Below are 45,788 nucleotides of genomic sequence, written 5' to 3' on the forward strand. Positions count from 1 at the left end.
ACCAGTAATTGCTGACGGCGGCATTCGCGATCATGGCGACATTGCTAAATCCATTCGCTTCGGTGCTACATTCGTTATGATTGGCTCCCTCTTTGCAGGTCACACAGAATCTCCAGGTAAAGAAGTGGAAATTGATGGCAAACCATTTAAAGAATACTTCGGTAGTGCTTCTGAATCTCAAAAAGGCGAAAAGAAAAACGTAGAAGGTAAAAAAATGTACATCCCTTCTAAAGGCAGCTTATTTGATACCTTAACTGAAATGGAACAAGATTTGCAATCCTCTATTTCTTATGCTGGTGGCAATAACTTAACCGCTATCCGTAAAGTAGATTATGTAATCGTTAAAAACTCCATTTTTAATGGAGATCGCTAAGTAGAAATAGAGAAACCCTTAAATAGGGCAACACTACAATAGAATTTAAAAGAGTGTAACTAGTATATTCGCTCTCGACAAGTCAAACTCTGACGTTTGTTACATATACTAGTTACACTCTTTTTCTATTTATATCTTTTTTATCAATGGCTCATCTATTTTTAGTGACACCTCAGGCGAATGTTTACTCCACGCTAGCCCCAAACAAACAATAATAGATACTACAATCACCCATACCATATTTCATATCACTTCGATTCGTAAAATCACATCCTTAACGATTACGGCGATCCTTAACTAAGCTAATAAAGAAATCAACCGTAGCTGGATCTTGATGACTGAAAAACAAACTTTCTTTCGTATCTAGCGATTGAATTCGAGCCATATCATCAGTCGATAATTCAAAATCCCACACATTAATATTTTCTGCCATACGTTCTGGTTTCACACTCTTAGTTAAGCAAACAATACCACGTTGTACCTGCCAACGCACCATAACCTGTGCTGTTGATTTGCCATATTTTTTAGCAATATCGATAAGAACAGGATTATTAAAAATATCACCACGGCCTTCCGCAAAGGTAGCCCAAGATTCAATTTGCACATCATTTTTAATCATATTTTCTTGAGCTTCAATCTGTTGATTAAGAGGATGTGTTTCTACCTGATTAACTTGAGGCTTAATTTCAGTAAAAGCGGCAATATCACTCAAACGATCAGGATAAAAATTACTTACCCCAATAGCACGCACTTTTCCCTCTTTATAAGCATCTTCTAAAGCACGGTACGCCCCATAATAATCACTAAATGGTTGATGCAATAAGAATAAATCAACATAATCTGTCTTTAATTTTTTAAGCGACTCAGCAATAGAAGCTTTGGTTTTTTCATAGCCATAATGATCAATCCAAACTTTAGTTGTCAAAAAAATCTCTTCACGAGGAATCCCAGATTCAGCAATGGCTTCGCCTACTTCCGCTTCATTAAAATATGCCTGCGCAGTATCAATATGACGATAGCCGGCTTTTAAAGCAGCCAGTACAGCCTGCTTTGTTTCTTCAGCAGGTATCTGATATACACCAAAACCTAAAATCGGCATTTCTACACCATTGTTCAATATTACAGACTCTTTATTATTATTAATTGCCATATCATTCACTCCTATATTTACTCTACTAACTGATAACTTATATCACATTTGTCACCTTATGTGATGAGTATACGTTGTTACAATAAAAAAGTACAATAGAAGCTATCCATAGCAGTATAACATTCACGCATAGTGAAATAATAACCGCTTCAAACGCACCTACCAGTTCTGGCAAATAAATAAAACTATATGACTCAACATAGAAGAACCCTCAGTATATGTGTAACGACCATCCGAGCTTGCCTCTCTCCTCATTCATATATCTGCTTATCAAACAATATTAAATAGAAAAAGCCCACCTTAGCTGTGTGAGTCACCATCCGAGCTTGACTCGACCGGTGACTCACACAGCTAAGGTGGGCTTTATTTATTTGTTTAATAACAGATATATCCCTTACTTCCCTTGGAAATTTGGTCTCCGTCGTTCAGAGAATGCACGTACGCCTTCCTTAAAATCTTCAGAAAAACCTAAGTATGTTTGCAATTCTACTTCTAATTTAGCATATTCATCCCAACCACTAAAGAAAGCGGCCCACATTTGCTCTTTCATAGCCTTATAAGAAAGTTCAGGTCCCTTAGCCAAACGCGTACAAAGTCGATCCGTTGTTTTTACTAATAACTCTGGTTCACACACTTTATACACAAACCCATACTCTTTTGCCTTTTCAGCAGTTACTGCTTCACCAGTCATAGCCAAATGCATAGCCCGATTCATACCAATAGCACGCGTCAATAAGAACATGCCACCTGCATCAGGTGCAAGACCTACATTAACAAAAGCCTGAATAAAACGACTATTTGTAGAAGCTATGCACATATCAGCTGCCAATACCATATTAAATGCAGCCCCTGCTACCGCACCATCAGTACTCATTACTACAGGTTTAGACATTTTCTTCATAGCAAACGAAATCTGCATCACTAGTTCTGCAATGGCAACCAAAGATTGTTGATCATCTTCTTCCACTGCACGTTTCATTTCAGATAAGTCGCCACCAACGGAAAAAACTTTGCCCACAGCATTAATTAAAAGCACCCGTGCTTCTGGATTCGCTTCAGTTTGCTCAATAGCATCTAAAATCTCATTACACATAGGAATATTAAAGCCATTTTGCACTTCTGGACGATTAAAAGTAATTGTTGCAATTTTGTTTTCTACTGAATACAAGATATTAGTATATTCCATCAATAACTCCATTTCTAATACGCGGAAACAAATACAGTCCGTAATCTTTTTAAAAATTCTGACATCTTATCTCTCTTTGTTACTAGTATACCGAATTTTTTCGATAATGAAAAGAGTTACCTACAGGATTTCTTATTTTAAAACCTCTTCTTTTACTTGTTCGATTAATTCATTACTTGGTTTCCCATGCCCATAAAGTAGAGCCATACCTACAAATACAATCCCCCCTACCATATTACCGATAGTAACTGGTATTAAATTATTGATAAGAAATGTTTGCCAGGTTAACTGTTGAAGGGCCTCTTCGCCTATATGCCACGCTGCCATAACTTGTTGTACATAGGCTGGATCATTAAGTGCCATAAGACCTGCTGGAATATAATACATATTGGCTACACAGTGTTCAAAACCAGATACAATAAACATTAAAATTGGTAGATAAATGCACAATACCTTGCCTGAAGTTGACGTTGTGCCAAAACTCATCCAAACAGCTAAACAGACTAACCAATTACACAAAATACCTAACACGATAGCTTCTGTAAAACTTAATCCTACTTTTCCCAACGCTATTTTTATCGTCATAGCGCCCGCCATATCGGCGCCACCATGCCATAAACCAGATAAACTGAGTAGCCAAGCCACAAAAATAGAGCCTATAAAATTACCAATATAAACAAAAATAGCATTTCGAATCATAGCACCTGCTGATACTTGTCCACACAGCCACGCACTAGCGATCAATACATTGCCTGTAAACAACTCAGCTCCAGTTAATATGACAAAAACAAGACCACTGGCAAAAATAAGACCAGAAACCAAGCGTCCAAGACCATACCACCCGGGATCAGCGAGTAAGTTAAAAGCTCCCATAGTGGAGGCTTGTGCGGCCAATGCAATAAAGGCCCCAGCTAAAAATCCTAATATTAAAAGTTGTAAACTAGCAATACTACTCTTCTTCTTCCCAATAGCTAACGATGCTGCTGACGTTTCTATTGGTTTTAATAACATGGGGGCTTTCATAGGACTCCTTTCTATGTGATTCACATATAAATACAAAAAATTCATAAAAAGCATAACAAAAATAACTTTTTATCATTTATAAGAATTAAACAATATTATATAGAATTTGTCAAGATTATATTCAGCCATATAAAACTTATAAAAATTGTAAATTCCTCGACTATCGGCTAGCTCTCTAAGCCATATGGTAATTGACTTTATAGGCTATATTACATTTCCTTTACAAATAATTTACTGCCTTTTTTCTGTATCTTTTATAATGGCTTTGTTAGGATAAGAGCAGCAGAAGTTCATTATTTTTTGATACATTAGGAGGTATTTTCATGAACGGAACGCAGCATTTACGTAAAATGGTATTTTTTGCTTTAGCAGGTGCTTTAGCCTTTGGTATTAACACGCCCACAGCCCAAGCTAACACGCCTGCCCCAGCGGTAACCTTGAGTGCCCAAGCAAACTTACCAGCAACGGCTGTCACAAGTAAGGACATTAAGGTATTACCGATTAATCAGGCTAAATTCTGGCAAGGTCAACGCTTTGACTTTGAAATCGAATTGCCAAGTAGCACTCAACAAGTAGCCGTGACTATCAATGGTGAAGATGCCAGTAAAGTATTCAAACAGGAACCTACCATTACGCAACACAGCACTCATATTTCATACCGAATTAATGATGTGGCGTTTAAAGAGGTAGGTGAAAAGCATGTTAATGTGGTGGCCGCAACGAGCCAAGGTACCTTGAAACAATCCGCTAATTATAACGTTGTTAATGAAAAAGCCCAAAAGAAAGCTAAAAATGTAATTCTATTTGTGGGCGACGGTATGAGCATGCAAGCCAAAGAAGTAGCCCGTATCCTTTCTAAAGGCCTCTCTGATGGTAAATTTAATGACGTATTAGCCATGGAAAAAATGCCTCATATGGCGCTTGTAACTACCTCTGGTTATGATTCCCTCGTTACGGACTCTGCCAACAGTGCGTCCGCCTATAATACAGGCAACAAATCCGTAGTAAATGCCATGGGCGTCTATGAAAATAGTACCCCAGACCCACTGGATGATCCAAAAGTAGAAAATATATCTGAACTAATTTCACGTAGCAAAGATATGTCCTACGGCATGGTAACTACAGCTGCTGTAACCGATGCTACCCCAGCTGCTGTAACGGCACACACTCGTCGTCGTGGTGAACAAAACTTCATTGCAACGGACTTCTTAAACCGTGCAAAACCACCAGCTGTTATTCTCGGTGGCGGTTCTCAATTCTTCTTACCATTAAGCACACCTGGTTCTAAACGCAAAGATAATGTAAATGTTATCCAAGAATTTAAAAATAAGGGCTATCAATTTGCTGGTAATAAAACTGACCTTGCCAAAACAACAGCTGATAAACCACTGCTTGGTCTTTTCACATTAAACACTATGAATGTATATATGGATCGTGCGTTCTTGCCTGAAAATCCATCGGTTCTTAAGAGTTTCAATGACCAACCAGGTCTAGTCGATATGACTAAGAAAGCCATTGAAGTTCTCGAAAAAAATCCTAATGGTTTCTTCCTTATGTCCGAAGCTGGTTCTATTGACAAACAACTCCATACTATGGATTGGCAACGTTCGGCCTATGATACTATCGAGTTTGACCAAGCTATTAAATATGCACAAGACTATTCTAAAGCCCATGGTGACAATACCTTAATTATCGTCGTAGCAGACCACGCACATGGTATCAGCATCACTGGTACTTATAGCGAACAAGACGGTAAAGTGGGTCGCGAAGCCGTTCGTGTATATGGTGATGCTGGTTGGCCTACCTTTATCGATGCCAATCGCGATGGTTTCCCAGATAACCCAGATGCCGATGTAACCTTAGCCGTTCAATATGCAAACTCACCAGATCATTATGAAAATTATCGTTTCCAAACAGAACCTCATGATCCAGCAACGGCTGGTAAAGATGGTAAAGTCATTGCCAATCCAAAACGAGCACCACAAGGCGCTCGCTTAGTCGAAGGGTCCTTGCCAACAACGACTGGTGAAACAAGTGAAGTTCACTCAGCTGATGATGTTGTCCTTATGGCTCAAGGTCCTGGTTCAGAATACTTCAATGGCGTAATGGATAATACAGAAGTATTCTTTGGTATTCTCCGTGCCCTTGGCATTGATGGCAATAAAGATGTAATTAAAAAATAAGTAACTAATAATCAAGGATGTGACTAGGAACATGATGCAATTAAAACAATGGCTTCGTCCTTTCATACTCGGTTTCACCTTACAACTTTTTATCGTAGCTGTTCCTCATACAGCCTTCGCTAATTGGCTTAGTTTTGGTGACATGTATGCAGGCGCCACTTCAGAAGGGTTAATCTTATCAGACAGTCTTTTATCATTAAATGGACAAACAGTTACCATGCAAGGCTATATGGCGCCCCCATTGAAACCAAGTATCAACTTTTTTGTCCTTACCGAAACACCTATGTCTATATGCCCCTTCTGTTCTACGGATGCAGATTGGCCTAGTGATATTGTAGTCGTATATTTAGATGATGCAGTCACTGCACTTCCTTATGACCAAGATATTACAGTCACTGGCCAGCTTGATGTAGGAAGTTATGTAGATGGTGAAACTGGCTTTGTTAGCCTTGTGCGACTCTTAGGATCTGAGGTCTACTAAGATGATTCATATTGAAAATCTAATACACCAATTCCCAGACGGCGAAACAACCGTAACCGCTTTAGAGTTACCTAACTTTTCAGCCCCTACTGGTAGCCAATGGTGTATTACCGGTGTCAGTGGCAGTGGCAAATCAACGCTATTACAATGTATAGCAGGTCTCTTACAGCCCACCAAAGGCCGACTTCAAGTTAATGAGTTGTTACTCAATGAAGCCACGTCTAAAGAACTTGATGTATGGCGCGGTAACGATGTAGGATACATATTTCAAGACTTTAATCTGCTTAATTTTTTGACAGCTGAGGACAACATCCTAAGTGGTGCCTTCTTTGCCAATCGGTTTACGCACAAAGAAATGGTGCAAGAAATGAATGAGCTTACCACTAAAATGGGTATTGCCCATTTGCGCCACAAAAAGCCGACCCAATTGAGCAAAGGTGAACAACAACGTGTTGCTATTGCTAGAGCGCTTATTAAAAAACCGCGTCTCCTCTTAGCCGATGAACCGACAGCTAGTCTCGACGAAGCCAATAGTCAACTTGTCATAGATTTACTCAAACAATATAGTGAATCACTACAAGCTACCCTTCTCATTACTAGTCATGAAGAAACTGTAATACGCCAATTTTCCAATCGATTACACTTAATGAAACGAGGTACCCATGATTCATAAAATAGCCTGGCAACAACTTTGGTCTAAACCATTGACGACCACGCTACTCCTCATTGTCATGGCACTCGCCGTTGCATTAAGCGTGCTAGTCGTTTCATTAGGGAGTGGCCTTCAGCGGGGACTCATTGCCGCGACTGAACCCTTCACTCTCCTAGTTGGTTCACCCGGTAGCAGTCAACAATTTGTGCTAAATACAGTCTTTTTACAAGATAAACCCTTAGCCAATATACCATATACCGAAGTCGACCAATTACGTAATAAAACAAAATTAGTAAAACAAGCTATTCCTTTAGCCTTTGGTGATAGTATGCAAGGTTACCGACTCGTTGGTACAGAGCCTGAAATTTTTACTATACGGCCTAGTAGTAATCAACCTGAATGGTTACGCCTTGCCGAAGGAAAGCCGTTTACCAAACCATTTGAAGCCGTTATTGGCCAAGATGTAGCTCAACACACGGGCCTTAAAGTCGGTGATACCTTTTATTCTACCCATGGCACATTAGCTAAAGGCAAAGCACACGAAAATCAACCTTTCACGGTAGTCGGTCTTTTAGCTAATACGAATGGCCCCTATAATCAAGCGATCCTAACCTCCATTGAGAGTATTTGGGACTTACACACGCATGGCCATGCTAATAAAACGCCTATAAAAGAAACGGATCCTACAAAAGGACTTAGTGCCAAAGGCGATGTGACGGCCATTATGATTGAGCCCGTTGGTTTTGGTCAAGCTTATACTTTAGCTAGTCTCTATGTCAACCGTAAAGATGCACAACTCGTTTTCCCTGCCCAAGTCATTACCCAACTTTTTAACTTAATGGGACGTGGTGAAAAACTATGGCAACCTATCGGCTATTTACTAATTGCCTTAGCCATGTTAGTAGTTCTCGTAACAGCCTATCTGGCCACCCTAAATCGACTTCGTGATTACGCGATTTTAAAAGCCTTAGGGGCCAGTCAAAAACAACTATATAGTATTCTAGGCCAACAGACTGCCTATGTCATCGGTCTAGGCGCTATCCTTGGATGGTTACTTGGATTTAGTGCTTACCTTGGAATTGCTCACTGGCTCAACGCAAGTTCAGCCATAATTATGCCCGCTAGCATTTCGTTAGCCTCTATCCAACTAACTCTATTATGTATCTTCATAGGTTTACTGTTTGGCTTATTACCCATTCTCGCCTTTCATAGAAAAGCTAAACAACTCCATGACGTTATGAATTAACCTCACAACCTCTATTTAGCATTTTACACAACCTTATACCCTTATTAACCTCACGTTTTATACAACCTCACTCAAAAAGGGATATACCTTGCGTAGCTAAGTAAAACGAACTTATACATAATAAGTCGATGTTTTGCTTATACACTCGGTATATCCCTTTTGCTATTTTATACTTAGCGACGCGCTTCTATTTACTTTACAATTACTAAAGCGCCACTATTTACAATCTCATATAATTCTGGTAAAGCTAGTTCTTCATACGTTTTTGGTTCTTTTGTCATGGTAAATACAACTTGTCGTTGATTACGAATTAACGCTTCAAATAAACGTTTTAAGGCACGCTGAGACAATTCATCCGCTTCACGTACTACATAATCAAATTCACTCACTAATAACATATCAATTTTAACAAATGTTTCCATGAAGTCCGCTACATAACCATAAGTTACACTATCGGTATACGCTTCTACTAATTCTTGCCCCGACTTTTCTAAAATTACTAAATTAGGGGCAATCGTCAAACATTCACGTTTTACAATCTCACCCACATGAGCCATCCGATCTTCTGTACCAACTACAACTAAAGGATTATGCACATCAGCCCCCAAAGCAGCCGCTACCGAATCAAAGGTATGACGAGCATCCGCTTTTACAATCGTATCTGTACACTTTAAAATATCTGTATTAACTGTATCTTTCATCTCAAAACTCCTCTTAAAACAAACTTTTTATGTAAACCATATGATAAGACCCATTGTCTTTTATGTTAATATTGCTGAGAGTTATTATTACTTACAGCAATCTACTCACATTATATCAGAATATCAGAAAAATCGGCAATCGAATATATCGATTGCCGATTTCCTTATACCTATCTACATCATTGTTATGTCAATTTAAGCAAATATGCTTCACCTTACATCAAATGGCTTAACGATGAAGTAAACAATACCGGGACTCTCCCCAGTCCTCAATTGACTTATTTCGCTTTAGACGCTAAAGCAGCTGCTTCAGTACGTTTACGAATTGCGTCAATCAAAGGCTTCACTTCTAAAAATTCTGCATCCGTTAAACGGAAAGTACGACCTTTACGGTCGAATAAAGATTTTTTGCGACCTGCGCCCGCGCGTTTGCCGCCCCACTTGTTACTTTTCATAACGTTCCTCCCTTGGGAAATGCGTAACACTGCCATGCAAAAAAACTACCTATTCTTCTCTGTTTATAGTATATACTATTCAAGCGACAAAATTCAATATTCTAATTCATGTATACCTTAAACTTTTACAGAATTTTTACATTTATTGCATACATAATTCAAAAATCTTGATTTTTCTACTTATAGATACAAAATTCATTATGATAAATAATTTCTTTTATCAAGTTAACGCTCTGCCAATTCTAGCCATCGCATTGTTTTTACCTCTAACTCATCCGCTACTTTTGATCGTTCCGCCATCGTATTTTCTATGGCTTCATAATCTTCCCCCGTTTGATTAAGCATAGCATCATACGCTTTTAATAATCCTTCTAACTCAGCAATTTTCAATTCTAACTCATCTAATTCAGCCTGTTCGGCCTTTGTCAGTGGTTTTGAAATAATATTTTTAGCTGAGGTGTCGTTACTTGCTCCGCCTGGCTCACTTTCATTTGTAAGTATCTCACTAGTATGGCCAATAGACTGTTCTTTAATAGACTCATGATTTTTATGAGCCTTAGCCGGTTCCGCCACTTTATTATCAGTAAGCAAACTTTCTTCTGCTTCTACCTGTTCTCGATATTCTGAATACGCCCCATGAACTAACTCAATAGTCCCCTGCCCTTTAAATACAAATAATTTATCAACTACACGATCCAGAAAATAACGATCATGGCAAACCGTAATCACCACGCCACTAAAAGAATCTAAAAAGTCTTCTAATACTTCTAAAGTTGGAATGTCTAAATCATTAGTAGGTTCATCTAACAATAATACATTCGGTGCACTCATCAGTAATTTAAGCAAATAAAGGCGTCGCTTTTCACCACCTGATAATTTGCGAATTGGCACTCCGTGAAGCTCTGGTGTAAATAAAAACCGCTCCAAGATTTGCCCCGCACTCAAAGTACTCCCATCCGCTAATACCATATAACGATGATCCTCACGAATATAATCTAACACGCGTTGATCTTCATCAAAAGGTGGTAATTCTTGCGTAAAATGAGCAATACGAACTGTTTCACCACGCCCTACTGTTCCTGCTTGTGGTTCATATGTCCCATCTAATAGGCGCATAAACGTCGATTTACCAATCCCATTAGGTCCTACAATACCAATGCGATCATGCCGAACTACATGATAGGTAAAATCATTGACTAAGGTTTTGCCCCCTAATTCAAATGATAAATGCTCAATATCAAAAATAGTTTTACCAAGCCGACTTTTTAACGCAATAGGATCTAATGTATCGGCTCGTCGTGCCACATCTTGCGCTTTAAGTGTTTCATATCGCTGTAAGCGTGCTTTTTGTTTGGTAGATCGAGCCTGTGCACCCCGCCGTACCCAAGCTAATTCGCGCTTTAAAAATTGACGCCGTTTCTCGGCGGTTGCCGCTTCTCGTTCTTCTCGCTCAGCCTTTAAAGTAAGAAATGTTTCATACGTTCCTTCATAACTATAAAAATGACGATCTGATAATTCTAAAATCTCATCACTTAACGCATCTAAAAAATAGCGGTCATGCGTACTGATAACTAGCCCGCCTTTACGAGCCAATAAGTATTTCTCTAACCATTCAATACTTGCTTCATCTAAATGATTCGTCGGTTCATCAAGAAGCAGTAAATCACTAGGATACAATAAGGCTTGCCCTAATGCTAACCGTCGTCGTTGACCACCTGATAGATATTTAACAGGTTTTGTCAAATCATCAAATCCTAATTTAGTTAAAATTGTCCTCGCTTGCTGTTCTACCTGCCAACCACCTTCCGTTTCCATACGGTTCAGAAGCCTTAAATGCTCATCACTACCTGGCGCCTGTTGATCCACACGTTCATATTCACGCACTAAACGTAACACGGGGTGATGTGCTAAGAAAATATTTTCTAATAAAGACGCTTCTTCATCAAATTCAGGCGCTTGCGCTAAATAATAGATAGAAGCTTTACCATTGCGCAAAATTGTGCCTTTTTCAGGCTCCATTAATCCCGCTAACAGCCGCATAAACGTTGATTTACCAGTCCCATTAACGCCAATAAGACCAATGCGTTTAGTATCCGTAAAGGTCATATTGGCCCCTTCAAATAAACGTCGTGTCCCATAGGATTGACTAACATCTTGTAAGGTTAATACATTCATAAATAGGATAATCCTTTCCCACATTATCTTGATTCTATAGTTACTTCTACAGCCTACCTGTAAATATTTATTCCACTATACATTTAGTTACTGCTTCGCCTACTAGGCTACTAAACTATGATTATTATACAATAAAGCTTAAAAACTTACCAAAAGAGAGTATCAAAAAAAATTAGCTACTTTAGATTATCTATACGACATAATCTTAGTAGCTAATTTTTGTTCCTTTTAATCTAGGCTGTCATCATAACGAGCCATATTTTCTTGTCGAATATCTTTCAAGTTAGAAAGTAATTCATCCGTATCTTCTACGCGAGTAAATAATTCACCAAAGTATTCAGAATCTTCTACTGTCACACTCCACTGAAACGAATCATTTTCATCATAAAGGGTAAAGATAATTGGTTCTTCTAACGAACGTGGTACATTACCGTCCTCATCCGTAATCGTCGCATAGTCACCATTATCATCAATTTGATAAAATAAAGTTTCCCGATCATCAATTTCTACCAACTCAAACCCTAAATTTTCATAAAACGATTCCAGCGCGTCGCCGTCCATACGAATCCTCCTTTAATGCATAACCCCAAATCCCCCTATGGGATGTTGAGTACATTGTACAAAAATTTCTAACTCTTAGCAAGAGACTTTTTTAAGACAATGTTAATTTTATCACTACAATTAATTAGTAAATCTTAACCTATACTATAGCCTAATAATTTCTTAGTAGACGTTACAATATTCGCCGCCCCATCAATTTGCCAACGTTGCTCTTGGGCTGACATTTGTTCTAATCGCTCAGGATTATTTAAAAGTACAGCCACAACATCCTCTAAATTGTGAATATCACGAGCCCATCGCGCATATCCTTGTTGCTCAAAAAAGGCCGCATTACCTTCTTCTTGCCCTGGAATCGCACTAAAGAATACCATAGGTACCCCTACGGTAACACCTTCCATACAAGTCAACCCACCGGGCTTAGTTACCAATAAGGTAGCTTCTTGCATAAGCTTAGCCACTTCTAAGGTATATCCATACACCGTTGTGGGGGTACGCATCGAATGACTCAGGGTCATCAAACCTTCGTAAAGATCGGCATTACGTCCGGTAATAACAATCAGTTCATCAATGCCCGATACCTCATCTAAGCGCTGTAATGCCGTCTCTAAGCAGCCTAACCCTAAGCCACCACCCATAATCAATACCCGCACTGGATAAGTAGGCTTATAGGTTGTTAAACGATGTTCAAAAAAGCTTCGACGCACTGGTATGCCTGTAATCGTAATTTTATGGGCGGGAATCCCCGCTTCACACAATTCATTCACCATACTTGCGGTACCAACAAAATAGGCATCAATCTGTTTATATATCCAAAATTGATGTACCTGAAAATCAGTAATGACAGCCACTAATGGTACATCAATTAAATTCTGTCGCTTTAAAATACAAGCTGCTCCACAAGGAAATGGATGAGTAAATATCACCACATCCGGCTTCTCTCGATTAATTAACTTCAACATCCGCCGTTTTAGCATCCAAGCTAATGCAGTCTGAGCAGCACTGCCTTTCTTATCTCCCTGTGACAATCGATAAATCACATCGTACAACATAGGAAATACATCAATCATTTTTATATATGTTTCTTTCAATAAATTATCAAAAGAAAAACTATTAGTATCTAAAAAATCTACATGGGTAATAATCGCTTCTGGGTTTTGTGCAACCCAGTATTCCTCAATGGCTCGCGCCGCTTGGGTATGGCCCGTACCAATGGAAGCCGATACTATGAGTATACGTTCCTTCTTGCTCATGCTGGTCTCCTTCCCTGTTGTTTTATTATATCACATTTTACAAATTAACAAGCAGGAGCGAGCTTATTTTGCATAAAAAAAGAGACCCCCCTGCCACCTTAGTAGCGACGGCCGTAGCCGTCTATACCCTAAGGCACACAGTGCGGTCTCTCTTAACATCCTAACAAAATTATTTTTTGCGAGGTTTAACTTTAGTTGTTACATTAACTAATTCTTTTAACTGTTTACCAGCTTTGAATGCAGGGGATTTAGAAGCTGCAATTGTAATAGCTTTACCAGTTTGTGGGTTGCGGCCTTCACGAGCGGAACGTTCGCGAACTTCAAAAGTACCGAAACCAATAACTTGTACTTTTTCGCCTTTTGCTAATTCTTCAGCTACTGTGTCGAACACAGCTTTAACTGCTTTTTCAGCATCCTTTTTAGTTAATTCGGCTTTCTGAGCAACGCTTGCGATTAATTCTGTTTTATTCATGACAGAACCTCCTTAAAAAATAGAATGTATCCCATTCATCTGTAATGACTTGTAAGAGTATATCACGCTTTGCCAATCATTTCAATGAATGTTTTTGTTCAGACACCTTAGCCGAGTCCCAAAATGAGTCCAACTCGTCTAGTGAAAAATCTGCCCATGAACGGCCGCTGTCTTTTACACAACGTTCCACATAAGCAAAACGACGACGGAACTTATTATTGGTGCGGTTTAGTGCATTTTCACCGCCTATTTTATACCATCTTAGAAGATTAATCAAGGAAAAAAGCACGTCTCCCCCCTCTAATTCTGCATTTTCATAGTCCCCCTGTGCAATTGCTTCCTTAAATTCGGCTATTTCCTCTTCAAATTTTGCCCACACTGGTGGCTCAGAATCCCAGTCAAAACCTACCTTGGCAGCCTTTTCCTGTAATTTTTGAGCCCCTAATAAAGCCGGTAATCCTTTAGAAACACCAGCCAATACAGTTTTTTGCTGATGCCCCGGTTCTTGCGCCTTTAAGGCCTCCCAATTTAGCTGCGTCGTCGCTACTTCTTGTGCATTCGCTTGCGTAAATACATGAGGATGACGACGAATCATTTTAGCACTAATATCATCAATAATATCTTGCACGGAAAATAACCCTTGTTCTTCAGCTAAACGTGCATGAAATACTATCTGTAACAATACATCACCTAATTCTTCACGCAAATTCACTATGTCCTTATTATCAATGGCCTCCAATACTTCATAGACTTCTTCTAATAAATAACGACGAAGGGTGCTATGTGTCTGTAAGCGATCCCACGGACAGCCATTAGGGGCCCGCAAAGCGGCTACTACATCAATTAACGGTTGTAATGTAAAATTAGACACATCATGATGATTAGAAGCCTCAACCACATCTGTAGCCCCCTTAATTAACAACCATCGAACAGCAGTGTCTCCTTTTTCACTTTCCTCTGCAAGATACGTCCGGCCAATGGATAGTAGCTGACATAATTTTATATGTTTAGGCCCAATGAGTTGGTTCGTTTCACGTATACCAACTAACTGAAAGCTTGTGTGTGCTTCAAATCTTAAATTTAAACCCTCTAAAATGCGCTCTAAGCTCGTTTTATCTTTTTTAATACCGGTTATCACTAAAGCCCCTGCCAAATCAAATGGAACATATTCTAGCTGAGAGGATTCTATTAAAAAAACACCGGCCTTACTTTCTATGCCCAATTGTTCTATCACATGACTTATTTCTGCTAACGACATATAAATTCTGCCACCTCCTTACTTATTATTATTACCTGTACGCTTTTGTAATCGCTTACCAATAAATGGCATCGCTTGCCACTCTTCATCTTTTACTGCTTTACTAATTAATAATCCTGCACCATATACAATAACAGCGATTATAATAGCCCCCACAACAGATAAATTACCGCCTACTATAGAGCTTAAAAAAGCATAGGTAATAACTGTCGCACCACCCATAGCAAAAGCAGCAAATGCTATTTTACCAAGTTCTACCCAAGGCACTTGATACTGAATATATTTACGTACAAAAATCATATTTAATAAGGCCGCTAACCCAAAGTCAATATTAGTAGACCAAGCAGCTCCATTGATCCCCCATTCAGGTAATGCTGTCAAATACCAGCTGAGAGGAATTTTAATCAATGTACTAATAAACAAATTAATCATAGGAATTGCCGTATGCCCTAGCCCTTGTAAAATCCCTGTACTTACTTGCTGTACGCCCAGCAAGAAAATACTAAGACTCATAACCGCGATGGGACCGCCTGCATGAGGCGTTGCATACAATAATTCAGAAATAGGCGTTGCTAGGACACACAAGCCTACAAAAGCAGGCACTGTAATTAGCGCAGTAATTTTTAACGCTACATGACTTCGATTTTGAATCTCTAACATATCACGCTTTGTGTATGCTTCTGAAATAGCGGGTACTAAACTAGCAGCTAATGAAGTTGTTAAAATAATTGGCAAATTAACTAATGACGTCGCCATACCCGTCAAATACCCAAATAAGGTCGTCGCTTCACGAATGGAATAGCCCGCATCAATCAAACGCTGTGGCACAACCCCTAAATCAATCCCCGATACAATGGGCATCATAATATTTGCCATTGATACAGGAATGGCAAGAACTAATAGCCGTTTCATAATCTGCCCTGAGGATTCAACGATACTTTCCGGTGCTTGCTTAGCTCGTAATTCGGCACGTAAACGGCGTTGGCGATGATAAAAATAGATTAATACTAATACGCCACCAACTACACCTGGAAATGTAGCTAAAGTAGCACCAGCTGCCGCCATAGGTAATCCATAGGGAAGCAAGAATAAAGCAAAACCAACCATACAGGCCACACGTAAGGACTGTTCCATAACTTGCGAGGCCCCTGTAGGCAACATATCTTGAAACCCTTGGAAATAACCTCGTAAACAGCTCAAAATAGTAACTACTACGATAGCCGGTGCTAAGGCCATTAATGCATAACTACTCCGTGGATCAGTAAGCCACTCTGACCTAACTAACCAAGGAACAGCTAGAAATAAAGCGACACTAAAAAAGGCCCCCAGAGCAAATAATACAGTAGCCGATACTCTAAAAATCTTAGAGGCCCCGCTAATATCTTGATGGGCTAATTTATCAGCAATCATAATAGAAATGGCCACCGGCAATCCGGCCGTGGCAAGACTAACAATAATCTGATAAATCGGATATGCCATCTGATATAGGCCAATCCCTTCGCCCCCTAAAATGCGCGCTAATAAGACTTTACTAAAGGCGCCAATAATTTTAACTATAATGCCCGCTAGCGTAAGAATCATAGCGCCCTTCAAAAATCGGTTCATTGGTCCCTCCTTAAGCACCTTCTGGCAATAAACTAGGGTCTCGTTTTTCTAATTCACCCAATAATAGTTCTGTCTTAGCTAACACCCCATCGCTAGTGCCTAAGGTGTAACGAAGTACATCGTTTGACATTTTTACATGGGCCCAAATTGCCCCATTTGGCAAACCAGGATGCCAACCGGCCATGCGTGAAATATCTCCCCAATGAATGGTGAGCAAATTATCTCTAATGACCATACTCTTAATGCCTAACGCTCTCGCACGTTCTTTAATACGCGCCAATTTTAATAAGCGCTCTACAGGAGCTGTTGGCGTACCAAAACGATCAATTAATTCATCCGTAAATTCATCAAAATCTTCTAACTTGCGAATCTGCAATAATCGTTGATAAATGGTAATTTTACGGGCTGTGTCCTTAATATAGGCCTCATCAATAAACGCATCAATTCCTAAATCAATAATAGGATCGAGTTCTACCGTCTTAACGACAGTCTTATTTTGTGCTTTAGCAATCGCTTCTTCTAGCATAGAGCAATATAAGGCAAACCCTACTGACGCAATATTACCATGCTGTTGTGACCCTAATAAACTGCCTGCCCCACGAATCTCAAGGTCGCGCATAGCCAACTTAAATCCAGCGCCTAATTCAGTAAATTCTTCAATCGCTTTTAACCGTTTTTCCGCTGTTTCACTGAGCATTTTATCAGGACGATATAAGAAATATGCATATGCTCTACGACGTGAACGTCCTACACGACCACGCATTTGATAGAGCTGTGATAAGCCAAGGCGATCCGCATCATACACAATAATCGTATTGGCATTAGGAATATCAAGACCTGTTTCAATAATACTGGTACAAAGTAACAAATCATAGTGGCCTTCATAGAAATCAACCATAGTCGCTTCCATATCATTTCCTGCCATTTGACCATGAGCAATAGCAAATCGAAGTTCTGGCATTGCAGCCTCCAATAATTCTCCCATATGCTCAATAGAAGCCACTCGATTATACACAAAATATACTTGCCCACCACGTTGAATTTCTCGTCGAATCGCTTCCGCAATCAATTTCATATCATACTCAACAACGTAAGTTTGCACCGGTAATCGCTCTTCAGGCGGTGTATTAATAACACTCATCTCGCGAACACCGACTAAAGACATGTGCAGTGTTCGTGGAATAGGCGTAGCACTCAAGGTTAGCACATCAATATTTTGTGCCCAACTTTTCCATTTTTCCTTCTGGGCTACACCAAAACGTTGCTCTTCATCAACAACAAGTAAACCGATATCTTTAAACTTAACTTTTTTATTTAAAAGGGCATGCGTACCGATGAGCACATCCACATCTTTACTAGCCACTCGTTTAACAATATCCCGTTTCTCCGCGGCGGAACGAAACCGATTTAATACCTCTACCCGGACACCAAATGCGCCCAACCGATCAGTAAATGTCTGAAAATGTTGCTGAGCTAATACTGTCGTTGGCACTAAAACGGCAACTTGCTTACCACTCTTCACCGCTTTAAAGATAGCCCGCATGGCCACCTCAGTTTTACCAAAGCCTACATCGCCACAGAGTAAGCGATCCATAGGGTGTGCTTGTTCCATCGACGCTTTAATTTCCTTAGCGGCCTGTAGCTGATCTTCCGTCTCTTCATATGGAAAGGCTTCTTCAAACTCTGCCTGGAAGGTATCATCTGGTTCGAAAGCAAAGCCCTCTACCACTTCTCGTTGAGCATATAGTTCTACTAATTTATCGGCCAAATCATCAATGGATTTTTGCGCCTTCTGACGAACTTTGCCCCATTCGCGACCACCCATTTTATGGATTTTAGGTACATCACCTTCATTACCAATATACTTTTGTAACTGGTCTAAATTATCAGCGGGCAAAAATAATTTATCAGTACCAGCATAGGCAATTTCAATATAATCTTTATGAATGCCTTCTGCTTCAATCGTCTTTAGTCCAATATATTTACCAATTCCATGAAGAGCATGTACCACATAATCCCCAGGTGTCAGATCAGTAAAGTACGTAATTTCTTGACCTTTAGGCACCTTCTTACGTAATTTACGCTTTTGTTGACCAAAAATATTACCTTCTGTAACAACAACTAAATGACATAAAGGTAATTCAAAACCTTCTGACAAAAGTCCACTTACAATCAGCACTGATTGACTTGTATAGGTAAGTTCTGTTCCCTGTTCATAACTGATATTGGCCTCTTGTAAAGCGCGCTCAACCCCTTCACGGCGCTGTAAATTATTCATAACAAGTACCACTTGACGGCCTTGCTGTAACCAAACTTGAATTTCATCCATCAAAAGAGGCATTTGTCGTTCAAACGACATCATTGATTTACTTTGTAAACCAGTCGTAGTAAAACCGGCTAAGCCACTAACACGTTGTTGTAAAAAGTTAAAGGCAATCTCACAATTACATTGATTCGTTTGCATCAATTCCGGCCAAGTAAAATGTTGTTGCCTATGTACGGCATCTTCTTTTAAAAATCCCTTTAAACTTTCCTGCAAGCGATTAGGCTCATCGTAAAGCAACAAAGCGCCCTTACCATAACTTAATAAGGAACCCTCTTCGGAAGCCTCTGCTAAATGAAAGGGCATCACTGTCATATGCTCTACCGATTGAATAGAACGTTGTGTATCAATAGCAAATGTGCGAATCGTATCCACTTCATCATCAAAAAATTCAATTCTATACGGCATATCACTATTCACAGGAAAAATATCAATAATATCCCCGCGCACACTAAAATGGCCACGTTGTTCTACCTGGCCTGTTCGTTCATACCCTAATGCTACTAATTTATCTAATAATACCATGCGTTCTACTGTCTCTTCGATTTGCAAACGCACTACATGGTCTTTTAATTCCTCTGGTGTCAATAAGCGCTGTGTCGCTTCATCAATAGTCGCGACAACAATCACTGGCTCTTGATGTAGCAAAGCACCTAAGGCTCTCATTTGTAAGCCTTGATTTTCTAAGCTACGGGCCGCCGTAATAAAGCTAACTTTTTCTGTAATAGGAAATGGCATGACGTCTACCTGAGGTAAGAAAAATGCTAAATCTCGTTCCCATTGCTCTTTATGTGCTTTATCATGAACTAATACTATCGTCGACTGTTGTCCCTGTTTTGACATCGCCCTACTATATATAAAGGGCTTCTGTGAACCACCTAACCCGGAAATAACATGCTTACCAGTACTAGTAAACAGCTCTTCCGCTTCCTTATAGGCGGGATATTTATATAATAAATCTTGTAGTGATGCCATGAACATCCCTCCAATTAATTTAACTAACGACAAAACGGGCTTTAGCAATGCCAAAGCCCTTTTTAATTCCTTTTTATAGTACCATAGGCCACTCAAATTCGCAATAAAAAGTAAAAGAGCTAAGTCTTCTCATTGAGTTATACTCTTTGAAAAGTCTTAGCTCTCTACCATTCTATTATGGATTGATAAACCAACACTATAAAGTTTGGTTTTTAAATAATTAATCTAACTTTTTACAATTGGTACTCTCTATTATTAGTCGTTAAATCTAATATTCCTAATAGAATATAAATTAGGATTTCTGAATTTTGCCACCATACACATCACGGAAAATTTCATTTGTTTTATCGTCTTCATTATTAATACGAACACGCTCAACTTTATGACGATCATTATCTTCGCCAGATACGCGATCAACACGACTATGATCTAAATTACTCAATAATGTTAATTCCGTTTGGAATTCTTGAATCCCTTTTAGCATATCACCATTCATTGGTGCACCATTTTGTAAAGCACGATATAAAGCGGCTGCAAATTCATAGCGAGTCAAATTACGGTCACCTTTATATTCACCATCAGGATACCCTTTTAATAAGCCTCTATTCGCTAATGATTTAACAAACTGATAGGCCCAATGCTCTTTAGGTAAGTCTTGGAAATTAGTTTCCGTAGTAGCCATAGCTGGTGTGCCAATAGGAACCGTGCTATTTCTTAATTTAGCAATTTCAGCACTTTGTGCCTGTAATTGAGCACTTTGTGCTTTAACAATTTCTTTAAGTGCTTCTACATCTTTAGCCAAAGCAACTTTAGAATTATTAACACCACTACTTTGACCAAGTTTGAAACTTACGCCAGCATTAACCATATTTTCGCCACCGCCAAAGCTACCGCCAATACTAAACATAGTATCTTCGTTAGGACGATAATAAGCACCTACAGCAGCTGCATTAGCACCACGATAATTACCATAGCCTGCGGAGAAATCCCACTTGTCATCTGGATTAAAGTCTAATGGTTGAAGGGCTGCTAACGCTGCCGAAGCCGCACCAACACGATCAATACGATTACCAAGTTTAGACACAGCACCGCCAATAGCATTTACGGTTTTATTAGTTTCTTCTAAGTGATTTCCTAATTCAGATACTGTACCACTAATAGCATTTACCACTTGATTAGTAGCATGTAATTGACCACCATTAATAGCATCAGTAGAACCTTCACCGATTCGACCAGCTCCTACATTAGTCACCGCATTGCCACCAGCATCAATCCCTGCTTTAGTGATAGATGGACCATTAGCAATTGTTAACCCTTCACTAGTAAGTGCCGTATTGCCAATAGTTACACCACTATTATTAACCGTTGTGCTTCCAATACTTACCGAACCTTCATTGCCAAGATTTACATCCTTAGCCAATTTAATGGTCATTATATTGCCCTCAGCAACAACGCCAATATTATTATTTGAAAGTTTAGCCGTCTCGGTAATACCACCAGTAATACGCAATGCTTCACCAAAGCCAATGGATGCAACACCTACATCACCGTTAAAGTCTCGTTTACCCTGAATTTTATCATCTAAATCTTTTAGTTGACCTTCGGTAGCCGCTCTATTAGCTACAAAACCATTTGCCTCAGGCTTCCAAGATGTATTACCTAAGCCCGTCACATAATTGCCGGTAGTTGGACCACCAATCATATTACCGTCACTATCAACTGGTTGAGAAGACTGATTTCCTATTTTGATACCTGTTTGACCACCAACTGTAATCGTGCCTTCCTTCTCACCATCAATAGCAATGGCTTTATCGCCTTTACCTAATGTAATAGAATCATTAAGGTTTACTTTGTTCGTATTCTCATCAACAGTAATATTTTTACCATCTTGAGCTTTTACAGCATTGGCCGCTTTAGTAGCTTCTGTTTTAGCAATTGTTTCCACATCGCCAATGTTAGCACCATTACTATATGATTTCTCAGAGTAAACATGATTCCCCTTTTCATCTTTTACATAGGTGCCATCAGCGTTTTTATCACCACCACTAGCTACATTAGTAAGTTGTGTATTGCCTGCATTAATACCCTCTTTGGTAATACTAATTTGAGAGTCTTTAATAGTGATTTCACCAGCATCTACTTTATTAGTATCTACACCAGACTGATTAATTGTAGTATCACCAGCTTTTATAGTATCTGCATTCACTGTACCGGCATTCACTGTACCGGCTATAACAGAACCATCTTTACCTAAGTTAACATCTTTGTTAAGACTAATTTCTACAGCATTATCTTTTACTTTAGTTGTAATATTAGAAACGCCTGTATTAGAAGTTTCACCAGTAGATGTCCCTTCGGTTATGCCACCTTTAATTTGGATAGCTTTACCAAGATCTTGTTTAGCGGATATTAACTTACCATCGGCATCTGTATTTTCACCAGTTAAAGCAAAACCACCAGTCGCATTAGGTCCCGTACCATTGGTTACAGACTGTACTGCCTTGGATACAACTTCAAGCTGATCTTCTGTCGCTGCACGACCAGATACAATATCTGGATTTGCTGTATTCCATTCTGTATTCGTTAAACCAGTAACGAAATTACCTTCTTTTGTTACGCCACCTTTAGTCGTAACTGATTGTGCACCTACTTTTACGGTTCCAGCAGTCACAGTATTTAAACCAATAATATCTTTAGCTAAGCGTACATCAAGAACAGCATTGCCGTCTTTATCTTTCGTCGCTACCACACCAACATTGTTAGCGTCAGATAAAGCATCGCTCTCAGTTACACCACCAGATACAGTGACTTTCTTATTTAATTTAACTGCTGCACTGCCTTGGTCGCCAGCATATACCATGCCATCATCAAGGGTCGCCACTTCATGCGTTGTACCTGCTTGGTCTTCGTATACGATACGAGTTAAGCCATCTTTACCATTTTGACCACTTACACCATCAACACCTGGTTGGCCTTCTATTACATGGATGTCAGCAGAAGTAGATTGTCCATCTTTGCCTGGTGCACCAGTTAAACCGATGTGGCCTTCAGAGCCGTCTTTACCATCTTTGCCATTTTTAGCAGAAATAGTTACGCCATCTTTACCATCTTTGCCTTTGACACTAATGCCATCTTTGCCATCAATGCCTACGCCAGACTTACCATCAGCACCATTGATACCCATCTTGCCATCAACGCCATCTTTGCCGTCTTTACCTGGGCCACCAATGGATACATCACCAGTTAAGCCTACCGTAATCTTACCGGTTGTTGGATCTGCCACAGTTGAGATATTTTGACCATCCCCAACGATTTGTAAAGTATCACCAAGGTTACGATGTACTTTAGTACCATTGTCATCAGAGAAGTTTAAGCCTTTTTGCTCAGCTTCACTAGCAAAGTGTTTCACATCACCAATATTCGCTGCATTGGTATTATTATCATATACTGGTTTATCGTTTGCATCCTTACCAGAAGCACCACTAGCTACGTTCTGAATTTGTGTACCATCAGCATCGCCTTCAAGAGATACCTTATTTTTATTGATTGTGCCATCATCATTCAAATCATACTTAACAGCACGATCATTTAGATGATTTAAACCAGCAGCAGATGCCACATCATCAATAACAACATCTTCAATGGCCGCATTAGGATCATTAACATTTTTCACCTTCAACGTCACTTTATTATCAGTTACTTTATATGCACCATTAGAACCATCAGCTGGATTTTGGATTAAACGATAGTCTGTTTTAGCATTAATTTTTTCTGTTAAATCACCAGATACTACTTTCAATTGATCTTCTGTAGCTGCACGGCCAGATACAATATCTGGATTTTTTGTATTCCAGTCTGTATTCGTTAAACCAGTAACGAAATTACCAGTTTCTGTTACCTTGCCTTCAGTCGTAGCCGATTGTGCACCTACTTTTGCGGTTCCAGCAGTCACAGTATTTAAACCAGTAATATCTTTAGCTAAGCGTACATCAAGAACAGCATTGCCGTCTTTATCTTTCGTCGCTACTACACCAATATTATCATCAGTAGACAACGCTTTGCTATCAGTTACGCCACCCGATACAGTGACTTTTTTATTTAATTTAACTGCTGCACTGCCTTGGTCACCAGCATATACCATGCCATCATCAAGGGTCGCCACTTCATGCGTTGTACCCGCTTGGTCTTCGTATACGATGCGAGTTAAACCATCTTTACCTGGAGTTCCACCAACACCTGGTTGTCCTTCTATTACATGAATGTCTGCAGAAGTAGATTGTCCATCTTTACCCGGCGCACCGGTTAAACCGATGTGGCCTTCAGAACCGTCTTTACCATCTTTGCCATTTTTAGCAGAAATAGTTACGCCATCTTTACCATCTTTGCCTTTGACACTAATGCCATCTTTGCCATCAATGCCTACGCCAGATTTACCATCAGCACCATTGATACCCATCTTGCCATCAACGCCATCTTTGCCGTCTTTACCTGGGCCACCAATAGATACATCACCAGTTAAGCCTACCGTAATCTTACCGGTTGTTGGATCTGCCACAGTTGAGATATTTTGACCATCCCCAACGATTTGTAAAGTATCACCAAGGTTACGATGTACTTTAGTACCTTTGTCATCGGAGAAGTTTAAGCCTTTAGTTGTTACATCAGAGCTAATGCCATCAACAGCTGCTTTCACTTGACCTTCCGTAGCGGCACGATTCTCTACAATACCCTCGGTACTTGGATTCCAAGTCGTATTATCTAGACCAGTCACATAATTTTCAGTTTTAGCAGTACCACTAGTTTTATTACCATCAGCATCAATCACAGTAGGTGTTACTTCTTGCTTACCAATTACTATGCCTGGTTTACCATCATTGCCATCGTTACCGTCTTGACCATTTACAACGATTTTGTCAGCACCGATAGTAGTTGTACTCTTAGTACCTTCTGCACCAGCTTCACTACCTTCAGCCGGTGTAGTCTTCGTAATCGTTACACCATCGTTATTTACAATTGTATCACCTGTAGTCACAGAACCTGTGTTACCAAGATTGATATCTTTAGCTAATTGGACTTTTAATTTTCCGTCAGCCGTTGCATTCACACCAATATTTTTATCAGTTAATATATTAGCATCGGCACCACCGATAATATCTAATTGTTCATTAAGTTTTTTCTTAATGACTTTAGATTCATCAGTTACCCCTTCAGCATTTGGCTGTCCATTATCACCGGCATATTTTTGGCCATCTTCAAGTGTCGCTACTTGATGTGTCGCACCCGTTTCATCTTCATATACAATACGAGTTAAACCATCTTTACCAGCTTCACCATCAGCGCCTTTAACACCATTAACGCCTGGTTCACCTTTAATAACATGGATGTCTGCTGAAGAGCCTGGCTTACCATCTTTACCAGGTGCGCCAGTCAAGCCAATATGACCTTCAGAGCCAGGAATGCCGTCTTCACCATCTTTGCCATCCTTAGCATAGATAGTAACACCATCTTTACCATCAGCCCCTTTAACGCTAATGCCATCTTTACCATCAATACCTACGCCAGACTTACCATCAGCACCATTAATACCCATCTTACCATCAACGCCATCTTTGCCGTCTTTACCTGGGCCACCAATAGATATATCACCAGTTAAGCCTACCGTAATCTTACCGGTTGTTGGATCTGCTACAGTTGCAATATTTTGACCATCACCAATGATTTGTAAGGTATCGCCAAGATTACGATGTACTGTAGCACCTGTATCACCGGAGAAGTTTAAGCCTTTTTGTTCTGCTTCACTAGCAAAGTGTTTCACATCACCAATATTCGCTGCATTTGTATCATTATCATATACTGGTTTATCGTTTGCATCCTTACCAGAAGCACCACTAGTGAGATTTGTAATCTGATCATTACCAGCATCAATACCAGCAGTAGTTACCGATGGACCATTAGCAATTGTCAAGCCACTATCCGTAACTGTAGTCGTGCCATTGGAACCAACAACAGTTAAACTATCTTTATTAAGACTAGTTACAGGATTTACTGGCTTACCATTTTCATCAACTTCAGCACCATTAGGTGTAAAGTTAATGGAACCATCTTCAGTAAGGTTAACATCTTTCGCTAATTGAACTTTTAATTCTCCATCAGCTGTTGCATTAACCCCAATATTGTTATCCGTTAATGTATCAGCCTCAGCGCCACCGATGATGTTTAATTGTTCATTAAGTGTCTTAGAAATTACTTTATCAGCTTTGTTATCCCCAGCAAATTTCAAGCCATCATCCATGGTCGCTACATTATGACCATCTACATCTAAACGAGTGGCTGGCTTACCATCTAAGGTATTAACTACATCACCCATAGCAATTGTTACAGATGGATTAGTAGGTTGGCCATTTGTGCCCGTTACTGGTTCGCCTTTAATAGTAATTGTGCCACTTTCACCATTAAGAGCCACACCGGAACCGTCTTTGCCATTAGCAGATACAGAACCTTTATCACCATCAACAACAGCAGAGGTACCATCTTGGCCCTTAGCTGTCACTGTGCCTGTTGCGCCATCAATCGCTACGGAAGAACCATCTTTACCATTGACTGCAAGAGCGCCGTCTTTACCTTCAACTGCATTGCCTTCACCGTCAACACCGTCTTTGGAACCTAAGCTTACGTTATTGCTCAAGCCCACTTCGATAGTTCCATTTGTGCTGTCAGTCGAAGTTACAACACCATCTTTACCAACAATGCCTAAAGTCTGACCCAATTCACGTTTAACAGTGCCCTTGTCATCAGCTGTAAAGGTTAAGCCTTTTTCTACTACAGCATCTGTCGCTGCTTTTACTTGCCCTTCAGTGGCGGCACGATTTTCTACAATACCGTCTTTACTTGGATTCCAAGTGGTATTGTCTAAACCAGTCACATAATTACCTGTTGTCGCCGTACCAGTAGATTCCTTGCCATCGCTTGCAATCACAGTTGGAGTGACTTCTTGATTACCAATTACTACGCCTGGTTTACCATTTTCACCACTTGTAGTATTAACAACAACTTTGTCTGCCCCAATAGTAGTAGTCGCACTTGGCGTTGTAGCGCCTTCTTCAGTGTTAACTACGGTTAAGCCATCTTTATTTAATGTTGTAGTACCTACATCACCAAAAGAAACGCTACCAGTATCACCTAAATTTAAGTTTGGATTTAAAGAGACTTCAAATTCTTTGCCCTTTGTTGCATTAAGTTTTGTCTGCTCCACTTTAATGTTAGTTTCGCCAGCTTTAGCCACTACAGATTCTTCTTTATTGGCATTTGTAAGCGCTGTCATAGCCTCATTGGAAAGACCTACAGTATATCCAGTGGTACGATCCGCAGCCGTACTTGCAGTGCTCTCTACGGTAATGTAGTTTTGGCCTGTAGCCGCACCTACAGTGGCTTTATCTGCACTTACTACATAAGTTGTAGGCTCACTAGCTGTGCTAGCTATAGTGGAAACAGAAGTATTCACACCAGCCGTTACTTTAGACGTAGCCGCTTTAATCTGACCTACCGTCGCGGCATCGCTGTTATTTACACCATCCGCTAAGCCTGTAATCTTCTTATCGCCCATAGCAATACCAGCATCAGATAGAGTCGGACCATTGGTTACCGTAACTTTATTGGTTGTAATGCCACCCTCATTAGAGATAGAGGTTTGGCCTGCTGTTACCCCTTGGTTAGTAAAGGTATTGTCACCGGCTTTTACACCACTAGCATTCACTGTTGTGGTATTCGTACCATCAGTAAAGATTGCGCTAGTTAAACCAGTTAATTCTTTAGCTAACTGTACTTTTAATTCTCCGCCAGTAGTTGCATTAACACCAATATTTTTGTCGGTTAATTTATTGGCCTCAGCGCCACCAATGATATCTAATTGCTGGTTAAGGGTCTTAGAAATTACTTTATCAGATTTATTATCACCAGCAAATTTCAAGCCATCATCCATGGTCGCTACATTATGACCATCTACATCTAAACGAGTGGCAGGCTTACCATCTAAGGTATTAACTACATCACCAGTAGCAATTGTTACGGATGGAGTTGTTTTATTTTCACCTTCACCCGTTGGATTACCAGTAATTGTGATAGTGCCAGCTTCACCATTAAGAGCCACACCGGAACCGTCTTTGCCATTAGCAGATATAGTGCCTTTATCACCATCAACAACAGCAGAGGTACCATCTTGGCCCTTAGCTGTCACTGTGCCGGTTGCGCCATCGATAGCTACAGAAGAACCATCTTTACCATTGACTGCAAGGGAGCCATCTTTACCTTCCACTTTATTGCCTTCACCGTCAACACCGTCTTTGGAACCTAAGCTTACGTTATTACTCAAGCCCACTTCGATAGTTCCTTTTGTGCTGTCAGTCGAAGTTATAACACCATCTTTACCAACAATGCCTAAAGTCTGACCCAATTCACGTTTAACAGTGCCCTTGTCATCAGCTGTAAAGGTTAAGCCTTTTTCTACTACAGCATCTGTCGCTGCTTTTACTTGCCCTTCCGTGGCGGCACGATTTTCTACAATACCGTCTTTACTTGGATTCCAAGTGGTATTGTCTAAACCAGTCACATAATTACCTGTTGTCGCCGTACCAGTAGATTCCTTGCCATCGCTTGCAATCACAGTTGGGGTGACTTCTTGATTACCAATTACTACGCCTGGTTTACCTTCAACGCCATCTTTACCGTCTTGACCATTTACAACAATTTTGTCCGCACCGATAGTAGTAGTCGCACTTGGCGTTGTAGCGCCTTCTTCAGTTTTAACTACGGTTAAGCCATCTTTATTTAATGTTGTAGTACCTGCATCACCAAAGGAAACGCTACCAGTATCACCTAAATTCAAGTTTGGATTTAAAGAGACTTCAAACTCTTTGCCCTTTGTTGCATTAAGTTTTGTCTGCTCCACTTTAATGTTAGTTTCGCCAGCTTTAGCCACTACAGATTCTTCTTTATTGGCATTTGTAAGTGCTGTTATAGCCTCACTGGAAAGCCCTACAGTATATCCAGTTGTACGATCCTCAGCCGTACTTGCAGTGCTTTCTACGGTAATGTAGTTTTGACCTGTAGCTGCACCTACAGTGGCTTTATCTGCGCTTACTACATAAGTTGTAGGCTCACTAGCTGTGCTAGCTATAGTGGAAACAGAAGTATTAACACCAGCCGTTACTTTAGACGTAGCCGCTTTAATCTGACCTACCGTCGCGGCATCGCTGTTGTTTACACCATCCGCTAAGCCTGTAATTTTTTTATCGCCCATAGCAATACCAGCATCAGATAGCGTAGGACCATTGGTTACCGTAACTTTATTGGTTGTAATGCCACCCTCATTAGAGATGGAGGTTTGTCCTGCTGTTAATCCTTGATTAGTAAAGGTATTGTTACCGGCTTTTACACCACTAGCATTCACTGTTGTAGTGTTAGTACCATCAGTAAAGATTGCGCTAGTTAAACCAGTTAATTCTTTAGCTAATTGAACTTTTAGTTTTCCGTCATCTGTTGCATTAACCCCGATATTGTTATCCGTTAATGCATTAGCATCCGCACCACCAATGATGTCTAATTTTTCATTAAGTTTCTTCTTAATAATTTTAGAATCATCAGTTACGCCTTCAGCATTTGGTTGACCATTATCGCCGGCATATTTTTGACCGTCTTCAAGTGTTGCTACTTGATGGGTCTCCCCCGTTTCATCTTCATACACAATACGAGTTAAACCATCTTTACCAGCTTCACCGTCAGCGCCTTTAACACCATTAACGCCTGGTTCACCTTTAATAACATGGATGTCTGCCGAAGAACCTGGCTTACCATCCTTACCAGGTGCGCCAGTCAAGCCAATATGACCTTCAGAGCCAGGAATGCCGTCTTCACCATCTTTGCCATCCTTAGCGTAGATAGTAACACCATCTTTACCATCAGCGCCTTTAACGCTAATGCCATCTTTGCCATCAATGCCTACGCCAGATTTACCATCGGCACCGTTAACACCAACAGAGCCATTCACGCCGTCTTTGCCATTTACGCCATCTTTGCCACCGATAGTCACTTCGTTGCTTAAACCAATAGTAACCGTTTTATCTTCCGCATTGGCTTCTGTCGTAATGCCATTACCACCGGCAAGCTTAATTGTACTGCCCAAATCTTGTTTAACTTCCACAGATTTGCCATTGCCATCTGTATTGTCAGCCGTTAAACCAAATGGACCAGCGGCTTCAGGTAATTGGATTCCGTCAACAATACGTTTAACATCGTCAATATTAGCTGCATTGGAGCCAATATCACCACCACTTGCTACATTAGAGATCTGCTGACTACCAGCACTAATACCGTCTTTCGTAATGGCGATGTTCTTCGTTGCATCACCTGTCGGATTAGCGATTGTTAAACCATTATTATTTAAAATGGTAGTCGTATTATCTGTTGGATTACCAAAGTTAATAGAACCTGCATTAGTAAGATTAATGTCTTTTACTAATTGAACTTTTAACTCTCCACTAGCCGTTGCATTAACACCAATATTTTTGTCGGTTAATTTATTGGCCTCAGCGCCACCAATGATATCTAATTGCTGGTTAAGGGTCTTAGAAATTACTTTATCAGCTTTATTATCACCAGCAAATTTCAAGCCATCATCCATGGTTGCTACATTATGACCATCTACATCTAAACGAGTGGCGGGCTTGCCATCTAAGGTATTAACTACATCACCAGTAGCAATTGTTACGGATGGAGTTGTTTTGTTTTCACCTTCACCCGTTGGATTGCCAGTAATTGTGATAGTGCCATCTTCACCATTAAGAGCCACACCGGAACCGTCTTTGCCATTAGCAGATACAGAACCTTTATCGCCATCAACAACAGCAGAGGTACCATCTTGGCCCTTAGCTGTCACTGTGCCAGTTGCGCCATCGATAGCTACGGAAGAACCATCTTTACCATTTACTGCAAGGGAGCCGTCTTTGCCTTCACCGTCAACACCGTCTTTGGAACCTAAGCTTACGTTATTGCTTAAGCCCACTTCGATGTTTCCTTTTGTGCTGTCAGTCGAAGTTACAACACCATCTTTACCAACAATACCTAAAGTCTGACCCAATTCACGTTTAACAGTGCCCTTATCATCAGCTGTGAAGATTAGGCCTTTTTGTGCTACAGCATCCGTCGCTGCTTTTACTTGCCCTTCAGTGGCGGCACGATTTTCTACAATACCGTCTTTACTTGGATTCCAAGTGGTATTGTCTAAACCAGTCACATAATTACCTGTTGTCGCCGTACCAGTAGATTCCTTGCCATCGGTTGCAATCACAGTTGGAGTGACTTCTTGATTACCAATTACTACGCCTGGTTTACCATTTTCACCACTTGTAGTATTAACAACAACTTTGTCTGCCCCAATAGTAGTAGTCGCACTTGGCGTTGTAGCGCCTTCTTCAGTTTTAACTACGGTTAAGCCATCTTTATTTAATGTTGTAGTACCTACATCACCAAAAGAAACGCTACCAGTATCACCTAAATTTAAGTTTGGATTTAAAGAGACTTCAAACTCTTTGCCCTTTGTTGCATTAAGTTTTGTCTGCTCCACTTTAATGTTAGTTTCGCCAGCTTTAGCCACTACAGATTCTTCTTTATTGGCATTTGCAAGTGCTGTTTTAGCCGCATCGCTTAAGCCTACAGTATATCCAGTGGTACGATCCGCAGCCGTACTTTCAGTGCTCTCTACGGTAATGTAGTTTTGGCCTGTAGCCGCACTAACAGTCGCTTTATCTGCGCTTACTACATAAGTTGTAGGCTCACTGGCTGTGCTAGCTATAGTGGAAACAGAAGTATTAACACCAGCCGTTACTTTAGACGTAGCCGCTTTAATCTGACCTACCGTCGCGGCATCGCTGTTGTTTACACCATCCGCTAAGCCTGTAATTTTTTTATCGCCCATAGCAATACCAGCATCAGATAGCGTAGGACCATTGGTTACCGTAACTTTATTGGTTGTAATGCCACCCTCATTAGAGATGGAGGTTTGTCCTGCGGTTAACCCTTGATTAGTAAATGAATTGTCACCGGCTTTTACACCACTAGCATTCACTATTGTAGTATTCGTACCATCGGTAAAGGTTGCGCTAGTTAAACCAGTTAATTCTTTAGCTAACTGTACTTTTAATTCTCCGCCAGTGGTTGCATTAACACCAATATTTTTGTCGGTTAATTTATTGGCCTCAGCGCCACCAATGATATCTAATTGCTGGTTAAGGGTCTTAGAAATTACTTTATCAGCTTTATTATCACCAGCAAATTTCAAGCCATCATCCATGGTCGCTACATTATGACCATCTACATCTAAACGAGTGGCTGGCTTACCATCTAAGGTATTAACTACATCACCCGTAGTAATTGTTACGGATGGAGTTGTTTTATTTTCACCTTCACCCGTTGGATTACCAGTAATTGTGATAGTGCCGTCTTCACCATTAAGAGCCACACCGGAACCGTCTTTGCCATTAGCAGATACAGAACCTTTATCGCCATCAACAACAGCAGAGGTACCATCTTGCCCCTTAGCTGTCACTGTGCCGGTTGCGCCATCGATAGCTACAGAAGAACCATCTTTACCATTGACTGCAAGGGAGCCATCTTTACCTTCCACTTTATTGCCTTCACCGTCAACACCGTCTTTGGAACCTAAGCTTACGTTATTACTCAAGCCCACTTCGATAGTTCCTTTTGTGCTGTCAGTCGAAGTTATAACACCATCTTTACCAACAATGCCTAAAGTCTGACCCAATTCACGTTTAACAGTGCCCTTGTCATCAGCTGTAAAGGTTAAGCCTTTTTGTGCTACAGCATCCGTCGCTGCTTTTACTTGCCCTTCAGTGGCAGCACGATTTTCTACAATACCATCTGTACTTAGATTCCAAGTAGTATTATCTAAACCAGTCACATAATTACCAGTTTTAGCCGTACCACTAGATTCCTTGCCATCGGTTGCAATCACAGTTGGAGTGACTTCTTGATTACCAATTACTACGCCTGGTTTACCATTTTCACCACTTGTAGTATTAACAACAACTTTGTCTGCCCCAATAGTAGTAGTCGCACTTGGCGTTGTAGCGCCTTCTTCAGTGTTAACTACGGTTAAGCCATCTTTATTAAGACTAGTTACAGGGTTTACAAGCTTACCATTTTCATCAACTTCAGCACCATTAGGCGTGAAATTAACAGAACCAGCTTCAGTAAGATTAATGTCTTTAGCTAATTGAACTTTTAGTTTTCCGTCATCTGTTGCATTAACACCAATATTGTTATCCGTTAATGCATTAGCATCAGCACCACCAATGATGTCTAATTTTTCATTAAGTTTCTTCTTAATAATTTTAGAATCATCAGTTACGCCTTCAGCATTTGGTTGACCATTATCGCCGGCATATTTTTGACCGTCTTCAAGTGTTGCTACTTGATGGGTCGCCCCCGTTTCATCTTCATACACAATACGAGTTAAACCATCTTTACCAGCTTCACCGTCAGCGCCTTTAACACCATTAACGCCTGGTTCACCTTTAATAACATGGATGTCTGCCGAAGAACCTGGCTTACCATCCTTACCAGGTGCGCCAGTCAAGCCAATATGACCTTCAGAGCCAGGAATGCCGTCTTCACCATCTTTGCCATCCTTAGCGTAGATAGTAACACCATCTTTACCATCAGCGCCTTTAACGCTAATGCCATCTTTGCCATCAATGCCTACGCCAGATTTACCATCGGCACCGTTAACACCAACAGAGCCATTCACGCCGTCTTTGCCATTTACGCCATCTTTGCCACCGATAGTCACTTCGTTGCTTAAACCAATAGTAACCGTTTTGTCTTCCGCATTGGCTTCTGTCGTAATGCCATTACCACCGGCAAGCTTAATTGTACTGCCCAAATCTTGTTTAACTTCCACAGATTTGCCATTGCCATCTGTATTGTCAGCCGTTAAACCAAATGGACCAGCGGCTTCAGGTAATTGGATTCCGTCAACAATACGTTTAACATCGTCAATATTAGCTGCATTGGAGCCAATATCACCACCACTTGCTACATTAGAGATCTGCTGACTACCAGCACTAATACCGTCTTTCGTAATGGCGATGTTCTTCGTTGCATCACCTGTCGGATTAGCGATTGTTAAACCATTATTATTTAAAATGGTAGTCGTATTATCTGTTGGATTACCAAAGTTAATAGAACCTGCATTAGTAAGATTAATGTCTTTTACTAATTGAACTTTTAACTCTCCACTAGCCGTTGCATTAACACCAATATTTTTATCCGTTAATGTATCAGCATCAGCACCACCAATGATGTTTAATTGTTCATTAAGCTTTTTAGAAATTACTTGCTTAGCTTTATTATCCCCAGCAAATTTCAAGCCATCATCCATGGTTGCTACATTATGACCATCTACATCTAAACGAGTGGCGGGCTTGCCATCTAAGGTATTAACTACATCACCAGTAGCAATTGTTACGGATGGAGTTGTTTTGTTTTCACCTTCACCCGTTGGATTGCCAGTAATTGTGATAGTGCCATCTTCACCATTAAGAGCCACACCGGAACCGTCTTTGCCATTAGCAGATACAGAACCTTTATCGCCATCAACAACAGCAGAGGTACCATCTTGGCCCTTAGCTGTCACTGTGCCAGTTGCGCCATCGATAGCTACGGAAGAACCATCTTTACCATTTACTGCAAGGGAGCCGTCTTTGCCTTCACCGTCAACACCGTCTTTGGAACCTAAGCTTACGTTATTGCTTAAGCCCACTTCGATGTTTCCTTTTGTGCTGTCAGTCGAAGTTACAACACCATCTTTACCAACAATACCTAAAGTCTGACCCAATTCACGTTTAACAGTGCCCTTATCATCAGCTGTGAAGATTAGGCCTTTTTGTGCTACAGCATCCGTCGCTGCTTTTACTTGCCCTTCAGTGGCGGCACGATTTTCTACAATACCGTCTTTACTTGGATTCCAAGTGGTATTGTCTAAACCAGTCACATAATTACCTGTTGTCGCCGTACCAGTAGATTCCTTGCCATCGGTTGCAATCACAGTTGGGGTGACTTCTTGATTACCAATTACTACGCCTGGTTTACCATTTTCACCACTTGTAGTATTAACAACAACTTTGTCTGCCCCAATAGTAGTAGTCGCACTTGGCGTTGTAACGCCTTCTTCAGTTTTAACTACGGTTAAGCCATCTTTATTTAATGTTGTAGTACCTACATCACCAAAAGAAACGCTACCAGTATCACCTAAATTTAAGTTTGGATTTAAAGAGACTTCAAACTCTTTGCCCTTTGTTGCATTAAGTTTTGTCTGCTCCACTTTAATGTTAGTTTCGCCAGCTTTAGCCACTACAGATTCTTCTTTATTGGCATTTGCAAGTGCTGTTTTAGCCGCATCGCTTAAGCCTACAGTATATCCAGTGGTACGATCCGCAGCCGTACTTTCAGTGCTCTCTACGGTAATGTAGTTTTGGCCTGTAGCCGCACTAACAGTCGCTTTATCTGCGCTTACTACATAAGTTGTAGGCTCACTGGCTGTGCTAGCTATAGTGGAAACAGAAGTATTAACACCAGCCGTTACTTTAGACGTAGCCGCTTTAATCTGACCTACCGTCGCGGCATCGCTGTTGTTTACACCATCCGCTAAGCCTGTAATCTTTTTATCGCCCATAGCAATACCATCATCAGATAGCGTAGGACCATTAGTTACCGTAACTTTATTGGTTGTAATGCCACCATCATTAGAGATAGAAGTTTGACCTGCGGTTAACCCTTGATTCGTAAAGGTATTGTTACCAGCTTTTACACCACTAGCATTCACTGTTGTAGTATTAATACCATCAGTAAAGATTGCGCTAGTTAAACCAGTTAATTCTTTAGCTAACTGTACTTTTAATTCTCCACCAGCTGTTGCATTAACCCCGATATTGTTATCCGTTAATTTATTGGCCTCAGCACCACCAATGATGTTTAATTGTTCATTAAGCTTTTTAGAAATTACTTGCTTAGCTTTATTATCACCAGCAAATTTCAAGCCATCATCCATGGTCGCTACATTATGACCATCTACATCTAAACGAGTGGCTGGCTTACCATCTAAGGTATTAACTACATCACCAGTAGCAATTGTTACGGATGGAGTTGTTTTGTTTTCACCTTCACCCGTTGGATTGCCAGTAATTGTGATAGTGCCATCTTCACCATTAAGAGCCACACCGGAACCGTCTTTGCCATTAGCAGATACAGAACCTTTATCACCATCAACAACAGCAGAGGTACCATCTTGACCCTTAGCTGTCACTGTGCCTGTTGCGCCATCAATCGCTACGGAAGAACCATCTTTACCATGTACTGCAATAGAACCGTCTTTACCAGCACCCTTAGAATCAGCTGCTTCTCCAAGCTGTAAGTTATTATCGAGTCCTACTGTAAGAGTACCTGTTTCAGCATTAGCTGTTGTTACAACACCATTTTCGCCCACAACCTTAATGCTTTCTCCTGATGGCTTCGTCACCGTGTTATTATCCCCATCAGATAAAGCAAATTGACCATTACCAGCACTTGGCGCTAAGGTACTAACAATACGTTTAACATCATCTATATTAGCTGCATTAGAACCAGTGTTTCCACCACTAGCCACATTAGAAATTTGTTTATTCCCTGCATTAATACCTGTATTTGTTATAGAAGGACCATTAGCAATGGTTAAGCCGTCTTTATTTAGCGTTGTGCTGCCAGTATTACCAAAAGATACACTGCCATTTGCACCAAGATTTAAATTAGGATTTAGAGAGACTTCAAACTCCTTACCCTGTGTTGCATTAAGTTTTGTCTGCTCTACTTTGATATTAATTTCACCAGCTTTGGCTACTACCGATTCCTCTTTATTGGCATTAGTAAGCGCTGTTTTAGCCGCATCACTTAAGCCTACAGTATACGCAGTGGTTCTGTTGGCCGCCGTACTTGCCGTGCTCGCGACAGTAACATAAGTAGGATCCGCGGTTGCCACAGTAGCTTTATCCGCACTTACAGTATATTTTTTAGGAGCTGCACTTGTGCTATTCGTTGCACTTACCACTGTATTAACCCCAGCCTCTACCACTGGTAATTGTCCAACATTAGCTGCATCACTAGCTACACTCCCAGCTTTAAGATTCGTAATAGGGGTACCGCCCATACTAATTCCAGTATTGTTAATAAATATCTTCTGTCTATAGCCAGGAGCACCTGGAATCTCAACACTAGAAACACTTACAGTATTGCCAGTAATAGTAGTTGTACCATTTCTAAAGCCACTATTATCAATCGTAGTATTACCAGTGGTTACGCTACCTGTTTCACCTAAGTTTAAATTAGGCTTTAAGGACACTTCAAATTGCTTGCCACCTGTAGAGTTTAGTGCACTCTGAGGATTAACAACAAGATTGACTTCACCGTCTTTAGCTACAACCGATTCTTCTTTATTGGCATTAGCTAGTGCTGTTTTAGCCGCATCACTTAAGCCTACGGTATAGGCCGTTGTTCGGTTGGCCGCTGTACTTGCGGTGCTATCTACAGTCAAATAGGTTTCACCAGATTTTGCAGCCAGAGTCGTATGATTAGCGCTTACTGTATATGTTACTGGAGACGATGCCGTACTGTTAGTGGTAGACACAGATACATTTGTGCCAGCTACTACATTAGGAAGTTGTCCTACTGTAGCCGCCGAATTACTCGCTGTACCATTTGCTACATTAGTAATAGGCTTTCCATCCATATTAAGCCCTGTTTTATTTAAAATGATTCGTTTAAAAGAACCATCTGCTTTTGGTATATTAATTTGGTCTACAGTAATTTGATCGCCTAAAATTTTAGTCGTTCCATTAGACAGACCCTCCTTATTAATCACTGTATTACCAACGGTTAAACTACCACTTTCACCTAAGTTTAAATTAGGCTTTAAGGACACTTCAAATTGCTTACCGCCAGTAGCATTTAGTGTACTTTGTGGATTAACAACAAGATTGATTTCACCGTCTTTAGCTACAACCGATTCTTCTTTATTTAATTTACTTTTACTATCAGACGTAAGATCTAATGTATACGCTGTTGTGCTCGTGTTCGCATTCACTGTGGATGTAACAGCCACTACTGAATTAGGGGCTGCTGCCACAGTAGTCTTTACGCCGTTTACAGTATACGTAACTGGTGTGGAGGCTGTACTTGCCGTGCTCGTAACTGTAGTATTTTGCCCTGCTTCTACCTTAGGCAATTGACCAACTGTAGCTGCCCAATTACTACCAGTACCATTCGCTACATTAGTAATAGGCGTACCATCCATATTTAAACCAGTATGATTTAAATAGATTTTGCCACGTGAGCCAGTAGATCCCGGAATACTTAAACTAGCTGTACTTACTCCACTTCCATTAATAACGGTATTACCAGCAGTCACACTACCATTATCACCTAGATTAATATTTCGAGCTAATCTAACCACAAGTGAATCTGTACCATTAGCCTCTACAGCAATATTGCCATCCAAAAATGTAGCGCCACCAAGAGGATTTCCCTTGATTGTAATAGTACTACCAGGCTCACGCACTACATTCGTCCCATAATCACCAGCAAATGTTAATGGTGCCGAAGAGCCACCACCAGCTTTTGACATGGCTGCATACAGCTGTGAACCATTAATAGCATCGGTAGAAGTCGCTGAAATTCGACCTGCTGCCACATTAGTCAAAGTACGCTCTTGACCTGTACTACCAATACTTACAGTACCAGTAGGTTTTGTGCCGGCAAATCCATTATAGGTGACACCACCTACCGTAGCAGTAGTAGTCCCTACAGCCGTTGCTGTTGTAGCACCAGAACCTAAGGCCACACTATTCGCTGTACCTGCTGTGGCACCACGGCCAAAGGCCAACGCATTAGCTACCGTAGCACTGGTACTAAGCCCCATAGCAATGGTATCAGCACCAGTAGCTTGACCTCCACCACTAGCAAAGGAGTTTGCACCAGAAGCCTTAGATGGCGTAATCACTTCTTTTCTATTAACAGTTGCACGCGTTCCACCAGTAGCAAATGAATTCGCACCAGAAGCAATAGCACCACTAAGTGCAACCGCTTCATTAGCAGTCGCTTCACCATTACTCATAGCTAATGCTTGACGCCCAAAGGCTTTAGACTTATCACCACCAATGGCAACAGCGGCCTCCCCCTTAGTAAAGGTCCAGCCAATGGCTACCTGACCAATACCACGATTAGCGGTCTTGTCATTTGCGCCTGTTGGATTCGCTACTTCTAAACCAGCTTTACCGCCACCAATAGCAACAGACGATTTACCATACGCCCAAGAGGCAGCACCTAGTGCCACTGTATTAGCATTACCATTAGCCCTAGCTATATTTTTACCACCACCAATAGCCAAGCCATTGCTAGTTTCACCATAACCACCTTCAAATTGGCCATATATGCCTGTACTATTAGTAGAATCTGTACGTAAATGATAGAATGAATCAACTGCCAGTACACTTGTCACACCAAAAGTGCTTGCTAAAATTGTCGCCACTGCTATGCTTAAACTAATTTTTCGTGTAACTGCTGGAGACTTAGCTTTTGTATGCCCTTTGGCAAATTCCGAGGCTACTACATAACAATTCTTAGTTCTACTCCAAATAATCTTATAAATTTTGTTCAACGAATTATCTCCTTTCAACCTAACCTAAAATTCCTAGCTCACTCACAAAATAAAGTGTAATTAAATACTTATCAGACTATACTATTTTCATCTTGTTTAAAATCAAACTTCATCTTCAACAAAAATAAAAACAACATATTCTCAACGTTCACAGCATCAAAATACACTTTAATTCCTACTAAAACATAACAATAATATTAATAACTTTATTTACATAAGAAACATATTATCACAAAAAATTATTTCTTTCAATTAATCCATGAGTAAAAATCATAGAAAATTTCATCATTCCTTAATGTATTTTCAATATTTTTATTCATCTATTTCTTATATTTTTACAATTAAAAATTAGAGAGCTATTAAAGCCAACACAATCATTCCTATAGTTCTAAATAATTAGATATTATAATGTAACTATACAAAAAATCATTTCGTATATAAATGCATATAAAAAAGAATTTATTCATTTTATTCGATATAATAACAATTCCCATAATTGCAAAATCAGTATAATTAATTGTATAAAATTAGACTTATATACAATATAGACAGCAATAAAACTATTCTTTATCTCCTAAAAGTCCAACTAAATAAAAATGGCGATGAACCCAGTTAAATACTGAATTCATCGCCATTTACAGCAACACATTTTGTTCACCCTTTAAATACTATATATAAATTTAAAACCGCTATAACACCAGATAATTACTGATATTATAACGGTTTTTACCAACACATTTTGTCCTATAACCCTAAATTACTTCTTACCTATTCTCATTAACAATAACTTACATTATCATAAACTAGTCACACATCACCAGATAAAAAGTGGTCAAAAAAATAGCCTAGCGAAAATCGCTAGGCTATCAAAATCTAAAGGCTGGTGCGGGAGAAGGGACTTGAACCCCCACGCCCGAAGGCGCCAGATCCTAAGTCTGGTGCGTCTGCCAATTCCGCCACTCCCGCAACACAGTTATAATACCACATATTACTACAACTCGTCAATATATTTTTTACTAAGTTTTTACAGTCCCTAATTAAAAACATGCTCCAAATACTAAGAGCGCTAAAAATACCCATCACAGTACTTCTAGCGCTTCTAGTTAGGAGATGATGAAAATGTACGCCCATACATTATCATGACAATATATTAACACTTACGTGATAATACCAAACCACATAGCCATGACCTTGCATAGGTTTCATCGTATGTTCGGTTAAGAATTGGAATATATCCAATAAAAAAGCCTTTCCCGACACATGCGAAAAAGGATTTATAATTCTCCTCCCTATCGCTCGTAGGTCAAATGGTGAATGATGAATAGGCAGTTCTCCTGACTTAGCTTCTACGCGCTTCTCGCCTTCCCAGTATTCCCCAGTGACTTAATGAGATTTGCTCAGCTTTACAGTGGCGGGACCGTGTCGGATTTACACCGACTTCTCTATTATGCATTTCTGCACCTATTCCCAACTATGTATTTTATTTATTGTTCACTTTCTATACACGTATAGTACCATGATTTCTATAGATTGTCAATAAAGTTACACTAGATAAGTCATAGGATCAAAAATCAATTAGTTATTTTTTTATATCTAATAAAGAAACTTTCTTTCACCAGTTCTTTATCAATAATCCCCCTCTATCTGCCACTGTTTTAGTGCTGTATCTAATACCGAAGAATCGGTTAGGTCAAATGCATTTCGTAATTCAAAATAATGTATATGTGGATGTGCTTCCATTATTTTACTTAACATCTTTTCAGAAAAAGGTACTGATTTAGCTTGTATAGCATTATTAGTTACTGCTTGTATATGCCTTACCATCTCACCGTATGAAAATACGCCACTAACAACTAACTGTTTTTTTATTATATTCAATTAAATACGATGGTAGCGCTCGAATAGCATACATTTCACATAATTTTAAATCATCAAGTAATGCGAGTTCAACAGTTTCACTAGCATAGGTTTTGAGAAATATTTCACGAGGAATACCAAAAGTAGTCGCCAATTCACAAAGTTCTGCTACTTCAGTCATCTGCTTTTGTTCAACAATCGTTACATATAGTACATCATAGAAAAAGTTCTGTGCCTTATGAGGTGTTAGTAACTCCATCGCTTTATATGCTAAATTTAAAGGTTTAGACGTTATATGCTCAGTATTTTACAACAGGGCTTACAAAGCGACTGAGTAAAAAAAAATGAGCTATATGGATTTGTACATCATCATACCCAGCTTGTTCAGCACGGACAGCGGCCGTAATAAATTGATCGACTACTTCATGAATCTCAGCCTTTGTCATATTATTAATATCTGTTTCATGATACATCCCAGACGCAGACTTTTTATAAAAAGCGCCTAATGCTAATTGACTAAAGGCAGGCGTATTCGTTGCGTGTAAAATATCAACCAATTTTTTATGTTGTGAAATTAGCGAATCATTGGATAATCGCATCATACCACCCATATAAAAATCATTATCTGCTACAGATGTAAAACCTGTAATAATTCCGCCAATATGACCTTTGGCCAATTCTTCATATATGTCATACCCAATATCAGTAGTACCACCATCTGGTGTAGCAATGCCTTCCCATGTATCTGATCTAATAATACGATTGTTAAATGTTACATGATTCAATGTAACTGATTCAAATAATTGCTTCATACTTTCACATCCCATTTTATATACTTTAATTACATTTTTATTACATTGACTAATTTAGTTTCAACTGATGTGCTTATTATAGCAACAAGAGTATTTTTATGTAAGTACACAACTTTTTCTGCCTTACTTTTAATACTTAAAATGTTACGTATAAAACTAACTTGTATCTAAAAGGAGATATTATAAAGAAATGAAAAATGCAACTATACAATATCCTATTGACAGCAATATGACTAATATCAATAAACAAGAATGTCCTATTCTCTATGCCTTACAAATTATCGGACAAAAATGGAAATTACCTATTTTATGGTATTTACACGAACAACAAACAACTCGTTATAATGAATTAAAACGTCGGATTCCAGGCATAACTAACATAATGTTAACAAAATCTTTAAGAGAATTAGAAGAAGCAGGTTTAGTAGCTCGTCATGCCTATGAAACGATTCCTCCTAAAGTAGAATATAGTTTAACAGATGTAGGACTCAATTTATTGCCCACATTAAATGAACTCTACAAATGGGGCGAAACACAAATGAAAAAAAACAAATAATAAAAGGGCTTCTTTGCTAAAATTTATATAGCAAAGAGGCCCTTTTCCGTTAAATTATTATAAACTATTTAGTTTTAATACTAAACGACTTCTACTTTATTTTCTATTTTATGCTCTATTTCATTTTCTACTTCATCTTCTATCGTATATGATTAAGCAATTTCCTTTTTTAATTGGTAAATCAATAATAACAATATAAACCAAATAGGGGTAACAAATAAAGCAACCCGCGTAGCTGGATTAAATGCCAAAGTAACAATAACAAAAGCAAAAAAAGCTAATACTACATAATTTAAAATAGGAAATAAAGGCATTTTAAATGTGCTTTTTGCCGCTAAATCAGGTCTAGCCTTAATGTATTTCATGTGACAAATCGTAATAATCCCCCAAATATAAAGAAAACAAAACGTAGCCACGCTGGTTATAATAACAAATACGCCTTCAGCAATTACATATTGTAACGCTACGACTAAACAAATGACTAAAACGGATAAAAATAAAGCATTAGCAGGTACTTGTTTGTTTGTTAATATTTCTAATATCCCCGGAGCATGGCTACGTTTAGCTAGCGAATAAAGTAAGCGACTCGTGCTAAATACACCGCTATTACAAGCAGAAGCAGCCGAAGTAAGCACAACAAAATTTACTAAAGATGCCGCGCCTACAATACCTACAGCTAAAAATACTTCCACAAATGGACTTCTATCAGGATTTACTGAATCCCATGGAAAAATGCTCATTATAACCCCTAAAGCACCTACATAAAAGAGGATAATACGAATAGGAATACTGTTAATAGATTGAGGTATTACCTTCTTAGGATTTTCTGTTTCACCAGCTGTCAAACCAACTAATTCAATGCCTGCAAACGCAAATACAACCATCTGGAATGATTGGATAAAGCCATCTAATCCTTTAGGAAACCAGCCACCGTGACTCCATAAATTACTAAAACTAGCAATACCTACTGATGTGGGTTGACCTGTCATAATAAAATATATACCTAATACAATAAGGGCTACAATTGCCGCCACTTTTATACAAGCAAACCAAAATTCTAATTCACCAAATAATTTTACTGTCAATAAATTCATCAATAATAATAAAAATAAAGTAACTAAACTCGGTATCCAAGCTTCAATCGAAGGAAACCAATATTTCACATATATACCAACAGCCGTTATATCAGCCATAGCTACTGAAATCCAACAGAACCAATACGTCCAACCTGTAACAAACGCTGTTTTCTCTCCCATATAATCTTGTACAAATTCAATGAATGTATGGTATTTCGTATTAGATAAAAGTAATTCACCTAGGGCTCGCATCATAAGAAAACAAATACCACCGGTAATGATATACGCAAATAAAATAGCTGGCCCTGCTAATGCAATAGAATGGCCTGATCCTAAAAATAGTCCTGTACCAATAGCACCACCAATTGCAATTAATTGAACATGACGATTCTTTAGCCCTCTGGCAAGGGTCTGTTCTTGATTTACCTCTGAGCTCGGCACTGGTTCTAGTTCTTGATTCATCTAATAATTCCCTCCTTTAGGCTAACTATGAACTAATAAATAATTAATAATTATCTATTATAACAGCTTACTGTATAGTTTTTCTATAGAAGTTATAAAAAATACAATATACATATGGTGAATTATGGAAGGATAGGTAGATACGCGAATATACTAAAATATTATATTTTTCCTAAGCACTATTTAAATACGTCCGTTCGGTTGCTGTGGATTTCTCTTCGAGAAATCTTACGCCCCGAACTATGCGATTCGCAATAATTTATGCGTCGCTCTGCTCCTATAAATTATGCTCTCTGCATACCAGGACCACTTCTATTGTACTAATACCAATTGTGTTACCTCTACAATATTGGCTGGAAGCTAACATGATGAGATACGTAGTATCTCATCAGTAAAAGCAAAAGGGCCATACCTTTCGGTATGACCCTTTGCTTTTATTAATCAGCGACTACCTATCCTCCCAGGCCGCTTCCAGCCAAGTACTTTCGGCGTTTACGAGCTTAACTACTGTGTTCGAGATGGGAACAGGTGGACCCTCGTAGCTATCGCCACTGAATCTGTCAGAGCTTGTACTCTGAAAACCACATAGAAGTGTAGATTTTGTAAGTTACACATTAGATAATTTCTATTTATTGAAGTTTCTTACTACATACTAGTATCTGCCATTTACAATATACCTTGTGTCCGGCGCCTGTGGATTTTACTTCGTAAAATCTTACGGCTCGGACTAAAAGATTCACACAAATTTATGCGTCCCTTCGGTCCTGTAAATTTGGTTCACTATTTAAAGTAAAGCCCTCGATCTATTAGTACCAGTCAGCTCCAAGCCTCACAGCTCTTCCACACCTGGCCTATCAACCATGTCGTCTACATGGGATCTTACTAGCTTATGCTATGAGAAACCTCATCTCAAGGCTGGTTTCACGCTTAGATGCTTTCAGCGTTTATCCGTCCCGAACGTAGCTACCCAACTGTACCCTTGGCAGGATAATTGGTACACCAGCGGTTCGTCCACTCCGGTCCTCTCGTACTAGGAGCAGCCCCCTTCAAGTTTCTTCCGCCCGCGATGGATAGGGACCGAACTGTCTCACGACGTTCTGAACCCAGCTCACGTACCACTTTAATCGGCGAACAGCCGAACCCTTGGGACCTACTTCAGCCCCAGGATGTGATGAGCCGACATCGAGGTGCCAAACCTCC

Annotated in this window: 22 protein-coding genes, 1 tRNA gene, 2 rRNA genes and 1 riboswitch (2 of these 26 running past the window's edge); of the genes, 6 read left to right on the forward strand and 19 right to left on the reverse strand. The window is 39.7% G+C overall.

Annotated elements, in window-relative coordinates; all coding sequences use genetic code 11:
- A protein-coding gene (guaC, locus tag DYE54_RS03555) for a GMP reductase (protein WP_115309949.1) crosses the window boundary here: on the forward strand, positions 1-373 show its end. Its footprint begins 614 nt before the window's first position; only the last 373 of its 987 coding nucleotides appear in the window; its start codon lies beyond the left edge, outside the window; it ends in the stop codon at positions 371-373.
- 274 nt (positions 374-647) lie between these two features.
- On the opposite strand, the gene DYE54_RS03560 is transcribed toward guaC, so the two are convergent.
- From DYE54_RS03560 to DYE54_RS03570, 3 genes are all read right to left on the reverse strand, one after another.
- A complete protein-coding gene (locus DYE54_RS03560; protein WP_245935682.1) occupies positions 648-1,523 on the reverse strand; it encodes an aldo/keto reductase in 876 nt (291 codons plus the stop codon).
- A 394-nt stretch (positions 1,524-1,917) separates the two neighbouring features.
- Entirely contained in the window at positions 1,918-2,709 is a 792-nt protein-coding gene (gene fabM / locus DYE54_RS03565) for a trans-2-decenoyl-ACP isomerase (protein ID WP_115309950.1), read from the reverse strand.
- Between the two features lie 132 nt (positions 2,710-2,841).
- Positions 2,842-3,732, reverse strand: coding sequence for a formate/nitrite transporter family protein (locus DYE54_RS03570; protein ID WP_115309951.1), 891 nt, complete (start codon positions 3,730-3,732; stop codon positions 2,842-2,844).
- A 323-nt stretch (positions 3,733-4,055) separates the two neighbouring features.
- Between DYE54_RS03570 and DYE54_RS03575 the strand changes: the two genes are divergently transcribed.
- Genes DYE54_RS03575 through DYE54_RS03590 form a run of 4 tightly spaced genes read left to right on the forward strand, consistent with a single transcriptional unit; the run spans position 4,056 to position 8,294 of the window.
- A complete protein-coding gene (locus DYE54_RS03575; RefSeq protein ID WP_115309952.1) occupies positions 4,056-5,915 on the forward strand; it encodes an alkaline phosphatase in 1,860 nt (619 codons plus the stop codon).
- Positions 5,916-5,946: 31 nt separating this feature from the next.
- Positions 5,947-6,396: a hypothetical protein gene (locus DYE54_RS03580; RefSeq protein ID WP_245935683.1), complete on the forward strand. Its 450-nt coding sequence runs from the start codon at positions 5,947-5,949 to the stop codon at positions 6,394-6,396.
- A 1-nt stretch (position 6,397) separates the two neighbouring features.
- Positions 6,398-7,069, forward strand: a complete 672-nt coding sequence (locus DYE54_RS03585) for an ABC transporter ATP-binding protein (protein WP_115309953.1) — start codon at positions 6,398-6,400, stop codon at positions 7,067-7,069.
- Positions 7,059-8,294: an ABC transporter permease gene (locus DYE54_RS03590; RefSeq protein ID WP_115309954.1), complete on the forward strand. Its 1,236-nt coding sequence runs from the start codon at positions 7,059-7,061 to the stop codon at positions 8,292-8,294. The genes DYE54_RS03585 and DYE54_RS03590 overlap by 11 nt, the downstream gene beginning before the upstream one ends.
- Positions 8,295-8,485: 191 nt before the next feature.
- On the opposite strand, the gene DYE54_RS03595 is transcribed toward DYE54_RS03590, so the two are convergent.
- The 13 genes from DYE54_RS03595 to DYE54_RS03655 all read right to left on the reverse strand — a co-directional run bounded on the left by DYE54_RS03595 (position 8,486) and on the right by DYE54_RS03655 (position 42,494).
- Positions 8,486-8,995 (reverse strand): DnaA ATPase domain-containing protein, encoded by a 510-nt coding sequence (locus DYE54_RS03595; protein ID WP_115309955.1) that lies wholly within the window; start codon positions 8,993-8,995, stop codon positions 8,486-8,488.
- Positions 8,996-9,273: 278 nt separating this feature from the next.
- Complete coding sequence (locus tag DYE54_RS10125; RefSeq protein WP_172460549.1) at positions 9,274-9,450, reverse strand: hypothetical protein; 177 nt, start codon at positions 9,448-9,450, stop codon at positions 9,274-9,276.
- A gap of 225 nt (positions 9,451-9,675) precedes the next feature.
- Positions 9,676-11,625: an ABC-F family ATP-binding cassette domain-containing protein gene (locus tag DYE54_RS03600; protein ID WP_115309956.1), complete on the reverse strand. Its 1,950-nt coding sequence runs from the start codon at positions 11,623-11,625 to the stop codon at positions 9,676-9,678.
- Between the two features lie 228 nt (positions 11,626-11,853).
- The gene (locus tag DYE54_RS03605; RefSeq protein ID WP_115309957.1) at positions 11,854-12,186 is read right to left on the reverse strand and encodes a hypothetical protein; all 333 of its coding nucleotides are present in this window, start codon (positions 12,184-12,186) and stop codon (positions 11,854-11,856) included.
- Positions 12,187-12,320: 134 nt separating this feature from the next.
- Positions 12,321-13,436: an MGDG synthase family glycosyltransferase gene (locus DYE54_RS03610; protein ID WP_115309958.1), complete on the reverse strand. Its 1,116-nt coding sequence runs from the start codon at positions 13,434-13,436 to the stop codon at positions 12,321-12,323.
- Positions 13,437-13,605: 169 nt separating this feature from the next.
- The gene (locus DYE54_RS03615) at positions 13,606-13,908 is read right to left on the reverse strand and encodes an HU family DNA-binding protein (RefSeq protein ID WP_115309959.1); all 303 of its coding nucleotides are present in this window, start codon (positions 13,906-13,908) and stop codon (positions 13,606-13,608) included.
- Between the two features lie 76 nt (positions 13,909-13,984).
- Positions 13,985-15,166, reverse strand: a complete 1,182-nt coding sequence (gene mazG / locus DYE54_RS03620) for a nucleoside triphosphate pyrophosphohydrolase (protein ID WP_115309960.1) — start codon at positions 15,164-15,166, stop codon at positions 13,985-13,987.
- Between the two features lie 18 nt (positions 15,167-15,184).
- Positions 15,185-16,771 carry a putative polysaccharide biosynthesis protein gene (locus DYE54_RS03625; protein WP_115309961.1) on the reverse strand — a complete coding sequence of 529 codons (1,587 nt, stop codon included), beginning with the start codon at positions 16,769-16,771 and terminating at the stop codon, positions 15,185-15,187.
- 10 nt (positions 16,772-16,781) lie between these two features.
- Positions 16,782-20,069 (reverse strand): transcription-repair coupling factor, encoded by a 3,288-nt coding sequence (gene mfd / locus DYE54_RS03630; protein ID WP_115309962.1) that lies wholly within the window; start codon positions 20,067-20,069, stop codon positions 16,782-16,784.
- Positions 20,070-20,361: 292 nt separating this feature from the next.
- A complete protein-coding gene (locus DYE54_RS03635) occupies positions 20,362-39,825 on the reverse strand; it encodes an ESPR-type extended signal peptide-containing protein (protein WP_172460550.1) in 19,464 nt (6,487 codons plus the stop codon).
- Between the two features lie 881 nt (positions 39,826-40,706).
- Positions 40,707-40,791 (reverse strand) — tRNA-Leu (locus tag DYE54_RS03640).
- A 341-nt stretch (positions 40,792-41,132) separates the two neighbouring features.
- Positions 41,133-41,305: riboswitch (cobalamin riboswitch) on the reverse strand.
- Positions 41,306-41,671: 366 nt separating this feature from the next.
- On the reverse strand, positions 41,672-41,977 hold the full coding sequence (locus tag DYE54_RS03650) for a DsbA family protein (RefSeq protein ID WP_281267709.1): 306 nt from the start codon (positions 41,975-41,977) through the stop codon (positions 41,672-41,674).
- 4 nt (positions 41,978-41,981) lie between these two features.
- Positions 41,982-42,494, reverse strand: a complete 513-nt coding sequence (locus tag DYE54_RS03655; protein ID WP_172460551.1) for an oxidoreductase — start codon at positions 42,492-42,494, stop codon at positions 41,982-41,984.
- A 190-nt stretch (positions 42,495-42,684) separates the two neighbouring features.
- On the opposite strand from DYE54_RS03655, the gene DYE54_RS03660 reads away from it, so the two are divergent.
- The gene (locus DYE54_RS03660; RefSeq protein ID WP_245935684.1) at positions 42,685-43,050 is read left to right on the forward strand and encodes a winged helix-turn-helix transcriptional regulator; all 366 of its coding nucleotides are present in this window, start codon (positions 42,685-42,687) and stop codon (positions 43,048-43,050) included.
- Between the two features lie 152 nt (positions 43,051-43,202).
- Here DYE54_RS03660 and DYE54_RS03665 read toward each other — a convergent pair whose 3' ends face one another.
- From DYE54_RS03665 to DYE54_RS03675, 3 genes are all read right to left on the reverse strand, one after another.
- Entirely contained in the window at positions 43,203-44,588 is a 1,386-nt protein-coding gene (locus tag DYE54_RS03665; protein WP_115309967.1) for an amino acid permease, read from the reverse strand.
- Positions 44,589-45,027: 439 nt separating this feature from the next.
- A 5S ribosomal RNA gene (rrf, locus tag DYE54_RS03670) occupies positions 45,028-45,144 on the reverse strand.
- A gap of 230 nt (positions 45,145-45,374) precedes the next feature.
- Positions 45,375-45,788 (reverse strand): 23S ribosomal RNA (locus DYE54_RS03675); it runs 2,519 nt beyond the window's last position.

Source organism: Veillonella criceti, assembly GCF_900460315.1.
Classification (GTDB): domain Bacteria; phylum Bacillota; class Negativicutes; order Veillonellales; family Veillonellaceae; genus Veillonella_A; species Veillonella_A criceti.

Coding starts and splice junctions, on each gene's coding strand:
- DYE54_RS03560 (WP_245935682.1), bottom strand. CDS start 1,523: ATGGCAATTAATAATAATAAAGAGTCTGTAATATTGAACAATGGTGTA.
- fabM (WP_115309950.1), bottom strand. CDS start 2,709: ATGGAATATACTAATATCTTGTATTCAGTAGAAAACAAAATTGCAACA.
- DYE54_RS03570 (WP_115309951.1), bottom strand. CDS start 3,732: ATGAAAGCCCCCATGTTATTAAAACCAATAGAAACGTCAGCAGCATCG.
- DYE54_RS03575 (WP_115309952.1), top strand. CDS start 4,056: ATGAACGGAACGCAGCATTTACGTAAAATGGTATTTTTTGCTTTAGCA.
- DYE54_RS03580 (WP_245935683.1), top strand. CDS start 5,947: ATGATGCAATTAAAACAATGGCTTCGTCCTTTCATACTCGGTTTCACC.
- DYE54_RS03585 (WP_115309953.1), top strand. CDS start 6,398: ATGATTCATATTGAAAATCTAATACACCAATTCCCAGACGGCGAAACA.
- DYE54_RS03590 (WP_115309954.1), top strand. CDS start 7,059: ATGATTCATAAAATAGCCTGGCAACAACTTTGGTCTAAACCATTGACG.
- DYE54_RS03595 (WP_115309955.1), bottom strand. CDS start 8,995: ATGAAAGATACAGTTAATACAGATATTTTAAAGTGTACAGATACGATT.
- DYE54_RS10125 (WP_172460549.1), bottom strand. CDS start 9,450: ATGAAAAGTAACAAGTGGGGCGGCAAACGCGCGGGCGCAGGTCGCAAA.
- DYE54_RS03600 (WP_115309956.1), bottom strand. CDS start 11,625: ATGAATGTATTAACCTTACAAGATGTTAGTCAATCCTATGGGACACGA.
- DYE54_RS03605 (WP_115309957.1), bottom strand. CDS start 12,186: ATGGACGGCGACGCGCTGGAATCGTTTTATGAAAATTTAGGGTTTGAG.
- DYE54_RS03610 (WP_115309958.1), bottom strand. CDS start 13,436: ATGAGCAAGAAGGAACGTATACTCATAGTATCGGCTTCCATTGGTACG.
- DYE54_RS03615 (WP_115309959.1), bottom strand. CDS start 13,908: ATGAATAAAACAGAATTAATCGCAAGCGTTGCTCAGAAAGCCGAATTA.
- mazG (WP_115309960.1), bottom strand. CDS start 15,166: ATGTCGTTAGCAGAAATAAGTCATGTGATAGAACAATTGGGCATAGAA.
- DYE54_RS03625 (WP_115309961.1), bottom strand. CDS start 16,771: ATGAACCGATTTTTGAAGGGCGCTATGATTCTTACGCTAGCGGGCATT.
- mfd (WP_115309962.1), bottom strand. CDS start 20,069: ATGGCATCACTACAAGATTTATTATATAAATATCCCGCCTATAAGGAA.
- DYE54_RS03655 (WP_172460551.1), bottom strand. CDS start 42,494: ATGAAGCAATTATTTGAATCAGTTACATTGAATCATGTAACATTTAAC.
- DYE54_RS03660 (WP_245935684.1), top strand. CDS start 42,685: ATGAAAAATGCAACTATACAATATCCTATTGACAGCAATATGACTAAT.
- DYE54_RS03665 (WP_115309967.1), bottom strand. CDS start 44,588: ATGAATCAAGAACTAGAACCAGTGCCGAGCTCAGAGGTAAATCAAGAA.